This is a genomic window from Nocardiopsis synnemataformans (genome assembly GCF_965343085.1).
Classification (GTDB): Bacteria; Actinomycetota; Actinomycetes; order Streptosporangiales; family Streptosporangiaceae; genus Nocardiopsis; species Nocardiopsis alborubida.
Window position 1 is genome coordinate 1 of record NZ_CBDRFA010000032.1, and the last position, 55,049, is coordinate 55,049.

Here is a 55,049-nt window from a genome sequence, read left to right on the forward strand (position 1 = left end):
GAGACGGTCATGGCGCCCACCAACCACGTGTACCTGGACTACTACCAGGACGAGGAGACCGCGGCCGAGCCCCTCGCCTTCGGCGGCGGCTTCGTGCCGCTGTCCACGGCCTTCGACTTCGAACCGGTGCCCGCCGCGCTCGACGGGGAGGCGGCCCGGCGCGTCGTCGGCGCCGAGGCCCAGATGTGGACCGAGTACGTGGCCACCGAGGACCACACCGAGTACATGCTCTTCCCCCGCCTGTGCGCCTTCGCCGAGGCCGTCTGGCGCCAGCCGGGCGCGCGCGGCCACGACCGCGCCGACTTCCGCGCCCGGCTGCGCGTCCACCTGGAGCGCCTGGAGGCCCTCGGGGTCCGCTACCGGCCGCTCGACGGCAGGAACGACCCGTGACGTCCCCGGGACCGGGCCGCGGCTCAGGCCTGGATGACCTCGACCCCGGCCCTGGTGAAGCCGTCGACGACGCCAGGGTCCGCGTCCTTGTCGGTCACCAGGACGTCGATCCCGGTGACCGGCAGGATCCGGGCGAAGGCCCGCTGGCCGATCTTGTGGCTGTCCGCGGCCACGATGACCCGCTCGGCGCGCCGGGCGAGCAGCGTGTTGGCGGCGGCCTCGTCCTCGTCGAAGGCCATCGCGCCGCTGGAGACGCCCACGGCGTCGGCCCCGATCACGGCCACGTGGAGGGAGAGCGTCTCCAGGACCCGTTCGGCGAGCGGCCCCACCAGCTCGTAGGAGCGGGGGCGCACGACCCCGCCCACGACGACCACCTTGATGTGGGGGCGCACCAGCAGTTCGGTGGCGATGTTGAGCGCGCTGGTCACCACGGTCAGGCCGCGCCCGGGGTCGTCGCCGCGGAAGCTCTCGTGCAGGGCCAGGGCGCGCGCGACCTGGGTAGTCGTGGTGCCGCCGTTGAGGCCCACGACCGATCCCGGGGGGACCAGGTCCGCGATCGCCTGGGCGATGCGCTCCTTCTCCTCGGCGTGCCTGGCGGCCTTGTAGCTCAGCGGCAGGTCGTAGGAGACGGAGGAGGCGACGGCTCCGCCGCGCGTGCGGGTCAGGAGCTGCTGCTGCTCCAGGTGGTCGAGGTCGCGCCGGACGGTGGCCGGGGAGACCTCCAGGTGCTCCACCGCCTCGTCGACGGTGAGAGACCCGCGCTCGGAGAGCAGTTCGAGCACAGCCGTCAAACGCTGGTGGCGGTCCATGACGTCCCCCAAGGACAAACTGTTGATCCAATCTGACTGATAACCGACTATATCGATCAAAAGCAATCAGATTAACGATGCTTCGCGCGCGTCGTCGCACACCGCACGCAGAGAACGGGTCATGGGAGCACTTCTACCCGACCCGGGGGCGGGGGCGCACGGCGGGACACACCGCGAACGGGGCCGCGACGGGGGCGGGAAGCGACGTCCCGGCGTCCGGACGAGGGCGCGGGGCCGTTCCCACGACAGGTGCGAGGGGCCCCGCCGTCAGCAAGGGAGAGCATAGTTGAACACCCATGTCACCGCGGAGATCGCCAGCCAGCCGCAGTGCTGGCGGCGCGTCGCGGACGTGCTGGCGTCCGCCGCGCCCGCGCTGCCGCGGCCCGGAGAACGCACGGCCGTCGTCGGCTGCGGCACGTCCTGGTTCGTCGCGATGTCCTACGCCGCCCTGCGCGAGCGGGCCGGGCAGGGGCTGACCGACGTGTTCCCGGGGTCGGAGGTGCCGCCCGGCCGTTCCTACGACCGGATCGTGGCCATCAGCCGCTCCGGCACGACGACCGAGGTCACCGACCTGCTCAGGCGGTCCCGGGACGTCCCCACCACCGTGGTCACCGCCGTGCCCGGCTCACCGGTCACCGAGCTCGCCGACCTGAGCGTGGTACTGGACTTCGCCGACGAGAGGTCGGTGGTCCAGACCCGCTACGCCACGACGACGCTCGCCCTGCTGCGCGCACACCTGGGCCACGACGCCGAGAGCTTCGCCCGCGACGGCGAGCGGGCCCTGGAGGTCCCGCTCGACCCCCTGGTCCGCGCCGACCAGATCACGTTCCTCGGCCGGGGGTGGACGGTGGGCCTGGCGCACGAGGCGGCACTGAAGTCGCGCGAGGCGGCGCGGATGTGGACGGAGTCCTACCCGGCGATGGAGTACCGCCACGGCCCCCTCACCATCGCCGAGCCGGGGCGGCTCGTGTGGTCCTTCGGCGAGCCGCCCCCGGGCCTGGCCGCCGAGGTCGAGGCCACCGGCGCCGCCTTCCGCGCCAGCGACCTGGACCCGCTGGCCGACCTCGTCGTGGCGCAGCGGCTGGCCGTCGCCCTCGCCGAGCGGCGGCGGCTCGACGCGGACCGGCCCCGCAACCTCACCCGCTCGGTCGTCCTCGCGGACGAACCGACGTGAGCGCCGTCGTCGCCGTCGACGTCGGCGGGACCCTGACCAAGGCGGCCCTCGTGGACGCCGACCAAAGGGTGCTCCTCGCCCGCAGGACACCCACGCCCACGGGACCCCGCGTCGCCGAGGCCGTGATCGACACCGCCGCCGCCCTCGTCGGGGAACTGCGCGCCGCACCCGGGGGAGACCGGGTCGCGGCGGTCGGGGTGGTCGTCCCCGGCATCGTCGACGTCGGGCGCGGGGTGGCGGTGTGGTCGGAGAACCTCGTCTGGCGCGACGTGCCGGTACGCGACCGGCTCGCCGAGCGCTGCGGGCTGCCCGTGGCCCTGGGACACGACGTGGCCGCCGGTGGCCTGGCCGAACAGCGGCTCGGCGCGGCGCGCGGCCACGAGGACGCCGTCTTCGTCCCCGTCGGCACCGGCCTCTCGGCGGCCCTCCTCCTGGGCGGGCGGCCGCACACCGCGGGCGGCTTCGCGGGCGAGATGGGACACGTGGACGTGGGTCACGGAGGGCCGTGCGCCTGCGGTGCCACGGGGTGCCTGGAGGCGATCGCCTCGGCCGCCGCCATCGCCCGCCGCTACGCCGAGCGCACGGGTCGGCCGACCCGGGAGGCCCGTGACGTGGCGGACCTGCTCATGCGGGGCGACCCCGACGCCAGACGGGTGTGGGACGAGGCCGTGGACGCGCTGGCGCTCGGCTTCTCCTGGATCAGCGCCGTGATCGCTCCGCAGGTCATCGTCGTCGGCGGCGGTCTGGCCCGGTCCGGCGAACTGCTGCTCGCCCCGCTGCGCGAACGGCTCGACGCCCGCCTCACCTTCCACCGGCGCCCGGACGTGGTCCCCGCCGCGCTGGGTGACGAGGCCGGGTGCCTGGGCGCCGCGCTGCTGGCCCGGGAACGGCTGGATCACACGTGAACGGCACCGGCGCGCCCCGGGTGGTCCGGGCACGACCCCGGGCGGTCCGCGGCAGCGGGCCCTCGGCAACCGGGAGGCACACGTGATCGTCACCGTCACCGCCAACCCGGCCGTCGACGTCACCTACGAGGTCGACGCGCTCGTGCCGGGCCGTTCCCTGCGGGTCTCGCGCGTGTGGGAACGCCCGGGCGGCAAGGGCCTCAACGTGTCCCGGGTCCTGCGGGGGCTCGGCGAGCCGACGCTCGCGATCGCCCCCCTCGGCGGACCGACCGGCCGGTGGATCGCCCGCTCCCTGGCCGGGGACGGGCACCGCCTGCGAGCCGTGCCGATCGACGGCACGACCCGGCGCACCCTGACCGTCGTGGGCACCGAAACCACGGTCCTCAGCGAACCGGGTCCGCGGCTGCGCGCCGAGGAGCGGACCGCGCTGACGGAGGCGGTGCGCGACGCGCTGGCCGACGCCCGCGCGCTCGTGCTCTCCGGCAGCCTGCCCCCGGGCGCGCCGGGCGACCTGTACGCGGAGCTGGTGCGCGTCGCCGCGCGGGCGCGTGTGCCCGCCGTCGTCGACGCCGCGGGACCGGCGCTGCTGTCGGCGGCCGCGGCCGGGGCCGCGGTGGTCAAGCCGAACGCGGCCGAGCTGCGCGCCACCACGGGCGGGTGCGGCGCCGACGCCGCCCGCCAACTGCTGCGGGCCGGAGCCCGGAGCGTGGTCGTCTCGCTCGGGCACGAGGGACTGCTGGCGTTTCGCGGCGACCGGGGGTGGCGGGTGGGCGCGGTCCCGGGCATGACCGGCAACCCGACCGGCGCCGGGGACGCCGCGGCGGCGGCGATCGCCCTGGGCACGGCCGCCGCGGACCCCTGGCCCCGGACCCTCGCCCGCGCCGCCGCGCTCGGCGCCGCAGCCGTGCTCGCCCCCACCGCGGGAGAGGTCGACCTGGAGGCCTACCGCGCGTTCCTGCCCTCCGTCGAAGTCGAGGAGTACGCATGACACTCGTTGCGATCAACACACTGCTGGACCGGGCCGTCGCCCGACGCGGAGGTGTCGGCGCCTTCAACGTGATCCTGTTGGAGCACGTCGAGGCGCTGATCGCCGGAGCCGAGCGCGCCGGAGCCCCCGTCGTCCTCCAGATCAGCCAGAACTGCGTGCGCTACCACGGGGCGCTGGCCCCCCTCGCGCTGGCCACGCTCGCCGCCGCACGCAGGGCGGCCGTGCCGACCGCCGTCCACCTGGACCACGCCACCGACGTCCCGCTCGTGCACGAGGCGATCGACCTGGGCATCACCAGCGTCATGTTCGACGCCTCCGAGCTGGACTACGAGGACAACGTCGCGGCCACCCGCGCGGTGGTCGAGCACTGCCACGCCCGCGGCGTCGCGGTGGAGGCCGAACTCGGTGAGGTCGGCGGCAAGGACGGCGTCCACGCCCCCGGCGCGCGTACCCGGCCCGAGGAGGCGGCGGAGTTCGTCCGCGCGACCGGGGTGGACTCGCTGGCCGTCGCGGTCGGCACCTCGCACGCGATGCGCACCCGCGACGCCCTGGTCGACCACGAACTCATCGGCCGCCTGAGCCGGGCGGTCCCCGTGCCGCTGGTGCTGCACGGATCGTCGGGGGTCGCCGACGCCGACCTGGTCAAGGCAGTGGCCAGCGGCATGACCAAGGTCAACATCGCCACGCGGCTCAACGACGCCTTCTCCGGGGCGCTCCGCGACCGGCTCGACGAGCGGCCCGACCTGACCGATCCGCGCGCGTACCTGGCCCCCGGCCGTGACGCGCTGGCGGACGAGGCGCACACGCTGCTCCGCCTCCTGCGCGCCGGGTGAGGCCCTTCCCGCCGCTTCGCCACGCGTTTTTCCTTTCCTGATAAGAGGTTGCGGACCTGAACATTCTCGCGGGCGTTTTTCCGTGCCGCGATTTCCGGGACCGGCACTCAGGAAGGCCTCCCTGTTCCCCCGCTTTCCCGCGCCACCTGGAACAACCGAAGCCCTGGCGTCCCGGCGTTCTCGGCGTTCCCGTGTTTCCCGGTTTCCCGGGCTCGTGCGTTCCCGTCCGGCGTGTTTGGCTCCGCCTTGACCTGGAGGAGGTTTTGCCCCGGTCTTTCTCGGTAGTGGGTCAAGCCAAGGGCATGGCAAGAGAAATCGGATAATGGCCGACGGCCAGGAGATCCATGAGTCAGGACAGCAAGGACGACGGTTCCCCTCCGCGCGAGGAACGACGCAAGACGATGACGCAGCGTCTGCGCGAGGCCCAGGAGCAGTTCGAGGAAGTGACCGGACTGGAGGTCGAGGGCGTCTCCGGGTTCCAACGCTCCGGAGACGGTTGGGACCTGACCCTCGAGACGCTCGAACTGCGCCGGGTTCCGGACACGGTGAGCCTGCTGGCCACGTATTCCGTGGAACTCGACGCCGACGGGGAGATCCAGGGGTACCGGCGCACGAAGCGCTACACCCGCGGTCGCTCCGACGGCATGTGAGCACGGCCGACCCCGGGCGGACGGGGCGCCTGCCCTCCCCGCGACCTCACCGACGAAAGGAGCATGATTCCGATGACGGTGATGCAGCAGTCATCCGGAGGTGGCCGCAGCTCCGGCAACCTCTACGAGGTCCTCGACCTCATCCTCGACAAGGGGCTGGTGATCGACGTGTTCGCCAGGGTCTCCCTCGTGGGCATCGAACTCCTCACCGTCGACGTGCGCATCGTGGTCGCCAGCGTCGACACCTACCTGCGCTTCGCCCAGGCGTGCAACCGCCTCGACCTGACCAGCAGCGGCGGCGCCGGACTCCCCGACCTGCTCAACGGCGGCATGGAGAAGGGCGCGCGCAGCAAGTCCAAGGGCGCGATCTCCGGGGCGGCCGAGGCCATCTCCGACTCCTTCTCCAAGGGGCAGTCCGAGGAGCAGGAGAAGCAGCCCGCGCGCGCCCGCCGCCGCTCCTCCGCCAAGAAGGAGGGCGAGGAGTGAGCACCTACGTCTACGGGATCGTCCGCGACGACGAGACCCTCGACGGCATGAGGCTGTCCGGCGTGGGCGAGGACGCGGCGCCCGTGCGCTTCGTCCGCGCCTACGGCGTGGCCGCCGCCGTCAGCGACGCCCCCGAGGGGCTGCGCGCCAAGCGACGCGACCTGACGGCGCACCAGAACGTGCTCCAGGACCTGGCCCTGGGCCACGGCGTCCTGCCCCTGCGCTTCGGCGCGGTGAGTGAGGACGATGATGCGGTCGCCGCCGAGCTGGCCCGCTTCGCCGACCACTACTCCGTGCTCCTGGACCAGCTCCAGGACCGGGTGGAGTTCAACGTCAAGGCCAGCCACATCGAGGAGGCGGCACTGCGTGCCGTGCTCCGCGGCGACGAGGGCCTGCGGGCGCGCAACGAGGCCCTCAAGGCGGCCGGAGGCGGCACTCCCGCCGAGCGGATGGCCTTCGGGGAGCAGGTCTCCCAGGCGGTGGAGGAACTGAGGCGCCGCGACGCCGAGACCGTCCTCCAGCCCCTGGAGGGCCTGGCCGAGCGCGTGTCCGCCTGGCCCGCCGTGGACGGCGGCCTGGCCAACGCGTCCTTCCTCGTGCACCGGGACCAGACGGAGGACTTCCTGCGCGAGGCGGCCCGGGTCCAACAGGAACTGGCCTCCTCCATGGAGGTCCGCGTCAACGGACCCCTGCCGCCCTACAGCTTCGTGGCGTCACCCCAACAGTGACCCCGCCGAGCGGGGACACCGAACAGGAGTCAGGGGCATGGGCCTCCTCAGCATGATCCTCACCGCTCCCGCCGCGCCGGTCCGGTTCGTCGACTGGACGGCGCGCCAGGTCCTGGACGCGGCGGAGCGGGAGATGTACGACCCCTCACGTGTGCGACAGCAGCTGGCGGAACTGTCCGAGCGCTTCGACGCCGGAGAGCTGTCCGAGAGCGAGTTCGACCGGATGGAGGACGAACTGCTGGACCAGCTGGAGGAAGCCGAGAGTTACCAACAAGGTCTTCGATAGACGATATTGAGGTGAGATCCCGTGGGGGACACGGCGAAAATCGTGGCCGCCGCAGTGGGCGGCTACGTCCTCGGCCGGAGGAGGAAGTTCAAGCTGGCCCTGGGGCTGGGCCTCTACCTGGGAGCCAAGAAGCTCGACATCAAACCCGGGCAGCTCGCCCAGGGACTGCTCAAGGAGGTCTCCGCGCTTCCGGTGGTGGGTGAGCTCAAGGGCCAGTCGCGCGAGCAGCTGCTCAACGTCGGCAGGACCGCGGCGGGCAACATCGCCGGCAAGTGGGCGGGCGGCCTGGCCGACTCCCTCAACAGCCGCACCGAACGCCTGCGCGACGGCGCGGCCGGATCCGACGAGAGCGCCGACGAGGACGAGGACACCGGGGACGACGCCACGAGGGGCGAGGCCGCCGAGGACGGGGACGGGCCCCGGGGCGAGGGCAACGCCGAGGCCCGGGAGGAGGCGGAGCCGAGCGGGGACGGCGCCTCCGAGCGCGGGGCCAGGCCCAAGGCCGGGAAGGCGTCCCGGAGCACGGGAACCCGGGCGAAGGGAGCCGCCGCGCGCACCAAGGGCACCGCCAAGCGCGCCTCGGCCGCCACCGGCAAGCCCGCCCGGCGCAAGCGCGCCGCGGACACCGGCGGAGAGGGGGGCGACGATGGCCGCGACGACTGAGTCCCAGGGACCGCTGGCCCGGCTGCGCTCGGCCGCCGACAGGAACGAGGGCACGTCCAAGCTCGCCGACGCCCTCCAGGACTACCTCAGCGCCAAGGCCACCAGCGTGGTGAGCGGCGCGGCCCGCAGGCTCGGAGCCACGGTGGAGCGCCTCACCAGTGACGGCGCCTCCGCCGCCCCCGTGGCGGCCGGGGTCGGCGGCAAGCTCGCCCAGGGCAGGAACCCGGTGAACGCCGTGGTCACCGGCGGGGCCAAGGGCCTCAAGGACAAGGCCAAGAAGGGCCTCAAGGACAAGGCCGGCCTGGGCACGGGGTCCTCCGGAGGGGGCGGCAAACCCTCCACGATGGTCAACATCGTCGAGGACGTCGACGTGGGCGTCCCGGTCCGCGTGGCCTACAACCAGTGGACCCGCTTCCCCGACTTCGGCTCCTTCGCCAAGGGCGTGCGGAGCGCGGAGCGCACCGGGGACACCTCCTCCCACTGGAGGGGCAAGGTCTTCTGGTCCAGCCGCAGCTGGAGCGCCGAGGTCACCGAGCAGGTCCAGGACCAGCGGATCGCCTGGTCGACCGAAGCCGCCAAGGGCACCATGAAGGGCGTCGTGACCTTCCACCCCCTGGGGGAGAACCTCACCCGCGTCCTGCTGGTGGTGGAGTACTACCCCAAGGGCCTCTTCGAGCGCACGGGCAACATCTGGCGGGCCCAGGGCAGGCGCCTGCGCCTGGACCTCAAGCACTACCGGCGCCAGGTCATGATGCTGCCCCGGGACGAGGCGGCCGAACTCCGGGGCTGGCGCGGCGAGGTCCGCGAGGGCGAGGTCGTCCTCTCCCACGAGGACGCCGTCGCCCTGGAGGAGGCGGACCTCACCGAGGAGCAGTGGGCCGAGCTGGAGGAGCTGGGCCCCGACGAGCGGGTCGAACTCGCCGACCTGGACTCCGAGGAGCGGGCGGAGCTCGCCGACCTGGACGACGGGAGCGGCGAAGCCTCGGACGACCCCGAGGACCGGGCCGACGACGAGGACGAGTCCGAAAACGGGTTCGAGGAGGAGCCCGATGACGGCGGGCCCGAGGCCGAGGAAGAGCCTGAGGAAGCGCCCGAGGACGACGAGGACGAAGAGGAGGAGCTCCCCGATGACGAGGCTGAGGGCGAGGACGCTGATGAGGCGGACGGGCAGGACCTGGACGGAGAGGAGGACGAGTACCCCGACGAGGAGGAGCGGCCCGCGGCCGAGCGCTCCTGAGCCGGGAACCGCCTCCACGTCGGAGGCCGGGGCCGCGACGGCGGCGCGCGCGTGACCCGTGGCCGTGACGGCTCCGCGGGACCGGGAGGGAACTGCGCATGAGTGAACCCACACCCTGGCGGGGTGAGCCGAGACAGATCCGCTCCTCCGGCGGATCCTCCTCCGCCAACCTCGCCGACGTACTCGAACGCGTTCTCGACAAGGGCGTCGTGATCGCGGGTGACATCAAGATCAACCTGCTGGACATCGAACTCCTCACGGTCAAGCTCCGGCTGCTCGTCGCCTCGGTGGACAAGGCCAAGGAGATGGGCATCGACTGGTGGGAGAACGACCCCGCCCTGTCCTCCCGCGCGTCGCGGCGCGAGGACGACGATTTGGCCGAGGAGAACAGGCGCCTGCGCGAGCGCATCGAGGCCCTGGAGGAGCACCGCACGGCGGAGGTCACCGCGGCCGAGGCCCGACCCACCGCCGAGGAGAGGTCCGACGCCCCGGACGAGGAGGGCTCCGGCACCCGGCGCACGCCCGAGCGGAACCGGGGGGAGGGGGACCATGGAACGGTCTGAGCAGGCCAGCTACGTCTACGCGGTGTGCCGCCCCTTCGGACTGGCGACCACCGACGGCCTGACGGGCGTGGGCGGACACCCCGTCCACCTCGTCGTCGAGGGCGACCTGGCCGCCGCGGTCAGCACCGTCCCCCTGGACGAGTTCGACGAGCAGGCGCTCCACGCCAAGCTGGAGGACCTGCGCTGGCTGGAGGAGGTGGCCCGGGCCCACCACGGCGTCGTGGACGCGGTGGCCCTGCGGTCCGTGGCCCTGCCGCTGCGGCTGGCCACCGTCTACCGAGGGGACGCACGGGTCCGCCAGGTCCTGCGTGAGAACGCGGCGACCTTCGCGGCGACCCTGGACGAACTCGTGGACCGGGTCGAGGTCGGGGTGAAGGTCTACGCCGAGGCGGGCGTCCGCGCCGCCGCGCCGCCCGGGAGGGAGGCCCCCGCCGACGAGAGCCCGGGCAAGGCCTACCTGCGCAGGCGCAGGGAGCAGCGCGACCACCGCGACGACACCTGGCAGCGGGCGTCCGCGCTGTGCGAGCGGGCCGACGAGGTCCTGGGCGCGATGGCCCGGGCGCGCGCCCAGCACCAGACCCAGAACACCGCACTGTCCGAGGCCCCCGGCGAGAACGTCATGAACAACGCCTACCTCGTGGACGGGGAGCGGGTGGCGGAGTTCCTCGCCGCGGTGGACGAGCTGGACTCCCGTGCGCCGGAGGGCACCAGGATCGAGGCCTCCGGACCGTGGGCCCCCTACTCCTTCGCCTCCCCGCGCGCGGCGGAGGTGGGCACGTGAGCACGGCGAACGGATCCGGCCCCGCCGGGGACGGCCTGCCCGGCACCGGCGGCTTCCCCGGCCAGGCCCACTCCCTGACCACGATGCTGGACGAGGACCACCCCCTGGCCAACCGGGAGATCTCCCTGGTCGACCTGCTCGACCGGGTCCTGGCCAAGGGGGTGGTGGTCTCGGGGGACCTGACCGTCTCCATCGCCGACGTGGACCTGGTCCGGGTCTCCCTGCACGCCCTGGTGTCGTCGGTCAACGAGAACGTGCCCTCGCCCTGGGAGCACGGTCACCCCCTGAGCGGATGGATCCGGCAGGAGTGAGGACCGGTCCCGGAGGGAGGGGGAAGGAGGCGCTATGCCAGAGGTGAACGGGAACCCGCTCCGGCGGGCGGAGGGTCGGAAGGCCACCGAGGGGCCGACGCCCGTGCGCGTCGCCGACGCCGACACGGTCCCGGGGAGCGGGAACGACATCCTGGGGCGGCTCCAGGACGCCCTGGACGAGACGGCGGACCCGGACCAGACCGGCGAGGGGGCTCCGGAGTCCGAGAGGCGGCGGCTGCGCCACCGGATCGAGACCGAACCCGACACGGTCGAGCGCGACCTGATCAAACTGGTGCTCACCGTGGTGGAGCTGGTGCGCCAGCTCATGGAGCGTCAGGCCCTGCGGCGCGTGGACCAGGGGGACCTCACCGAGGACCAGGAGGAGCGCATCGGCATGACGCTGATGCTGCTGGAGGAGCGCATGACCGAGCTGCGCGAGCGCTACGGGCTCTCCGCCGCCGACCTCAACCTGGACCTGGGCCCGCTGGGGTCCCTGCTGCCCAGGAACGGGGAGTAGGGGCCTTCCCACAGGTCGGGCCGCACACGCCCGGTGCCCGCCTCAGGGGTCAGAACCCTGACAGAGGGCGGGCACCGGGGTGGGGGAGGGGTCGGCGGGGCCGCGCACGGCCGCGGCCGCCGGGCGGGAGTGGAGTGGCCCGGGGCTACTTCCCACCGACCCCCATCATGCCGCGCACCAGGGAGCGGCGCGCGAAGAGGTACACGAGGAAGAGGGGCAGGGTGGCCAGCACGACCGCGGCCAGCATGCCGGGCACGTCCACGCGGTACTCGCCCTGGAACTCGAACAGGCCCATGGTGATCAGCCGGTTGTCCGCCGACTGGGTGAGGATCAGCGGGAACAGGAACCCGTTCCAGGCCTGGAGCGCGGCGTACACGCCGATGGTGCTCAGCCCCGACCGCGACATGGGCACCACCAGCTGGAGGAAGGTGCGCACTGGGCCCGCGCCGTCCAGGGCCATGGCCTCGTACAGCTCCTCGGAGATGTCGCGCATCGACCCCACCAGGATCAGCACGCACACCGGCAGCGCGAACGCCGCCGTGGGCAGCACGATGGCGGTCAGGGTGTCGTACAGCCCCAGTTCGATGATGATCAGGTACACCGGGATGATCACCGCCTGGGACGGGATCGCCAGCCCCACCAGGAACATCCGGAACACCCCCGTGGTCCACCGGGTGCGCGAGCGCACCACGGCGAACCCGGTCATGGAGGCGAGCACCAGCACGATCGCCACCACCGCGACGGTGACGATCGCGGTGTTGAGCACGAAGCCGAGCACCCCGTTCTCGATCGCCTTCACGTAGTTGCCCAGGGTCGGGTCCGTGGGCGGGGTGAGCGGCCCCTCGGAGGTGTAGTTCTCGGAGCGCTGCACCGTGGCCACGAGCAGCGCGTACAGCGGCACCCCCACGATGGCCAGCCACACCAGGGCGCCCAGCCCGGCCAGGAGGTTGGGGCGTCGGCGGCCCGGCCGCCGCCGCAGGGGAGCGGGGCGGCCGCTGTTCGGGAGCTGCCGGGAGGCGGGCCTCTCGGCGAGACGGATGGTCACATGCCCTCCCGGGTGCTGCGCATGTCGCCGAAACCGGTGAAGCGGACGAGGAGCAGGGCGATCAGCGTCGCCGTCACCACCAGGGTGAACGCGACGGCGCTGGCGTAGCCCAGCTCCCAGCTCTGGAAACCGGCCTGGTACATCAGGTACGGGACGATGGTGGTGTTGGTGCCGGGCCCGCCCCCGGTCATGATGAGCACGGTGTCGAAGTAGGTCAGCGCGCCCACGATCATCAGCACCGACGAGGTGGTGACGGTGTGCCTGAGCTGGGGCAGCGTGATGTACCAGAACGCCCGCAGCTTTCCCGCCCCGTCGATCTCGGCGGCCTGGTACAGCGTCGCCGGGATCTGCCGGGCGCCGCCCTGGTAGAGCAGCATGTGCAGCGGGATGAACTGCCAGGCGCTGACGAACACGATCACCAGGAACGCGCTGTCGGGGCCGCCCAGCACGTCCACCGACGACAGGCCCAGGCGCGGCCCCAGCCAGGCCAGCGGGCCGAAGTTGGGGTCCAGCAGGGCCCGCCAGACGAGCGCGATCGCCGCGGAGGACAGCAGCAGCGGCAGGAAGAAGACCGCGGAGAGCACCGCGCGGTTGCGCTGCCGACCGGCGGCCCAGACTCCCAGCAGCAGGCTGATGGGGGTCTGGACGATCCAGGACAGGGCGGTCAGGAGCACGCTCAGCCACACGGCGTTGCGCATCAGCGGGTCGCCCACCAGGCGCGACCAGTTCTCCAGGCCGATGAAGCGGGGCGAGCCCAGCCCGCCCCAGGAGGTCAGGGACAGGTAGGCCACCAGCACCATCGGCAGGGCGGCGAAGACCCCGAAGTACAGCAGGCCGGGCACCACCCACACCGGGCCGGGCCGCCCCGTGCGGGGGGCGGCGCCCCGCGCGGCGGAGCCACCGCGCGGGAGGCCGGGCCGGGGGCCCCGGGGGGCGGAGCCGCCCGCTCCGGTGCCCCCTGCGTCTTCCGGATCACCGGTCATGGTGCCACCGGTCGCCTGGCTGTCGGTGCGGCCGGTCACAGGGCCGCCAGCGCGTCGACGAACTGCTCGGGCGTGCTCTCGCCGTTGAACAGCGACTCGATCTCGGTGACCATCGGCGTGGCCACCTCCGGGGGCAGCGCCTGGTCCCACGAGAGCTGGAAGTGCGGCGCGTCGCGCACCATCTCGTACTGGAAGGTGGCGAAGTCCGGGCTGGGGCTGTCGGCCACGGCCTCCTCGGCGTTGGTGGTGGTGGGCACCTCGCCGTTCTCCACCATGTCGGCCACGTACTCCTCCTCCGACATGTACGTCAGGAACTCCATGGCCTGGTCCATGTACTCGGTCTCGGCGGACACCGAGAAGTAGTTGGTCGGGTTGCCGACCACGTTGGCGGGGTCGCCCTCCCCGCCCTCGATCGGCGGGAAGGCCACGTATCCCAGGTCGTTCGTCGCGAACTCCTCGTTCTGGTCCAGGATGGTGGAGTACTCCCACGAGCCCATCAGGTGCATGGCGGCCCGTCCCTCGGACAGCAGCGCGGAGGCCGCGCCCTCGGTGTAGCTCACCGAGGCGTAGGAGTCGCCGAACGCGCCCTGGTCCACCAGTTCCTGGACCATCTGGGCGGCCTCCAGCACGGCGGGGTCGCGCCAGCCCTCGGAGTCGCCCTCGACGATGCGCGCGAACACCTCCGGTCCGCCGATGCGGTCCACGAGGTACTGGAGCCACATCTGCTCGGTCCAGGGGTCGGCTCCGGCCAGGGCGAAGGGGGTGACGCCCTCCTCGGTGAAGGTGTCGACCAGGCCCAGGATGTCCTCCCAGGTCTCGGGGGGTTCCGCCCCGGCCTCCTCGAACACCGTCTCGTTGTAGAAGAGGATGACCGGCTGGGTGCCGCGCAGGGGGATGCCGTACTGCACGCCGCCGACCTGGCCCGCCTCCAGGATGGAGGGGATGAAGGAGTCGGCGAGCTCGGGGTTCTCGGCGAGCATGTCGTCCAGGGGGACGAGCATGTCCTGCTCGACGTAGGGCTCGATGCTGCCGCCGCCCCAGTTGAAGAACACGTCCGGCTTCTCGCTGGAGCCCATCGCGGTGCGCAGGCGCTCCTCGTAGCTGTCGCCGGGGACCTCGTCGATGACCGCCTCGGTCTCGGAGGCCTCGTTGAACCTGCCGACGGCGCCCTCCTGCACCACGACCAGGGTGTCCTGGTACATCCACACGTGCATGCGGTCGTCTCCGCCACCGCCACCGGAACAGGCGGTGACGGCGAGCAGGCAGAGCGCCGACGCTCCGGCGGCGGAGCCCAGGCGGGGGGTTCTCATGGCCACTCCTCTTTCGAAACTATCGGTCAGTATTTCGAAATATTTGCGCCCGAATGTACGCGGCGTCACCCCGAGCGTCAATAGGAGGATGAGAGCTGGGTCACCTGGAGCCGCGCGGAGTTGCCATGACCGCGTAGGATCAGGCGTCGTGAGCGCAGACCCGACCCCCAACTCCGCCCGGACCACCCTTTCGGAGCCGGTCACCATCTCGAAAATTGCGGAAGCCGCAGGCGTATCGGTGCCGACGGTCTCGAAGGTGCTGAACGGACGCGCCGACGTGGCCAGCGAGACCCGTGCACGCGTGGAGGAGCTGATCCGCCGCCACGGCTACCGGCGACGCCGGGGCCCGGGCGGAGGCCGTTCCTCCATGGTCGACCTGGTCTTCCACGAACTCGACAGCGCCTGGGCGGTCGAGGTCATCCGGGGCGTGGAGAGCGTGGCGCGCTCGGAGGGCCTCAGCGTCGTGCTGACCGAGTCCGGAGGCGCCCAGACCCCCCGCGACGACTGGGTCGACGCCGTGCTCGCCCGCCAGTCCACCGCCGTGATCCTGGTCTTCTCCGACCTGGCGCCCGAACAGCGCACCCGCCTGACCGCGCGCGGCATCCCCTTCGTCGTGGTCGACCCGGCGGGAGACCCGGGCCCGGACATGCCCTCGGTGGGCTCGGCCAACTGGAACGGCGGCCTGGTCGCCACCCGCCACCTCATCGAGCTCGGCCACCGGCGTATCGGCGTCATCGGCGGACCCCGGCACGTGTTGTGCAGCAAGGCCCGCATCGACGGCTACGCCTCCGCACTGGACTCCGCGGGGCTGACGACCGACCCGGCGCTCGTCCGCTACGGCGACTTCCACGTCGAGAGCGGACGAGACCGGGGCCGGGAACTGCTCCAGCTGGACGATCCGCCCACGGCCGTCTTCGCGGGCAACGACCTCCAGGCCATGGGCCTGTACGAGGCCGCCCGCGAGCTGGGCGTGCGCATCCCCGAGGACCTGAGCGTGGTCGGCTACGACGACCTGCCGGTGGCCCGCTGGATGGGGCCGCCGCTGACCACCGTGCGCCAGCCGCTCACCGAGATGGCCGAGGAGGCGACCCGGATGGCGCTCACCCTGGCGCGCGGCGGCACCCCCGCCAACCTGCGCCTGGACCTGGCCACCGACCTGGTGGTCAGGCGCAGCAGCGCCCCGCCCTCCGCCTCCTGAGGCGGGAGGCCGACGGAGGCCGCGGTCCCCGTGTCGGTCCCGCGGCGGTTCCCGTCAGCCCGCGTGGTGGTGGGCGTGCCGGCCGTGCACGTCCCACTCGGGGAAGGGGGCCGCCCGGCATGGGGAAACGGTCCCTGTCGCCGTTTTCAGTGGAATGGGTGCGGTTCTGTCGCGGTGGTCGCTGAAATGAAAATCACAATCATCCCCCTGGGGTTCCGGTGTGAAATTCCGGTGGGGGACGGATAAATTATCCGTGCCTCGCCCCGGCGGCGCTTGATATGCAACCGGTGGTCGAATAGTCCTGGGTGTGCTCGCGTTTTGTCGTCTGATCGTTTTCGAGGGGGAGAGATGGCCACACAGCATCCTGTTCACGAGGGGCACGCGCACGAGCACGGGCACGGGTGTGGGCACGTGTCCGTTCCGCACCAGGGCCACGTGGACTACGTCCATGACGGTCACCTGCACCGCGAGCACGACGGTCACTGGGACGAACACGCTTCCGGTCACTCCTGACCGCGCCCGGCCCATAGCTGCGCATCGGCCAGCTGCTCCCGCGGGCGGTCGTCCGCGGAGTCCCGTTCGCGGCCCCGGGACTCCGTGGACGTCGCGGGCGGTCCTTCTCCCCCGGAGCGGTCGCCGGGCCCTCAGGACCTGTTCGCCGGAGTGTTGGACGGGTAGGGCAGCAGGGCCATCTCGCGCGCGTTCTTGATCGCCGCCGCGATCAGCCGCTGTTGGCGTGCGGTCACCCTCGTGACCCTGCGGCTGCGGATCTTCCCCTTCTCGGAGATGAATTTGCGCAGGAGTGTGGTGTCCTTGTAGTCGATGTAGTCCATTTCCCCCAGCGGATTGGCGAAACTCCGCGTGGGCTTGCGCTTTCCCGGGCGGTGTGCTGAAGAGGACATGTTCACCTTTCTGAGAACTCCGCGAAGGGATCGGTGCTGAACTCCTGTTGCGTTTCCTCGTCCGTGGTCAGGCAGGGGTCCAGTGGTGATTCCAGGGCCTCGGCGATCAGGCGCGGCTCGACGCCGTCCCGGACCACGCGGCGGACGGTGTCGTGCCGGTGGCCGGGGCCACGCGCGTGCGCCCTCCTCTCCTTGCCCCTCGCGGAAACTGAAAACGATTATCGTTTCCAAAAGCTTACACGGTCAGGAGGAGACGTGTGCCCCGACCTCCGCCGTGCAGGGGGAGCGTGCGTCCTCCCAGGCCCCGGAGCCCCTGGCCCCGCTCTCTGGGGGCGTGTGCGAGGATGGCCCCGGATTTCGGGAGGGGCGATGACGGTGATCACCACGGGCGACGGGCTTGGGATCGAGTACACCGAACACGGTGACGTCCGGGGGCGCCCGGTCGTGCTCCTGGCCGGGTTCAAGGCCCCCGCGACCTCCTGGTGCCACCAGGTTCCCGCGCTCACGGACGCCGGATACCGGGTGTTCACCGTGGACCTGCCCGGCCACGGCGCCGCGGGGCCGCTGCCCCCGGGCATGACCATGGACCGGCGCGGCGACTGCGTCCACGCCCTCCTGGAGCACCTGGACCTGGAGGGCGCCGTGCTCGTCGGCGGCTCCATGGGCGCCAACACCGTCTGGGCGTACACCTCCGGGCACGGCACCGCTCGCCTGTCGGGCGCGGTGTCGGTGGACCAGACGCCGAAGATGCTCAACACCGAGGACTGGCCGTACGGCTTCTACGGCTACGACGAGGGCAACGCCGACACCTACTTCGCCGACGGCATCCCCGCCACCGGGCACGGCACGCCCCTGTGGCGGCGCGGCGTGCGGCTGGTCAGGACGATGCGCGCGATGCGCGGCACCGACCGCGAGCTCACCCCCGCGGAGCTGGAGCTGCTGGGGGACCACGCCCGACGCGACTGGCGCGACGCGGTCGCCGGGCTCGACGTGTCCGCCCTGTTCGTGGCCGGGGCCGAGAGCGAGCTGTGGCCCGCCGAGCACGCCGCGGCCGCAGCCAAGCCCAACCCGCGCGCCGGTGCGGCCGTGGTGCGCGAGGCCGGGCACGCCGTGAACATGGAGCGGCCGGGCGCCTTCAACGCGGGGCTGCTGCGCTTCCTCGCCCGCGTCGAGGGCTTCTGACCGAGGCTGTTCCCATCCCCTCGTTCGTAGAGCTTTCCGAGGCGATCCGCCGCAGGGGGGGTGAGCCCTCAGCAAAGCGCAACCGTGCGCCCTACCAGTGCGTGTTCGGACCGCGGGCGCCGACGCGGACTGACTACCGGGCGAAGCGCAGGTCGACGGTCACATCGTCCTCACCGAGAACGACGGTCTCCGTCCCGGTCCGCGCACCGTTGTCCCTCACCCCGTGGAGGTCCCAGCTTCCCGGAAGCAGGGAGAGCCGGTAGCTTCCGTCGGCGACGGTGGACACCCCCATCTCGTGCGAGGCCACGACGGGGTCCTCGTTCGAGGACCACCGGATGAACACTCCCTCCACCGGCTCTCCGGAGGAGTCGCGGACCGTTCCGGTGACGGCCGACCACCTGGACTCCCCGGTGCCCACGGGCGGGTCCTCGTTGCTGACCACCGACCCGGGAGCAGCACATGAGGTTCCGAGGAGGACCGCGGCCAGGGCGGCCGTGAGACGTCGCGCACCACCTGTCACCCGCACCACCCGTTTCACCGCCAAGGACTGCCGCCGGGCTGTTGTGTGCCCGGTACCCCACTCTGTCACGGGGCTTCGGCCCCTCGGTGGGGCCGTCGAACCACAGAGGGGGCCGGGGGCGACGGCGGATTCCGGCGTGATGGGATGTCGGTATGGCTCCGCGGTCGAATCCCCCGAAGAACGCGCACCCGCTGCCGTACACGTCCCGTAGCGCTTCTAGGTCCCCGGACCCGGGGCCCGCACGCGCGGTGACCGTTTCCGAAGCGGTGCTCAGGATCGCCTCCGGCGGCGGGATCCACGCCTTCCTGATCCTCCTGATGCCCTTCTCGATCGCGGACGGCGTCACCCCCGGGTTCGTCCTCACCGTGCTCCCTGCGGCCTACGCCGTCTTTCTCACGGTCACCACGCTTCCTGGGTTGATCGCCTTCTTTTTGGAGCGAAGGCGCGCCGGGGGCAAGGCTCCAACGCTCCGGGCCACGAAGGCCGTTCCCTCGGCGGTCGCGGCCCTGCTCTACGGCTTCCTCCCCGCGTCCCTGATGATCACCGAGGGCCCCGACGCCCTGATCATCGCCTCCTCCCTGTTCATCGCCCTGTTCGGCTACCTCATCCACCGGGCCTGCCTGGCGGTCACCTTTTCCTTCGCCGCAGGAGCCGTCGTCCGCACCGTGGCGCTGATCGCACCCCTGCTGTTGATCCTGGGCTTGGCTTCCGCCCTCCCGTGAACGTGCGCGCCGCTGCGCCGATGCCGACACACTGGTAGGCGTCCACGAGGGAGAGAGCCGCACCGTTCCCGCCGCGCGTGAGCGGCGGCCGACCGTGCGGTCCGGGTCGAAGGAGACGTGGTGAACGGTGGTGCGGGTATTCCCGGCCGGACGTACCGGAAGGCCGAGAAGCGGCGGTCACAGATCCTGTCGCGCGCGATCGAGGTGTTCGCCGAGCACGGCGTGGGTGCGTCGCTACGGGCCATCGGCGAGGCCATCGGTGTGTCCCACGCGGCGCTGCGCTACTACTTCGCCTCCCGCGACGAGCTCCTGGTGGAGGTGTACCGGGAGCACGAGGCGGTCGGGTGCGAGCCGTCGGATCCGGACGCCGTCTCGGCGGTCGCGGTGATGGAGCGCAGCGCGGAGCGCAACCGCTCGATCCCCGGCCTGGTCGAGCTGTACGCGACGCTGACGACGGACGCGTTGCAGGAGCAGCGGCACCCCGCGACGCGGGAGTTCGTCCGGGCCCGGTTCAGGGAACTGCGCGCCGACCTCGCCGAGCGCGTCCGCGCCGGTCAGCGCTCCGGGGAGATCGCGGCCGACATCGACCCCGACGACGCGGCGGCCCTGGTGATCGCCGCGTCCGACGGGTTGCAGTTGCAGTGGCTGCTCGACCCGCAGGAGGTGGACGTCTACCGCGCGCTCCAGGTCCTGGAACGGCTGCTGCCCGGCGGGGGAGAGGGCGGAGAGTCCGGGGGCGGCGCGTCGGCCGGGACCCCGTGAACACGTCCCGGGCGCCGTCGCCGCTCGCGTGCGGTGACGGCGCCCGAACACGGACCGAAAGGCACTGCTTAGGCGCGCGCCTCCTGGAGCGTCGGGCTGTCCGGGTCCCACCCCGCCGGGAGCGGGGCCACCGGCTCCACGGCGGAGGTGATCTCCACGGGCAGTCCGCTGGCCGCGGCGTCGCGGATGCCCAGCAGCACGTCCAGCACGTGCGAGGCCACGGCCCCCGAGGCGCGTTCGGTCCCGCCCGCGCGTATCGCGCGGACCAGGTCGACGACACCGGCCCCGCGCCCGTACACGGGCCCCTCGGCGGGGACGGTGACCGGCTCCTCCCGGTCGTACCGCCACAGGGTGGTGTCCCCGCCGAACGTGTTCGGGTCGGGCAGGACGATCGTGCCCTCGGTGCCGTTGACCTCCACCATCCCCGCTCTGGGCAGCGCGTGCTGGAACGAGAACGTGGACTGGGCGGAGCGGCCCGGGCCGAACTCGACCAGCGCGGCGTGGTGCGTCGGAACCTGTACCTCGAACACCTGGCCCGCGCGGGGACCGCTCGCGATCGTGCGGGTCGCGCGGCCGGTGGAGGCCACCGCCTGCACCCGGGTCGCGGCGCCGAAGACGTGCACGAGCGCGGTGACGTAGTACGGGCCCATGTCGAACAGGGGCCCCGCCCCGTGGGCGAAGAGGAAGTCCGGGTCCGGGTGCCAGGACTCCGGCCCGGGCACGTGGAACATCGTGGTCGCGGTCAACGGCTCCCCGATGTCGCCGCGGGCGATCGCGCGCAGCGCGGTCTGCGTCCCCGCGCCCAGCACCGTGTCCGGCGCGCAGGCGACCCGCAGCCCCGCCTCCCCGGCCCTGGCCAGCAGCGCGGCGGCCGCGTCGTGGTCCAGGGCGAGGGGTTTCTCGCTCCACACGTGCTTGCCCGCGTCGAGGATCCGGTGCCCGACCTCGGTGTGCACGGCCGGGACGGTCAGGTTGACCACCACCTCGACGTCCTCGCGTGCCAGCAGCTCCGCCACGGTCCCGGACGCCGGGACCCCGTACGCGGCGGCCTGCGCGGCGGCGCGCGCCAGGTCCAGGTCCGCGACGAAGCGGACCTCGACGTCGGGGAACCGCGTCAGGTTCTCCAGGTACTGGGTCGAGATGTTGCCCGCGCCGATGACGCCGACCCCGGCGGCCGCGGCGCGCGTCATCGGTCGTTCTCCCCGAGCCAGGCCAGCGACCGCGCGATGCCGTCGAACACGTCGCCCGCGTAGGCGTCGAACTCGACCACGCGGATCGCCCGCGGCGCGGCCTCCAGGACCGCGCGGACGTCGACCTCGCCCGAACCGGCGGGCTGCTGCCGGTTCACGTCGCCGTCCAGGGTGCCGTCCTTGACGTGGATCAGCCGCACCCGGTCTCCGAACGCGCGCAGGAGCGCCGCGGCGTCGGCGCCGCCGACCCCCGCCCAGTAGGTGTCGACCTCCAGTACGACCCGCGGCTCCAGGTGCTCGACGAACACCTCCAGCGCGTGCCTGTCGCCGATGCGGGTGCTCAGCTCCCAGGCGTGGTTGTGGTAGCCGAATTCCAGTCCCCGCTCGGCGGCCAGTTCCGCCAGCCGGTTCACGCGCTCGGCCAGTTCGGCGACCTGGTCGGCGCTCTGCCACCGCTCGGCCGGGACCAGCGGGTCGATGACCGTCGTGATGCCCAGTTCGGCGGCCGCGTCGAAGACCGTCTCGGGGGCCCGCGCGTCGATCACGGGGGCGTGGCCGGAGGGCGCGGTGACGCCCGTCGCGGCGAACACGCGCCGGTACTCCTCGGTGTCCAGGTGGAACGCGTACGGCTCCACGTGGGCGAACCCGATCTCGGCCAGGCGTGCCACGGCGCTCTCCAGGCCGTCGGCGAGTTCGTCACGGACCGAGTACAGCTGCACGGATGTTGTGGGCACGGGGGGCTCCTTCGTTCGCTTGGGCATCGCCCTGTCGCTCACACCGCGGCCGCGCCCCCGAGGGTGCGGGGCAGGGCCGCGCACCCAGATTCTTACATTGGAAGATTTTTGTCCAGGGCTTTTTTCGAGGACACGGTTCGGGGCATGGTCCTGGGGCCCGAGCGGCACGGGGCGCGGGCGGCGGCCCCGTAAAGGATGGGCCGGAGGGCATGCCGAAGGGCCGGACGGCACCCCGGCGGAGCGGGGTCCGACCCGGCTGTGCGCACGGGTGCGCCCGGTTTCCGGGAACCTCCCCGGGGAGTGCGGGTCAGGCGGTGGGCGCCTCGGCCTCCTCGTCGGAGCCGGTCGTCGGCGCGTCCTCGTCGGCCTCCCGCTGGGGCGCCACGACCTCCAGGCCCACACCGAGTTCGCGGATCGCGCGCACGGACGACTCGGCGAGGCGGTCGTCGGTGATCACCGAGGCGAAGCTCGTGAGCGCGGCGACCTTGAACGTGCCGAAGGCCCCGTACTTGTCGGCCCCGGCGACCAGCACCGACGTCGAGGCCGCCGCCATGGCCGCGCGCTTGACCGCCACCTTCGCGCGTGAGGGCGTGGTGGTGCCCCGGCTCAGGTCCCACGAGCTCGTCGAGACGAAGGCGACGTCGATGTTGAACTCCTCGATGGTGGCGGCCGCGATGTCGCCGACCGAGGAGCGGTTCTCGCGGTCGATCTGCCCGCCGATGAGGAACAGGGTCACGTCGGGGTGGTCGGTGAGGGAGGCGGCGGTGGTGATGTCGTTGGTGATGACGGTCAGGCCGGTGACGCTCCACAGCGACGGCACCAGGTGCCCCAGCGTCGTGCCCGCGTCCAGGTAGACGGTCTGCCCCTCGCCGACCAGGGCCGCCGCCGCGCGGGCCATCGCCCGCTTCTCGGCCACGTCCACCCGCGACTTGTCGCGGTAGGAGGGCTCCGAGCGCACCTGGGAGACCAGTTCGACGCCGCCGGGCACCGAGCGGACCCGTCCCTCCTCCTCCAGCGTCATGATGTCGCGGCGCACCGTCATGTGCGAGACGTCGAGGATCTCGCACAGCTCCTTCACGCTCAGCACGCCCGTACCGCGCAACTCCCGCACGAGCAGTTCACGCCGTTGCGCCGGAATCATCGTTCTCCCTCGGTTGCGCTCATGGGCACCATGGTAACGAGTGTTCCCAGATGGTACCAGTCGTGATAATTGTTGACTCCCATGTTCAGCTGGTGTTAAACATGGCGCGTTGCCGTAGCGGCCCGGCGCACATGTGCCCCCCGCGAGGCCGGAGAAGGAGAACCCATGCAAGCCACCGACGCCACCACGGCGCCGCCACCGCCCGTGCGCTACGCGCTCACCGGAGCGCGCGGCGGATTCGCGCGCACCCTGCTCGCCCAGACGCCCCGGATCGAGCGGCTGCGGCCCTCGGTCCTGTGCGACCTGGACACGGAGGGGACGGTCGCGCTGTGCGCCGAGCTCGGCTACCCCGCCGCCGCGCTGAGGGTGTGCTCCAGCGCGGACGAGGTGGCCGCGCTGGCCGACGGGCGGATCGCGGTGATCGCCGACGCCCGCCTGCTCGAACACGCCGACTACGACGTGCTCGTCGAGGCCACCGGCAGCCCGGAGGCGGGCACCCGTGCCGCGCGGACCGCCATCGGGACCGGACGCCACGTGGTCATGGTCTCCAAGGAGGTCGACTCCGTCTCCGGGATCGCGCTGGCCGACCTCGCCCGGGAGCGGGGCGTGGTCTACACCCCCGGGATCGGCGACCAGCCCGCCAACCTCATCGAGTGGTACGAGCGGACCCGACTGCTGGGTCTGGACGTCGTCGCGATCGGCAAGTCGGGCGAGTACGACCTGGTCTTCGACCCGGCCACGGGCCGCGTGCGCCAGCTCGACCAGGAGATCGACGCCCCCGACCTGGCCCGCCTGCTGACCCTGGGCGAGGACGTGTCCGCCACGCTCGCCGCCCGCGCCCACGCCGTGGCGGGCCTGTCGCGCTCGGCCGCCGCCGACTACTGCGAGATGGGGGTCGTCGCCAACCACACGGGCCTGGTGCCCGACACCGAGGCGCTGCACTACCCCGTCGCGCGGGTCGCCGAGCTCGCCGACGTCTACTCCCTCGCCGAGGACGGGGGGATCCTCTCCCGGCCCGGCGCCGTGGACGTCTTCAGCGTGCTCCGCCTCCCCGAGGAGGCCTCCTTCGCCGGAGGGGTCTTCGCCGTCGTCCGCACCGGCGACCCCGTCTCCTGGCGAACGCTCGCGCAGAAGGGCCACGTGGTCTCGCGCTCGGGACGCTACGCCTGCCTGTACCTGCCCTACCACCTCATGGGCGTGGAGACCCCGCTGAGCCTGCTGGACGCCGTCGACCACCGCCGCGCGGTGACCTCACGGCACCCGGCCCCGCACGCGGTCCTGGCCGGTCGGGCCCTGCGCGACCTCCCCGCCGGGACCACGCTGGACATGGGCGGGCACCACCACGACGTCCGCGGCGTGGCCCCCGTCCTGCTGGACACCGCCGACGCCCCCGGCGACGTCGCACCGCTGTACCTGGCGGCCCACACCACCCTGGGCCGCGACGTCGCGGCGGGCGCACTGGTGCGCCTGGACGACCTGGCCGACCCCAGCGACGTCCTCCTGGACTCCTGGCGCCACGCCCGTACGCACCTGTGAACGATCGGACCCAGTGACATGTCGGACATCTACACCCTGTTGGCGTTCCTCGTCGCCATCGCGGTACTCGTACTGCTCATCGCCCGCTTCAAGGTCCACCCCGTGGCCACGCTGTTCATGGTGGTCGTGACCCTGGGACTCGTCCTGGGCATGGGCGGCACCGAGACCATCGCACTCGTCACCGCCGGTTTCGGCGACACCCTCGTCGACGTCGGCCTGCTGGTCATCTTCGGCTGCGTGCTCGGCAGGATGCTCGAACTCAGCGGCGCGGCCACCAAGATCACCGAGACCGCCCTGAGCATGTTCGCGGAGAAGAGGGTGCCCTGGGCGATCGCCCTCGCCTCGACCGTCCTCGGCATCCCCCTCATCGCCGACACCGCGGTCGTCATGCTCATCCCGATCGTCTCCGCCCTGGCCTACCGCACGGGCATGTCGATGATGAAGCTCGGCCCGATCCTCTACCTCGGCGCCTACATCATGACCTCGGTCGTCCCGCCCGGCCCCGGACCGCTCGCGTCGGCGTCGCTGCTCGGCGTCAGCATGGGCGAGGCCATCCTCTACGGCCTGATGGTGGGCGTCCCCGGGGTCATCGCCGCGACGGTCTACCTGTCCTTCATCAAGACCTACGTGCCGCCCAAGCCGGAGTTCGTCGAACACCTGGCGGGCGCGGGCGGACCGGGCGCCCCCTCCACCGGCGGTGCGGGCGCCTCCGGTGACAGCGACCCCAAGGTCGCCTCCGACGGCGCCGGAGCCCCGGCGGGCGTGGGCCTGTTCGGCTCACTGGTGCCGATCCTGGCCCCCATCGTCCTCATCATCGTCGCCTCCCTGGCCGGTCCGGCGCTCCCGGAGGGGGCCTGGTTCACCGAGGCCGTCCTGTTCGTCGGCGAGCCGACGGTGGCGCTCTTCCTCTCCTGCGTGCTGGCCCTGCCGCTGTTCCGCGGCCGTTGGAAGGACAAGTCCACCCTGAACGACCTGTTCGAGGCGGGCCTGCGCATCGCCGCGATGCCCCTGGCCCTGACCGGCGTCGGCGGGGCGCTGGCCACCATCATCCGGGAGACCGGCGTGGCCGAGAACGTCGCCGCCAGCATCGAGGGCACCGGCATGTCACCGGTCATCATCCCCTTCCTCGTCGGCGCGGCGGTGTGCACGATCACCGGCTCCAACATCCTGGGCGTGATGACCTCGGCGGCCATCATGCAGCCCCTGGTCTCCGAACTCGGCCTGGCGCCGATCGTGGTGTACCTGGCCTGCGCGACCGGCGCCCAGATCATGAAGCACGCCAACTCGTCCGGTTTCTGGGTCACCACGACGCTGTCCAACATGACGGTGGGCCAGGGCATCCGGTCGATCGGCGTCGCCTCGTTCATCTCGGGCGTCACCGGGTTCCTCGTGCTCAACGTCATGATCGCGACCGGTGTCGTCTGACCCGGTCCGCGCGTCCCACGGGGGAGTTCCGGCGCACCCGGCCACCGGGCCGCACGGTGCGCCGGAACCCGCCCCCGTCCGTTCGACCCGACCATCAGGAGTACACATGGCGACCCTCGGCGTGATCGCCGACGACCTCACCGGAGCGACCGACGTCGCGATCGCCCTCACCGCGTCCGGCCACCGGACCACGGTCGTCCTGGACTCGCGGACCCCCGGCGGGGCCGACCCCGTCGCCGCCGCGGCGGAGGAGGCCGACGCCGTCGTGGTGGCCCTGAAGTCGCGCACCACGCCCGTCGACGCGGCGGTCGCGGCCTCGCTGGACGCCCTCGACCGGCTGCGGAGCGCGGGGTGCGAGCGGTTCTACCTCAAGTACTGCTCGACCTTCGACTCCACCCCGGACGGCAACATCGGTCCGGTCGCGGAGGCGGTGCTCGACGCCCTGGGCGAGGACGTCACGGTCATCGCACCCGCCTTCCCCGCCAACGGGCGCACCGTCTACCGCGGCCACCTCTTCGTGGGGGACGACCCCCTCGACGAGTCCCCGATGCGCCACCACCCGCTCACGCCCATGACCGACTCCAGCCTCCCGCGCCTGCTCGCCCCCCAGGTCAGCGGCGGTGAGGCCGACGTCGCGCTGGTGCCCTGGCCGGTGGTGGCCCAGGGGGCCGACGCGGTGCGCGACGCCATCGCGCGGGCCGGTGCCGAGGGGGCCCGGTTCGTGGTCGTCGACGCCCTGACCGACGCCGACCTGCGCACGCTCGCCGACGCGACGCGGGACCTGCGCCTGCTGACCGGCGGCAGCGCCCTCGCTCAGGGGCTTCCCGGCCCCCACGGGTCGGGCCGTCTGCCGCTCACGCCGCCCGAGGGGCCGCGCGTCGTGCTCTCGGGCAGCGCCTCGCGGGCGACCCAGGGCCAGGTGCGCCACGCCCTCGTCCAGGGCGGGGGACACCACCTGCTCCCGGCGGACCTGCGCGGGGACTTCGGGGCGACGGTGTCACGGGCCGTGGACCGCGCCCTGGAGGGCGGCGCGTCCCCGTTCGTGGTGTACGCGACCGCCGCGCCCGAACACGTCGTGGACACCGCCGACGCGCCGCTCATCGAGGAGGCGCTGGCCGAGATCGCCGAACGCCTGGTCACCGCGGGAGTGCGCGCGCTCCTGGTGGCGGGCGGGGAGACGAGCGGAGCCGTCGTGCGGCGCCTGGGCGTGGCCTCGCTCGCGCTGGGACCCGAGATCGACCCGGGCGTCGCGTGGACGCTCGGACACAGGAACGGTGAGGACGTCCAACTGATGCTCAAGTCCGGCAACTTCGGCCGCGAGGACCTGTTCGTCCGCGCCTGGGAGGGGGACAAGTGAACCGCGAAGCGCGCGAGGCCGCCCGGGAGCTGTGCGCGGCGGGACGCCGCGCCGTCGACCTGGGGCTCAGCCCGGGGGCCTCGGGCAACGTGTCCGCACGGGCCGGGGGGCTGACGCTGATGAGCCCCACGGGGGTCTCCCTGCGCGACCTCGACCCCGAGGACCTGTCCGTCCTGGACGAGGCGGGGGAGCACGTCGCCGGTCCGCCGCCCTCCAAGGAGTTCCCGCTCCACCTGGCGATGTACCGGCGGGTCGTGGACGCGGGGGCCGTCGTCCACCTGCACTCGCCCCACGCCTGCGCGGCCTCGTGCCTGCCCGCCTGGTCGGAGGCCTCCGCGCTGCCGCCCGTCACGCCCTACCTGGTCATGCGGGTCGGCCAGGCGCCCCTGGTGCCCTACGCGGCGCCGGGCAGCGACCGGCTCGCCGACAACCTCTCCTCCCTGCCCGGACGGTTCCGCGCCGCCCTGCTCGCCAACCACGGTTCGATCGTGGCCGCCGCGGGCCCGGCGGCGGCCCTGGACGGCGCCATCGAGCTGGAGGAGGCCTCGCGCATCGTGGTGTCCCTGCGGGGGAGTGAGTTCTCGGTGCTCTCGCCCGAGGACGTGCGCGAGCTGACCGGGCGCTACGGCACCGACTGGGACCTGTGACTCCGCGTCGGGGGTGACCCTTCCCGCCCGCCCCACCCCGTCCGGCTCCGTCCGCGACGACGGGGCGGGCGGCGGGCCTCGGTGGTCGGGCCGGGCCCGCACCGATCGCCTCCCGGGAGGGTGCGACGACGGCGGGTCGTCGCTGCGCTAACGGCGGGCGTACATCCGGCGCAGGGGCGAGGCGGTGACACCGTGCGCGACCACGCTGGCCGTGACGGCCAGCGTGACGGCGGCGAACAGGCGCGGGTCGTGCACGCCCTCGTGGGCCGAGTGCGCCGCGTAGAAGAGCGCGCTGACGCCCATCGGGCCGAACCACCCGGCGAAGGCCGCGTCGCGCGGCCGCAACCCCAGGGGCCGCGTCAGGACCATGAGCACGGGCGGACGGCGCAACAGCAGGACGGCCAGCACGAAGGCGAGCGCGGCCGGTCCGAAGCCGGCCCACTCCCGCCACGGCAGGACCGCGCCCAGCAGGACGAACACGGGCAGGGCCAGGTAGCGGTTGACCGCCTCGTCGATGTTCTGCTGCGGGCCGCGCTCCCCCTTGCGCACCGTCCGGTTGTAGGCCAGCCCCGCGACGAAGACGGCGAGCACACCGCCCACCCCGATCAGCCGGGCCACCCCGAGCACGGCGACGGCGAGCAGCAGTGTGAAGACGAGCGCGGGCCCGTCCTCCAGCTCCCGGCGACGGGTGGCCGCCTCCATCGCCTTTCCCGCGGCCGCTCCCAGGACCACGCCCAAGGCCACGGACCCCAGGATCTCCCACGCCAGGCGTCCCGCCACGTCGACGGGACCGGCGGAGGGCAGCACGGCGGCCACCGTGATCCCGACCAGGGCCAGGGCGAGCCCGTCGTTGGCCCCGCTCTCCCCGGTGAGGAGCTTGCGCAGGCGTTCGGACAGGTCGCGCTGGGCGGGCTTCCCGGTCACCACCGACGCGGCGAGCACCGGGTCGGTAGGGCACAGGCAGGCGCCCACCAGCGCCGCCAGGGCCAGGGGAAGGCCGAGCGACAGCGCCGCGGCGCCGGTCACGGCCGCCGCGACCGGCATGACGACGCACAGCAGCAGCGCCAGCGGGGCCACCAGCCCGCGCAGCGAGGTCACCGGGAACCGCAGTGCGGCCGTCATGACCGAGGCCGCCAGCAGGACGCGGGTTCCCTCCAGGAGGAGGGCGTCCCGCGTCTCGGCGGACAGCGTCAGCAGACCGAGCGCGTAGGGGCCCAGGGCCACGCCGAGCAGCAGGGCGAGGAGCGGCTCACTCAGGGGCAGTTCCCGGAAGCGGTCGCTGAACAGTGCGAGGAGCACGCTGAGCGTGCCGACGGCCGCGTACGCCAGGGGGAGCGGGTCCATGGACCTCCTTCGTCACCTCGTGTCCGTTCCGGTCGCGGAGGCGGTGCGTCGACACCTCCGCCGGAGCAGGGTAGCGGCCGCGTGCGCCTTCGCGCCGTATCCGGACCGGGGAGTCGAAGACCAGACGGCAGACCGAAGAGGTCATCGGCCTGCCGCCTGACATGGAAGCGTTACCGTGAAGGGGACGGCCCCGCCGGTGCCGGCACACCGGCGAGACCGAGTATGAGGTCACGGACCTCGGTGGCCGCGACGCGTTCCCGGGCGAAGCCCGGATCGGAGCACAGCACCAGGGGACCGTCGTCGGGGTCCTCGTGCGCGCGCCCGTGGGTGCCGCGCACACAGCCCGGGTCGAGCGGGACCACGTTCATGGCGTAGCGCAGGCCGGCCTTCTTGCGCACGAGGTTGGTCGCCGCGCGCGCCCTGACGAACCGGTCCGCGGGGTCCAGGAAGAGCTCGGCGGGGTCGTAGCCCGGCTTGCGGTGGATGTCCACGCCCCGCGCGAAGTCCGGTGCCGCCCCGTCGCGCAGCCAGTAGTAGTAGGTGAACCAGGCGCCCGGGTCGGCCACGAGGACGAGCTCGCCGGAGCGCTCGTGGTCCAGGCCGTGCTCCGCCTGCCCGTCGCGGTCCAGGACCAGGTCCACCCCCTCCACCCCGGCGAGGAGGCGGGCGACCCCGGACACGTCGCCGGGGTCGCGGACGTACACGTGGGCGCACTGGTGGTCGGCCACCGCGAAGGCGCGCGACTCCCACGGGTCCAGGTACTCCATCCCGTGCTGGGTGTACACCTCCAGCAGTCCGGCCTCGCGCAGCACCCGGTTGACGTGCACGGGCCTGTCGGCGGGGGTGATGCCGTACTCGCTCAGGACCATCACGGCGGTGCCCGAGCGCTCGGCGTCGTCCAGCAGGGGCGTCAGGGCCGCGTCCATGTCGACCACCGCCCGGCGGGCCCGCTCCGAGTCGGGGCCGTACCGTTGCAGGTCGTAGTCCAGATGGGGGACGTAGCACAGGGTCAGGTCGGCCCGCGGCATCAGCCTGCGGGTCGCGGCCACGATCCACTCGGTGGAGCGGATCGAGGCGGTCGGCCCCCAGTAGTGGAAGAGCGGGAAGGGCCCCAGCTCAGCGGTCAGCTCGTCGTGGAGCGCGGGCGGACGGGCGTAGCAGTCGGGGGACTTGCGCCCGTCGGCGTGGTAGACCGGCCTGGGCGTGACGGTCCAGTCGGTGGTGGCGCCCATGGCGTACCACCAGCACACGTTCGCGGTGCGAAAACCCGGCCGGTGGCGTCGGGCGGTCTCCCACACCTTCTCGCCCTGGACCAGGCGGTTGTGCTGGCGCCACAGGTACACCTCGCCCAGGTCCCGGAAGTACCAGCCGTTGCCGACGGCGCCGTGCCCCGCCGGGGTCCGGCCGGTCAGGAACGTGGACTGGACGGTGCAGGTGACGGCGGGCAGGACGGTCTCCAGCGGGGCCTGCCAGCCCTTCTCGGCCACGGCCCGGAGCCGGGGCGCGTGCCGTAGCAGCCGGGGTGTGAGCCCGACCGCGTCGACCACGAGCAGGCGCGGTTCCTCCGTCGGCATGGGGGTGTCCCTTCGGTTCGGGGGTGTCAGAGGAGGGTCAGGCCGAGGTCGGTCAGGCGGTCGCGGGCCCAGGCCACCTCGGCGGCGATGCCCTCGGTGAGGCCCTTGCCGTCGGCGGGGCGCAGCTCCTCGGGCAGCACCGACCAGGTGTAGGTCTCCACCTCCACGTGGTCGGTGCGCGCGCCGCCGGGCCCCAGGAGGCGGCCCAGGGTGTCGGTGAGGTGGTCGGTGGTCCCGCGCAGCGGGGCGGTGGCGGGGGCGTGCAGGGGCACGTGGAAGTGGGTGCGCCAGGGCGCGCCATCGGGCAGGGGAGCGGCGTCGCCCAGGGCCTCGTGCAGGTCGTCGCGGCCCTCCCGCGCGCCGTCCTCACCATGTGCGCGCGTCTGGTGCAGGAAGCGGTCCTCGGTGAAGGCGGCGAGGGCCTCGCGCGCGGCAGGGTCGGCCGGGTCGGGGACCTCCACGGCCGCCGACGCCTGGGTCTTGACCACGGGCAGGCCCGCGGCGCGGAGCCGGTCCAGGGCCGCCCCCGGCTCCTCGAAGGCCGTCGCGAGGTGGCAGGTGTCCAGACACACGCCCACGTGCGGCGGCGGGTCCCTGAGCAGGAGGGCCGCGTCCCGGGTGGTCTCGACGACGCACCCGGGTTCGGGTTCCAGCCCCACCCGCACCGGCCGCCCCTGCCGTGCCAGGTCCTCCAGGGCTTCGGAGAGTTCGGCCAGGTGCGCGCGGGCGGTGGCCAGGCGGTCGGGATCCCACGGTTCGCGCCAGGCCAGGGGGAGGGTGGAGACGCTGCCCCGCGCGGCGTCGTCGGGGAGCAGCCGCGCCAGCACCCGGGCGCAGTCCACCGTGTAGTCCAGCCTGGCCCGGTCGGTCCAGTCGGGGTGGTACACGGCCCGCTTGACCACGGGAGCGTGGAACCCGGTGTAGGGGAAGGCGTTGAGGGTCACCGTCTCCAGCCCCGCGGCCCCCAGCTCCGCGCGCAGCCGGTCGGTCAGGCGCGGGTCCGCCGCCAGCTCCCGGGCCAGCGGAGCGGGCAGCCACAGGCCCAGGCCGAGCCGGTCCGCGCCCAGGGCCTCGCGCACGCCGCCGCCGTGGACGCGGATCTGACGCAGGACGCCGTCCAGGTCCTCGGCCGGGTGCACGTTGGTGCAGTAGGCGAGGTGGACGACCGTGCCGTCGGGGTGGCGCAGCCTCACGCGGCACCTCCGCCCGCGCGCTCGCCGCGCAGCACCGAGTTCCCCGAGTAGGTCGCGGTGTGGTCGGCCCCGTGCACGTCGTCCAGCAGCAGGCGTCCGCTGCGGCCGTAGAACTCCACGGGGTTGTCCCACAGCACCCGTTCGACGTCGCGGTCGGTGAAGCCCGCGGCGAGCATGGCCTCGCCGGTGCGCAGGGTGGCCAGCGGATCGCTGCGGCCCCAGTCGGCGGCCGAGTTGACCACCATCCGCTCCGGGCCCCACTCCGACAGGACGCGGACCATGCGCTCCGGGCTCATCTTGGTGTCGGGGTAGATGGAGAAGCCCAGCGTGCACCCCGACTCGTGCACCATGGCCACGGTGGCCTCGTTGAGGTGGTCCACGAGCACCCGCTCGGGCGCGAGGCCCGACTCGGCGACCAGCTGGAGGGTGCGGCGGGTCCCCTCCACCTTGTCGCGGTGCGGGGTGTGCACCAGGACGGGCAGCTCGAACTCCCCGGCCAGCTCCAGCTGGTGGCGGAAGGCCCTCTCCTCCTCGGCGGTGCGGGAGTCGAAGCCCACCTCGCCCACCGCCACCACGCCGTCCTTGGCCAGGTAGCGGGGAAGCAGGTCCAGCACCCCCTCCAGGCGGGGGTCGTTGGCCTCCTTCGGGTTGAGCGCGATCGTGCAGTGGTGGCGGATCCCGAACCGCTCGGCCCGGAACCGCTCCCAGCCCACGAGGCCGTCGAAGTAGTCGCGGAACGAGCTCACGCCGGTCCGGGGCTGGCCCAGCCAGAACGACGGCTCGACCAGCGCGCGCACCCCGGCGGCGTACATCGCCTCGTAGTCGTCGGTGGTGCGCGAGGTCATGTGGATGTGCGGGTCGAAGATACGCATCACGCCTCCGTTCGGTGGGTGTCCAGGCGGGCGGCCTGCCCGGGGAAGCGCCGCAGCACGAGGTGGACGTCGGCGGGGACCGGCCGCCCCGCCAGAACCCGCTCCTCGGCGTGGTCGGCGCACATGCGCGCCAACTCCTCGTCGGCGCGGTCGGGCAGTCCGGCCGCCGACCCCAGCGGCACCCCGGTGAACAGGCACTTGAGGATTCCCTGACGCCAGGAGTCCGCGTCGAGCAGGGCCGTCGCCGCGCTGGAGGCCGCCGCCGCGACCAGCCGGGTGTCGTTGGTGCGCATCGCGTCGGCCAGCAGCTCGCGCGCCGCGCCGGCCAGCTCCTCCCGGCCGGCGCCGAGCACGTCGAGCACGTCCAGGCCCCGCAGGACGGCACGCCGCTCACCCGCGTCACCGTGGTGGTACAGCTCGCGGACCTCCCGGGCCAGCTCCGGCGGGGCCAGGGCACCGGCCAGCGCGCTCAGCAGCGCCACGCGCGCCAGGTCCTCCAGGGTCGGCCCGGCCACCCCGTCGGGGTCGCCGGAGGGACCGGCCCCCCGTGCCACGCTCCTGGCCGCCGCGGGGAAGAGCACGGCGATCCGCGCGGGCCGCTCCCGCACCCGCCCGACCTGGGTGGCGAGGGCCTCGCGCGCCGCGGCCGTGTCCAGGAAGGCGTACTCCCCGCTCACGCGTCCGCCCTCCGCCCGCGTGAGTCGGCCAGCGCCCGGGTGAGCGCGCGGATCGACCGCTCGGCCACCAGGGGAGCGGCGTGCCCGTGGCGGGGCAGCTCCACCGACGCCAGGCCCCGGTAGCCGACATCCTCCAGGGCGCCCAGGACTCCGGGCAGGTCGATCTCGCCGTCGCCGAACTCCAGGTGCTCGTGCGTGCCCGGCCGCATGTCGTCCAGCTGCACGTTGGCGATCAGGGCCCCGGCGCGCCGGACGGCGCCCTCGGGACCGTCCGGCTCGTTGCACACGCCGTGCCCGACGTCGACCGTCACCCGCAGTCGCGGCGGGTCTCCGAGCCGGTCGCGCAGCTCCAGCGCGTCGGCCACCCGTTCGGCGAACATGCCGGGCTCGGGTTCGAACGCGCAGTCCACGCCGAGGTCGTCGGCGGTGGCCAGGACACGTTCCACGCCGGAGGTCAGCCGCGACCAGCCCCGCTCCCGGCTCACCCCCGCCGGGAGGACGCCCGACCAGAAGGAGACGGCCTCGGCCCCCAGGTCGTCGGCGATGCGCACCGCGCGGCGCAGCAGGTCCACCCGCAGGTCGGCGCCCTCGTCGGAGACCAGGGTGGGTTCGTGCTTGCGGCGCGGGTCCATCAGGTAGCGGGCGCCGGTCTCCACGACCACCGCCAGGCCCAGGTCGGACAGCCGCCGACCGATCCGGGCCGTGCGCGCGAAGGCGTCCGGCGCGAAGGGGTCCAGGTGCGGGTGGTCCAGCGTCAGCCCCACCCCCTCGTAGCCGAGGTCGGCGATGATGGCGAGCGCGTCGTCCAGCCGGTGGTCCCAGAAGCCGTTGGTGCCGTATCCGAACCTCACGTGAACGACACCGCCTTGGACGCTCGCGCCGCCACGGGTGCGCCCACGGCGAGCGCGCACGCGACGTTCGGCGCGCCGTACCCGGCCAGCAGGGCCGCCTGGAGCGGGATCATCCCCCGGATGCCCACACCCGTGGCCGTGCGCGCGTTGTGCGCCTCGGGTTCGACCAGCGCCCGGACCTGGGCCGATCCCACCCTCACCGCGAAGACCCCCGCGAGCGAACCCGCCAGGACCCTCTCCGCGACGCCGCCCGCCGCACGTCCGGGGGCGGGCCGGGCGGGCGCGGCGGCGAGCGCGGCGCTGGCCAGGGTGCACAGCAGCGCCCCCGCCGCGACGCAGGGCCGCGTCCCGTGCACCTCGCCCCGGCTCAGGGCGGTCACCCCGAGCGTGTGGGCGGCCATCGCCAGCGCGGGCCTGGCCGCGTCGGCGGGGCGCGCGCCCGCGCCCAACAGCACGTCCAGCCCCCGGGCCGCCGCCATGCCCAGCGGTGCCAGCGGTGTCCTCTTGAGGAAGAGGTCGTAGCCCCACACGGTGGCAGTCAGGGCCGCGGCCACCCCCGCGGCCCGGCGTCCGCCCGCCGCCGCGGCCAGACCCACGCCCGTCACGGTCAGCCCCGAGGCGACGGCCAGGGCCTCGCCGGGACGGACCGCCCCGGAGGGGATGGGGCGTTCGGGGCGCTCGACCGCGTCCACCTCCCGGTCGGCGTAGTCGTTGAGGGCCATGCCCGCCCAGTACAGGCAGACCGAGGCCGCGGGCAGCGCCCAGGCCCCGGGGCCGCGCAGGCCGCCCGCCGCCGCGGCACCGGCCAGGGTGTCGCCGGGAACGCTCAGCGCCGCGGGCAGGCGCACCAGTCTCGCCAGGTCGCGTGCTCTCATTCGTCCTCCTCCGCCGGTGCCGCGCACCAGGACGTCAGGGCCCGCCACTGTTCGGCGAGGCCGTGTTCGCGGGTGCCCACGGGATCCTTGAAGAAGAAGGCCAGCTCCGGAACGGGGCCGACCCGGCCCCGCCGGTGGGCGTGGGCGGTCAGCCGCGCCAGGTCCAGCACCAGGGGCGCGGCCAGTGCCGAGTCGTAGCCCGACCAGGTGAACTGGAGGGTCATCCGCGCCCCCAGGAACCCCTCGAAGGAGACGTGGTCCCAGGCGACCTTGGCGTCCCCCAGGTCGGGGACGTAGTCGATGTGCAGGGGCCCGTCCGGCCCGTGGCCGAGCATGTGCTCCAGCCCCCGGGCCTTGGACGCGAGCTTGCTCTCGGCGTTGGCCGGGTCGGCCAGGGTGGCGCCGTCGCCGCCGCCGAGCAGGTTGACCGAGGACCACGAGCGCACGTGCAGCGCCCGGGCGGCGAACATCGGCGCCAGCGCGCTCTTGACCAGGGTCTCCCCGGTCTTGCCGTCGGACCCGGCCCACGGCACGCCCGAGCGCTCGGCGAGCCGCGCCAGGGCGGGCAGCCGGGGCCCGGTGTTGGGCGTGAACTCCACGAACGCGCAGCCCGCGCGCAGGGCCGCGTACGCGTACGCGGAGCTGGCCGGGATCCGCGCGGTCCCGGCGTCCAGGGCCGCCTCCAGCGCGTCGGCGTCGCCGTGCTCGGCGTGAGGTTCGGGCCGGGGCTCGGTGCTGGACAGGTCCACCACCACGACGCGTTCGAGCGCCTCCCGCTCGGCGAACTCGCGCAGGTCCGCCTCCAGGCGGTCCACGTCCCGGCGCCCCACTCCGGCGGAGGCGGCGTCCAGGCCCCGGCGCAGACCGTGCTCGGTCCGGTCCAGCTCGTCGGCGAAGGCCGGTGGCAGGTGCGCGGGCAGCACCCCCGCACGGGCCAGCCGCTCGGCGCTCTCGCGCAGGCGGATCTCGGAGACGTCGTGGCCGCCGAAGACCAGGTCACCGATCCCGGGCAGGCGCGCCGGGGCGAACTCGGGGCGCTCGGTCACGCACCCCGTCCGCCCCGACGCGCCGGACCGCACCGCGAGGGCTCCCAGGACGGCGGTGGTCGCCACCGATCCGCGTGCTCCGATCAGCCATACTCCGACTCGCGTCAACGCATGCTCCCCTCTGCGTGCCTTCGGGCGTTCTGGGAACGGTGTGGTCACTGGTCGCCGCTGTCGGCGCCGCCCTCCACCGGCGCGCCGCTCTCACCGGCCTCCGCGCCGTCGGGGCCCAGGGCGCCGCTGCCGGGCGCCGCGGGCAGGTACAGGTGGACGTGGCCGTGGCCGGACTCGACACTGACCATGTCCAGCTGGGTGGCCGCCACCGACCAGCCACGGACCGCCTGGGTGCGCAGGTCCCCGGCCAGCTCCAGCAGCTCCGCCCGCTGTTCGTCCTGGGCGCGCTCGGCGTTGGAGTAGGCCACGACCGCGGACCCCAGCAGGTCCACGGCGTTGGACAGCCCCGCGTGCGCGACGTTGTGGCCGGTGTTCCCGGACGGGGCGTCCTCGAAGTGGGCGGCCGCGTCGTGGACGGTCGTCAGCCAGGAGTCGACCTCCCCGGCGTCGGGGACGTCCCCGGCGGGGGTGGAACCGTCGGGTGGAACGGCCGCGTCCAGGCTCTCCACCACGGGCACCAGCTGCTCGTGCGCGGCGCTGGTGCGCTCGACGAGCTGGTCGACCTGCGCGCGGTCGCGCTCCTGCGAGGAGGCCTGGAGTTCGGCGACGCGCGCCGGGTCGGGGGCGGTGTGGTCGTCTCCGGTGAAGGAGAGGACGAGGACCGCGACGAGGGCGGCGACCACCAGGACGGATCCGGCGGTCAGCCCCCAGGTGAGCCTGGGCGAGGGGGTCTTCGTCGCCTCGCGGGACGGGTCGGGGGAGGAGAGGTCCTTCTTGGCGGACACCGTGACACCTTCTTCTCGTCGTACCTGGGGGCCAAGCGCCGCGACGTCGCGCTTCTTTCGGTGGGGCGCCACCGCGGGGGCTGCGGGGCCGGCCGGAACCGGCCCCGCCGTGGTCGCGGGACCCCCGGCGAACGCTCACCCCCGGGTGGGGGGCGGCGTCCGCCGGGGGCGTTCCGTCACTCGTCGTCGATGAGGGGACGCAGCCTGTCGGCCAGTTCCACCAGCTCCTCTCTCGCGGCCTCGTCGGCGACCGCCTCGGCCACCTCGACGAACCGGTCCAGGGCGCGCGTGGCCTGCCCGGTACGGCCGACGTCCAGGTGGTGTTCGGCCAGCTCCAGCTGCGGGGTCAGCCGACGCGCCTCGGACATGGTCAGCGCGCCGTCGGCCTCCAGGGCGTCGACGCGCTCCTGGACCTCGGCGAACGTGACCGGTTCGACCGCGTCCAGCTCCTGGACCCGGACGTCGCGGAAGAGCACCCGGTCGGCGTCGCCGTGGTTCTGCAACCCGATGTGGCCCGAGGCCAGGTCGCGTGCCGGGTCGGTGCTCTCGAACTCGTTCACCAGCTCCCCGTTGATCCACACGCGGATCATCGGGTCGGCCACCTCGATCTCCATCTCGTTCCACTCGCCGATCCGCGCGGGGTGGGAGTCGGCCGCCTGGAAGTCGTAGACGGCACCGGTCTGGTGGATCGGGTCACCGTCGGGAGCCCCGTAGCCGTCGATCTGGATCTCGTAGCCCTCCTCGACGGCGACCCAGGGGTCGTCCCCGGGAGCGGGGAAGCCGACGAAGACACCGGAGTTGTCCGTCTCCTCGGAGGCGAGGAAGTCCAGCTTCAGCCGGTAGGACTCCATCTCCGTCTCGTGCCAGAGCAGCCCCATGCCGCCCTGGGTCTCCAGGGCACAGCCCTCGCCGTCGTCGACGACGCCGAAGCCGCCCGGGCCCGCCATGGTCCACCCGTCGAGCGACGCGCCGTCCCACAGGGGGGTGTAGCCGTCCTCGGCCTCGGGCGGGGCGCACTCCGGCGGCTCGGTGCCGCCCGCCTCGACCGTGATGGTGGCGGTGTCGGAGGCGCCGGTGTCGCCGTCGCCGTCGGTGGCCACGGCGCTGACCTCGTACTCGCCCGCGGTGGCCCCCTGCCAGGTCGCCGTGTAGGGGCCCTCGGTCACCGTGGCGACGACCTCGTCGCCGACGAGGAAGTCCACCTTCTCCACACCGGCCTCGGCGTGGTCGGTGACCTCGGCGGAGAGGGGAACGTCCTCGCCCTCCTCGAAGACCGCCCCGTCCTGCGGGCTGGTCAGCTCGGTCTGGGGGCCGTGCTCCCCGTGGCCGTCCAGGACCGCCTCGAAGTAGTTGACGTTGAACAGGCCGTCCTCGACGGCGGGGCCCTCACCGTCGAAGACCAGGTACAGCGTGAAGGTCTCCCCGGGGTCGGTGACGTCCATGGTCACGTCGGCCCACTCCTGCCAGCCGCCGGTGGAGGGCACGTCGACGCTGCCGAGCAGTTCGCCGTCGGGGGCGTCCATGCGCGCCTCGATCGTTCCGCCCGCCCCCGCGGAGGCGACCCGGAACTCCATCTGCTCGACCCCGACCAGGTTGGTCGTGTCGTAGGCCGTCCAGTCGCCGTGGCCGATGTGGCTGACGTTGACCAGGCCGCCCTCGGCGTCCTCGGTGGGCTCGGTCCGGACCCCCTCGCTGTCGGTGAAGTACTGGGCCTGCGTCCGTGCGGGCTTGAGCGTGATCCCGTCGCTTCCGGTGAGGGCGGGCACCCCGTCCCCGCCGGAGTCGGTGTACTCGGCCTGCAACGCCCAGAAGATGTTCATGTCGTGCCCGTGGCCGCCGTCGACCTCGGTGAGGCTGACGTCCTCACAGCTGTCGTACTGGGTCCACGGGTGGGCGTGCCGGTCGTGGCCGAGCGAGGCCGTGACCGCGACGTCGCCGCAGTCGATGCCCGCGCCGACCGAGCCGTCCTCGGCGTCCTCCACGTCCACGGTGAAGGGGATCTCGTCACCCCAGTGGAAGAACTGTCCGTCCCGCGGGGTCTGGAAGGAGACGTCGGGCGCGGTGTTGCCCGCGGTGACCGTCGTGGTGGCCGTCCCCGTGCGCCCCTCGCCGTCGGTCACGGTGAGAACGACCGTGTACTCGCCCGCCTCCTCGAAGGTGTGGGTGGGCGAGACCTCGGTCGAGGTCTGGCCGTCGCCGAACGACCACGCGTACTCCATGGGCAGGCCGCCGGGGTGGTGGGAGCCCTCCGCGGAGAACTCCACCTCCAGCGGGGCCGGTCCCGAGGTCGTGGAGGCGCTGATGTCGGCCACAGGGGTGGTCCCGCCGCCGGTGTAGTCGATGCGCGAGAGCGCCGAGTCGTCGGCTCCGCCGAAGTAACCGGACCCGTACTCCAGCACGTACAGGGAGCCGTCCGGGCCGAACTCCATGTCCATGGGGTTGGCCAGGCTGATGTCGGGGACGGTCTCGGTGATGTCCAGGACGTCGCCGTCGTCGCCCAGGTGCACCTGCTTGATCCAGTCGCGGTCCCACTCGTAGAACAGCGGGATGCCGTCGTAGTACTCGGGCCACTTGGTGTCCGACTCCAGCTCGGGGTCGAACCGGTAGGCCGGGCCGCCCATCGGGGCGCCGCCGCCCGTGCCCAGCTGCGGGAACTCCTCCGACTCCTCGTAGCTGTACCAGATCGAGGCGGGGGTGACCGGGGGCAGCTCCTCCAGGCCGGTGTTGCGCGGGGAGTCGTTCACCGGCGCGGCGCAGTCGAACTCCTCGCCGGAGGTCCCGGAGGTGAAGTCGTAGTCGACGAACGCGCTGTTGTTACCGATGCAGTAGGGCCAGCCGATGTTGGCGGGCTCGGTGATGGCGTGCCAGGAGACCGTGTTCTGCGGTCCCCGCTCCGGGTCGGGCTCGTTGGCGTCGGGGCCGTAGTCGCCCAGGTAGACGGTGCCGTCCTCCTCGTCCACCGTGAACCGGAACGGGTTGCGCAGGCCCATGGCGTAGATCTCGGGCCGGGTCTGCTCGCCGCCGTACTCCTCCGGCGGGAAGAGGTTGCCCTCGGGGATCTCGTAGCCGCCGTCGTCGGTGGGCGTGATCCGCAGCAGCTTGCCGCGCAGGTCGTTGGTGTTGGCCGAGCTGCGCTGGGCGTCGAAGGCGGGGTTGCGCGACTCGCGCTCGTCGATGGGCGTGTAGCCGTCCGACCCGAACGCGCTGGTGTCGTCGCCCGTGGCCAGGTAGAGGTTGCCCTCGGCGTCGAAGTCGATGTGGCCGCCGACGTGGCAGCACATGCCCCGGTCGGTCCCGACCTCCAGCAGGACGTCCTCGCTGCCCAGGTCCAGGGCGGGGGAGTCCCCGTCCGTGAACTGGAAGCGGGAGAGGTTGTTGTGGCCCTCGTAGGGCTCGAAGTCCTCCGGTGAGCCGTCCGCGGGCGCCTCACCCGGCGGGATGCCCTCGATCACGGGCGCGTAGTACAGGTACACCCACCCGTTCTCCTCGAAGTCCGGATCCAGGGCGATGCCCTGTAGCCCGTCCTCGTCGTGGTTGTACACCGGGACCTGGGCGATCAGCTCGGTGGTGTAGGTGTCCGGGGACCACAGCCGCACATCGCCGCCGCGGGTGATGTGCATCACGCGGCCGTCGGGCAGGACCGCCAGGCCCATGGGTTCACCCACGGCGTCCTCGCCCTGCGCGAGGGTGACCTTCTCGAAGTTGTCCCACTGCGTGGCGCCGCAGTCGCCCTCGGCGGTCCCGGCCGCCCACCGCAGTCCGCCGAGCAGGTGCTGGGTGAACTCCGGCTCGGAGTAGGACTCGACGGTGTGGCCACCGCCGGTGTACCAGGACCGGCCGCCGTCGTAGGCCTGACACCAGGCGATCGGGTGGTCCCACCCCATCTGGCCCCCGGGATCGACCTGGTCGGCGTAGGAGTCCTCGTCGAGCCCGGCCAGGACGTGCACGTCGCCGCGGGGGGACAGGTCGAAGTCGTACCACTCGTCGCGGCGCTCCCAGCTGGCCGGAAGGTGCTCGGTGGAGGGGTGGACCCTGTCGTTGACCACCACCTGGGCGTCCTGTGTGCCGGGCGGGTGGCTGGAGAAGTAGCCGCCGACGAGGTCGCCGTACCACTCCCAGTCGTAGTGGGTGTCGGAGGCGGAGTGGACGCCGACGAAGCCGCCGCCGCCCTGGACGTAGCGCTCGAAGGCGCCCTGCTCTTCCTCGTTGAGCACGTCGCCGGTGGTGGACAGCCAGATCACCGCGTCGTAGGCGGCCAGGTCCTCGTCGTTGAACACCGAGGAGTCCTCGGTGTGCGCGGTCTGGAAGCCGTGCTCCTCGCCGAGCGCCTCGATGAGCGCGACGCCGTGGGGGATCGAGTCGTGCCGGAAGCCGGTGGTCTTGGAGAAGATCAGCGTGTTGAACGCGTCCTCACCGGTCTCGTCGGCGTGGGCGACCGGTGCGGTCAGGGTGAGCGCCATGGCGACACCCGACGCCAGCGCGCCCAGTGTCAGCAGGGGTCTCTTCTTCATACGGAACCTCACCTGGGGGGTGGGAGCGAATCGATGAGTCCGTGCGGCGTGCCGGCGCCGACGGCAGGGCGGCCCGGTGGTCGTGGCCCGGTGGGGGCCGTGTGGCTGCGACCGGTGGGCTGACGGGGAGTTCCTGCTATCAGGTGCGGGAAGCGGGGGTGCCGCCTCATCGGTCTCAGCCCATACCGGATCCTTTCCTCGCTGGACTTCACCTGGTGCAGGCGGTGCAGCTCTTGGTAACCGGCGAAGGCCATGCTGGCGGTCCGGAGACGCCACATCACCCAGCCTTGTGACCTGCCTCACCTGCTGCCTCGAACCGTACGCCGGGCTTATGTCGATCGTCAAGCAGAAGTTGTCAGTGCAGGTCGCAATAGGTGGAGTCCGGTCATCCAATAGGCCCTGGTCCGCAGGGGGATGCGGTGCGTGCTTTCCAGGTCTGCGAGTGCGCCTGATGTCACCCTTTGGGTTTGGTTTGTGACTCAGGGTGCTTGAATGGTGGCACACGGAGGCGCCGGTGGAGGCCGGAGCCCGGACCGGCTCCGGCCTCCACCGGCGCTACCTGTCCGGCGGGCGGGCCCTCACTCTGTCAGCTGCTCCTCCCCGCGTGCGGCCCCGGTGCCGTGGTACCTGCCCAGGGGCAGCATGAGGGGCCTTCCCGACGTGGGGTCGGTGATCACCTCGCTGCGCAGGCCGAACACGGCGTGCACCGTCTCTGGGGTGAGCACCCGCTCGGGCGTGCCCGCGGCGTGCAGCCGCCCGGACGCGAGCGCGATGAGGTGGTCGGCGTAGCGCGCGGCCAGGTTGAGGTCGTGCAGGACCAGCACGATCGTCGTCCCCAGTGAGCGGTTGAGGTCGGTGAGCAGGTCCAGGACCTCGACCTGGTGGCTGACGTCGAGGAACGTGGTCGGCTCGTCCAGCAGGAGCAGGTCCGTGCGCTGGGCCAGGGCCATCGCGATCCACACGCGCTGGCGCTGCCCGCCGGAGAGCTCGTCGACGGGCCTGTCGGCGAGGTCGACCGTCTGCGTCGCCTCCAGCGCCTCGGCCACGGCCTCGTCGTCCTCCCGGCTCCACCGCGAGAGCATCCTCTGGTGGGGGTGGCGGCCCCGCCCGACGAGGTCGCTCACGGTGATGCCCTCCGGGGCGATCGGCGACTGCGGCAGCAGCCCGAGCGTGCGCGCGAGCTCCTTGGACGGCAGGCGGTGCACCTCCTTGCCGTCCAGGAGCACGTGCCCGACCCGGGGCGCGAGCAGCCGCGACATCGAGCGCAGCAGCGTGGACTTGCCGCACGCGTTGGCGCCCACGATCGCGGTGATCCTCCCGGGCGGGATGGTCAGGTCCAGGGACTCGATGACGACGCGGTCCTTGTAGCCGAGCGTCAGGTCCTCGACGAGCAGCGAATGGGCCGTGGTCACAGCGAGCCTCCCACGCGGTTGGTGCGGACGATCAGGTAGACGAGGTAAGGGGCGCCGAGCACGCCGGTGACGACCCCGACCGGGTAGCGGGTCCCGAAGGCGAACTGCGCGCACAGGTCGGCGACCAGGATCAGCAGCGCCCCGACCAGCGCGGAGGGCACGAACAGGGAGCCGTTCGGTCCGACCAGGCGCGCCGCGATCGGCCCCGACAGGAAGGACACGAAGGCCACCGGCCCCGCCGCGGCGGTCGCGAAGGCGATGAGCCCCACCGCCGCGACGATCGCGACGAGCCGGGTCAGGTCCACGCGCACGCCCAGGGCCGATGCGGTGTCGTCGCCCAGCTGGAGCGCGGAGAGGTTGCCCGACTGGTGCAGGAGCACGGGGGAGAGCACGGCCAGCGCGACCAGCACCGGGACGGTCTGGTCCCAGCTGGCGCCGTTGAGGCTGCCGGTCAGCCACCGCATCGCCTCCTGGAGGTCCCACTGGGCGGCCTGGTCGAGGATGTAGTCGGTGACGCTGGTGAGCATGGCGGCGATGCCGATGCCGATCAGGATCAGGCGCGTCCCGGCCACCCCGTCCTTGAAGGACAGCCCGTACACGGCCAGCGCCACGAGCAGGCCCGCGACGATCGCGAAGGCCGACACCCCGGCCTCGCCGAGCGAGAGCACCACGATCGCGAACACGGCCGCCGCGCTGGCCCCCGCGCTGATGCCGATGATGTCCGGGCTGGCCAGGGGGTTGCGCAGCATGGTCTGGAACGTCACACCCGCGAGCCCGAAGCACAGCCCCGCCGCCACCGCGAGCACGGCCCGCGGCAGCCGGAGCCGTCCCACGGTGAACGAGGCGCCCGGCACGTCCTGGCCCAGGACCACCCGCACGACGTCGCCCAGCGGGTAGAAGGTCTGCCCGACCATCAGGGTCAGGGCGAACACGAGGACGATCGAGACGGCCAGGGCGGCGATCACGGCGCGCCGCCGGTACGCGCGGCGCACCCGGCCGCGGGTGACGGTCTCGACGGTGGAGGCGCTCACAGTGCACGAACCTTCTGACGGCGGACGATGTAGATGAAGAACGGGGCGCCGATCAGCGCGGTCACGATCCCCACGTCGATCTCCGCGGGGCGCGCCACGATGCGGCCGACCACGTCCGCCGCGGTCAGCAGGGCCGCGCCGGTGAGCGCCGAGAACGGGATCAGCCACCGGTGGTCCACGCCCACGAGCAGGCGGCACACGTGCGGGACGACCAGGCCGACGAAGCTGATCGGCCCGGTGACGGCGGTGCTCGCGCCGCACAGCACGACCGCGCCGACGAAGGCCGCGCCCCGGGCGAGGGCGACGCGTTCGCCCAGACCCGCGGCGAGCTCGTCGCCCAGCGCGAGGAGGTTGAGCGCACGCGCCGACAGCAGGCACACGACGAACCCGGCCAGGAGGAAGGGCAGCACCTGCGTGACGCTGTCGAAGGTCCCGCCGCCCACGCCGCCGATCTGCCAGGACCGGGCCCCGTCGGCGATGTCGGCGCGCGGGAGCACGACGGCCCTGATGAAGGAGGCCAGGGCCGCGGTGGTCGCCGCCCCGGCGAGGGCGAGCTTGAGCGGTGTGGCCCCGCCACGCCCCAGGGAGCCGATCGTGTAGACGAACACCGTGGTGACGCCCGCGCCGACGATCGCCACCCAGACGAAGCTGGTCGCGGAGGCCAGACCGAAGTAGGCGATGCCCGCGACGACGGCGAGCGAGGCGCCCATGGTCACGCCCAGGATGCCCGGGTCGGCCAGCGGGTTGCGGGTCACGCCCTGCATGACCGCCCCCGCCACGCCCAGGGCGGCGCCGGCGAGCACGGCCAGCAGGGTCCGGGGGATGCGCTTGGCCACAGCCGCCTGGTCGAAGTTCTCGGCCGCGCCGCCGAACGCCGCCACGACGGCCGTCCAGGGCACGTCGCGCGAGCCGACCACGACCGAGGCGAACATGAGCGCGGCCAGTGCGCCCAGCACCACCAGCAGCCACAGGGTTTTGCCGCGCCTCGGGCGCCGCACGACGGCGGCGCCCGAGACGGCGGGTGGGGTGTCCGTTGTCACTGCGCCCCGTCAGCGGCCTCGGCGAGGAGCGACAGGTAGTCGTCCAGGACCCACGAGATCGACAGCGGGGTCGGGTTCGCGGCCGTGCCCAGCGGGTCGTCACCGGGGAGGTTGACGACGGAGCCGTTCGCCACCGCGGGCATCTGCGACAGCAGCGGGTCACCCTCCAGGGTCTGCACCAGCTCCTCACCGCCGTAGGTGACGATGATGTCGACGTCGTTGAACGCGTCCGCCTGCTCGGCGCTCTGGCTCAGGGAGAACTGGTCGGTCTCGGCCGAGGCGGTCGCGATGCTCTCCGGGGTCTCCAGGCCCAGGTCTTCGAAGAACATGGCGCGCGTGTCGTGTGTGGTGTAGAAGCTGACCTCGCTCAGGTCCGTGGTGTCCACGTGGGTCAGGAACATCGCGGACCGGCCCTCGAACTGCGGGTACTCCGCGACCGAGTCCTCGATGTCCTGCTCCAGGCTGGCGATGAGCTCCTCGCCCTCGGCCGCCATGCCCAGGGCCTGGCTGTTGAGCTCGATCATCTCTCGCCACGGCGTTCCCCAGGCGGTCTCGGGGTAGGCGACCACGGGGGCGATCTCGCTCAGCGTGTCGTAGTCCTCCTGGGTCAGCCCGGAGTAGGCGGCCAGGATCACGTCCGGAGCGGTGTCCGCGACGGCCTCGAAGTCGATGCCGTCCGTCTCGTCGAACAGGACCGGGGTCTCCGCGCCCAGTTCGGTGAGCTTCTCCTCGACCCAGGGCAGCACGCCGTTGCCGTCGTCGTCGCCGAAGTCGGCGGAGGCCATGCCGACCGGCACGACTCCCAGGGCCAGCGGGACCTCGTGGTTGGCCCAGTTCACCGTGGCGACCCGCTCGGGCTTGGACTCGATGGTCGTCGTGCCGAGCGCGTGCTCGATGGTGACGGGGGTCCAGTCCCCGGAACCGCCGCCGTCCTCTCCACCGGAGGAGTCGGTGGAGCCGTCGGAGGAGCAGGCGGCGAGCGCCACGGTGAGCAGCGCGGCGGTGGAGAGCGCGGCCAGCCTTGAAACGCGGGGCATGGTTTCCTTCCCATCGTGGCCTTGGGGCCTCTTGCGGCCGTGGGGCCTCAGCCATGGCGGTGCCATGGTCCGGCTCCCGCACCGCCCCGGCGCGCGCACGGGGGTGTGCGTCCGGGAGGGGACCGGTCAGGTGCGGGGGGTGCGTGGGGACGGAGGTCCGGGGGCGCACACGCCGACCCGACCGCGGCGATGCCGGGAGATTAGGTTTGCCTAACCGAATTTAGGGTGTCCTTGGTGGGTTCGCAATCACGTAGATGCGACACCTTTTGTAGCGAATCGGACAAGAAGGGTATGGCGGGGGAGGCCGCAGGGCCTGCTGGGGCCTCTGTTGCGGATGTGTCAGGGGTGCGGTCGTGCGACCTGGAACGGCGTCCCCGCGGGCCTCACAGGGCGCGGAACCGGCCCGGACTCAACCCCGTGACCCGCCGGAAGGCCGCGCCGAACGCGCTCGCCGAGTGGTATCCCACACACACCGCCACCTCGTCGATCTCGTCCCCCCGCGCGAGCATCGTCACCGCGTGCTGCACGCGCGCGGTGGTCAGCCACTGGCTGAACCCCAGACCGGTCTCGGCGCGGAACGCCCGGGTGACGGTGCGGGTGCTCACGCCCAGCCGCGCCGCCCACACGGCCAGGGTGGTGGTGTCGGCGGGGTCCTCGCGCACGGCGGCGACGATGGGGGCCAGCAGCGGCGACTCGGGGATGTGCAGGAGCAGCTCGTGCCGGGCGGGGGCGAGGATGTCCAGCACCATCGTCTCGGTCCGCGAACGCTCGTCCGCGGTGAGGCCGTCGGCGTCGAGCCGGTCGAGCAGGAGCCGCAGGAGCGGGGTGACCTCCATCGCGACGGGCCCGTCGGAGATCGAGGGGACCGCGTGGACGCCGAACTGCGCGGCGCGGTGCCAGGTTCCCGCTGGTGTCCAGCCGGAGTGGCGCGTCCCGGCCGGGAGCCACAGGCCGACTGTGGGAGTGATCGTCCAGACCCGCGTGCCGATGGTGGCGGAGGAGGCGCCCCGCTGGTTCCAGAGCAGTTCGTGCGTGGGGTGCGAGTGCTCCTCCCAGAAGGTGTCGCGGGGGATGATCTCGGCGCTGCCCATGACGACGAAGGGCACCTCGATCTCACCGGCGGCGTAGGAGGGGAGCCTGCGGCTGTCGATCACGTCGCGCTGCGGGGGACCGGCGGGGCGCGGTTGAGTCGCAAGGCCCGGTCGGGTGTCTCGTTTGACCACGTCATCCAGGTTAGGTGCCGGTGGGCGCTGCGACGGCGGCGGCGTCGGCTCCCGGGCCAGGGAGCGGAATCGGTCCTGACGGGTGGAGGCGCCCGAGAACCGATGCCGGAGTCAGAGGAGCGAACCTGGGTTGGGATCTTCAAACCTCGCTGGAGAGATGTGACCGAACGTGGCCAACGGACACCCCAAGTAAATCGTGAATGTATCGTTGCTCTCGGTAATGGAAGCAGGTCTTTGGGGGTTCTGTGCTGGGTAAGTGGCGACGTTGCGTGTCAGTTCTGGCCGGAGGAGCGGTAGCGGCGGGGCTGCTCACCGTAACCATGGCTTCGCCCGCGTCAGCGGCCTTGGTATGCGGTTACAACGACAACGACAACGGAGAGGCCGTCTACCGCCACTGCGGTGACGTCAACGTGCGCATCAAGACCACCACCGTGTTCGGAAGCGACAGTTACCAGTGTGTGGCTCCGGGCGACACCGTCCTCGGGGCCACCTGGTTCATCAGTGGATCCCACTACGTCGGTGGAGTCGGGTGTTCTCCCGTGACCATTCCGCCGCGGTGATCCTGGTGTCGGCGGGCCTGTGACCGCTGCGAAGACGGCCGTGCGGGAGCCTGCTGCGCGGCCGTCGTCGGGTGCGGTCTACAGCAGGCCAGCGATGGGGTCGTCCGGTGCGACGGCGTCGTCTCGCATCGCGGAGTGCCCGCGCAGGGACTCGGAGGCGGCCAGGAACCACGCCTCGTACTCGGGACAGGCGATCACCACCTCGACCGTGCATCGGGCGAGTGCGGGATCGGGAGCGATCGAGCGCGCGAGTTCGATAGGGCAGGTGACGTCTTTGTCGTCACCGTCCCTGAGGACGAGGACGCCGCCCCGGTCGGGAACGCGCCTGGATTGGAGCAACACCGCCCTGGCCAACTCGTCCGGTTTGCGCATTTTCGCTGAGTCCAGACGGAAGGGCTGTGCGACGTCGATCCATGCTCCCGCGTACTCGGTCGCGACCCGGGTGAGGAGGTCCCGTACCGCCTTGTGCTCGCCGTGCCCCTCCACGATCGGGGCGATGGTGACTGCGGACATCACTCCTCTTCCCAGGACAGGCGTTCCTGGACGGGCGCAGGAAGGAGTTGGTCGGTTCTGAGTAGCTCACCGGGGGTGTAGAGGTGTTCCCGCATCGCGTGGGTACCGGCCTCGTCGAGCGGGCCGATGTTGGTCTCACCGGACACGGAACGGACCGCGTACAGCTCGGAGGGCTCGAAGTCGTCCCGGTCCAGCAGGTCGGGGCTGTGGCTGGTGACGATTACCTGGCGCCGTGTGCTCGCGTCCCGCAGTGCGTCCAGTAGGACTCCGGCCGCCGCAGGGTGCAGAGCGCTCTCCGGTTCCTCGATGCCGACCGTGCTGAGGGTGTCCCCGGTGTCGGAGAACAGGCAGACGAGGACGCCCAGTGCACGCAGGGTGCCGTCCGAGACCGACTGCGCCGGAAACCGCCACGGGTTCTCGGCCCCCGGTACGTCCTGGGTGAACTCCAGTGTTTCCCAGTTGCCGAGGTCCGCCCGCGACACCCCGTGCATACCGGGAACGATCATCCGCAGGTAGTCCTCGACGCGTTCCTTGTCGCTCGCACCCTGGGAACTGCGTTGCAGGCGGTGCAGCACGCTGGCGACGTTGGACCCGTCCCGGCGCAGGAACTCGCCAGAGTCAGGAGTCTGCGGTTCGCGCATGGCGTCCGGGTTCAGGCTGAAGACGCTGATGCCGGAGAGGCCCGCGTACACCCGCTCGAAGATGTCGATTCCGGCGGCTGAGACCAGGTAGAGGCGCTGGTCGTTGACCGGGGGCATGACGGGTTCGGAGGCCTTCTCCAGCTTGCCGTTCCTGACTTTGAAGAAGCCCTTCCAGGTTTCCGCTTCCCCGGTGGAGCGCACGTGGCACTCCTCCCGGGAGATCCGGAACGCGCCCTCGTCTGTCGTGGCCACCTCGACCCCGTACCTGCCCGAGTAGGTAGGGCCTCGGAACTCCAGGTCGATCGCGAAGTGGGTCGGGTGCCCGGTCGAGCGCTGGCGCACCTCGGCCACGCCGCCCCGACTGCGTAGCGCCTGGTCGAGCGAGGTCTGGAGAGCTTCGGAGACCAGTCTGAGAGCGTCGAGGAAGTTGCTCTTACCGGAGCCGTTGGGGCCCACGAGGAAGAGCAGTTGGCCCAGCCTGACATCGGCTTTGGCAATGCTTCTGTAGTGCTTCAGGTGCACCCGGGTGAGCGAGAACTGGTTGGCCTGCATGGAGTTCAGTCTTTCAGCATCCTGGCGGTAGGCCGTCAATCTGACAGAGGTGTGAGCGTGGTCAGGGCGTGGCCGGTGACCCATGCGTCAGCGGGCTCGCGGGGGACGGCGGGGGAGCGGGCAGCGTGGAGTGTCGTCAGGGCCCGGGCGTGGGCGCGGAATGCGTACGGCGGCGCTCACCGGGATGTTGGGGAGGAGGTCTGCGGCACAATGGCCATGTCGGCATCCCTTTTCTGGTCTTGCTCGGATGGTGCTGGCCTTGCTCTGGGAGCGCTGATTCCGCTCGCCAGAGCTTTTGCGTGCCCGGCCGGAGGCATGTGGAAGGTGGGGTGAGAGGTACGGATAACCGAGGTGTCAGTTCTCGGGTGAAAGATGGAGAATGAAGGTTTCTCCAGAACTGGTGACGATATCGCCGTTTTTGTCTTCTGGGTCTCACCGCGTTCCGCGAACCTGGCGGTAAGCGGAACGGTTCGGTAGCGGCGGCTGGAATCCCGCCCTGTCCTCGACCACGGAGTCCACGAGGAGGCTGAGCCGGTCGCGCTGCACGTACTTCCAGGTGCCGTGCCGGTCCTGGTAACTCCAGGCGAAGCCGTCCTTGAGGCCGATGGCGACGTTACCCAGGTAGGAGGGGCCGATGAGGGCTCGTTCGACATCGGGGCCGTGGGTCCAGGGGAAGCGCCGCCACTCGACGGTGAAGGTCAGACCCCGCTGGTTCTGGAAGGCGGCGATGGCAGCGGCGAACATGTCGTCGGAGGGTTTCCTTGTTTCGTTCATGCCCTCAGCATCCGACGCGGGAGTTCTGTTCCCCTAGTGAGTGAGTTGTATCTACAAAGGGATGGCTCCAAGAGGAACACCGAGGTTAGCTTTGGGTTATGGTGCAACACGATTTCGGTGCATACCTGGCGGAAGAACGCAATAACTCTGGCTACACCCTTCGCAAGCTTGCGGCTCTGGTGAACCTGAGCCCATCGACCATCTCCCGATGGGAGAACAACCACGTAGTCCCGCTCCGGAACGAAGTGGAGAAAGTGGACAAGGTCCTGGAGTTGCAGGGGCGGCTTGTCAGTGTGTGGGAGTTCGCGAAGGCGGAAGGGCTCCCGCAGTGGATGCACAGCGTCTCGCGACTGGAGGAGGCCGCAGAGACGATAGACCTGATATCTCCTTTGCTGGTTCCTGGGCTGTTGCAGTCTCCGAGTTACGCGCGACTGGTGTTCGAGGAATCGCTGATGGGACGCGAGTCGGGTGACCTGGAACGCTTGGTGGCGCTGAGGTGTGGCAGGTACGAGCAGTTGCGGAAGCTCAATAACCCTCGGGTCATCGCGGTGTTTCCTGTGACAGCGGTGACCTGCGTCCCTGACTGGGTTCGGAAAGAGCAGGTTTCACACCTTTTGTCCGTTTCTGAAGCGGGCAAGATGCGCTTCCACCTGGTTCCAGAGGACTCCATCCTGATCGGGGTGACGTCCATGCTTCTGCTGTTTCACCTTCGTGATGGCGGGAAAGCGGCTGTGAGCGACCATGTGGACGGCGCTACCTTGTATGAGGACACGAAGGTGTACGACCGCTTGCATGGTCTGGTGAAACAAGCACTGGGTAGCGCTCTGCCTGCGACCCAGTCTCGGAAAGTTCTGGAGGAACTACGGTGAGCGAGCGACGCGACTTCCACAAGTCCAGCTACAGCACGTCGGGCGGGAACTGCGTCGAGGTGAGCGAGGGCCACGACACCCTCGTGCGGGACACCCAGAATCGGGAGCTGGGACACCTCAGCTTCGACCGCCGCGAGTGGACCTCCCTCCTCTCCCTGCTGGCATCGTCCCCCCGCTAGCGACAGCCTTCCCGGTGTTCCCGGCGCTTTTTCTGAGACAGCAGGACCCCTGCTCCGACTCCTGGAACGGGGGTCTTTCGCTGGTGCAGGTGTGGAGCCGCTTCTGTCCGGCGCCGTCTGTGCATGGCAGGTATGACGGGCATGATCTAAGGCGCGGCTAGGGCTGACGGCCAAGTTTTGTGGAGAGCCCAACCTCCTACGGCGACCCTCTACGCCGACCCCGGTCAGGGGCGGTACACCGCCGTCGAGCCCCGCACCACGAGTTCCGGGGTGAACAACACCCGCTCGTGGACGTGCTCGCCGTGGTTCAGCTCCGACTCCAGCAGGCGCATCGCCGCCCGGCCCAGTTCGTACTTGGGCTGCGCCACCGTGGTCAGACCCGGGTGCACCAGGTCGGCGAAGTCCACGTTGTCGTACCCCACCACCGACATGTCCTCGGGCACCCGCAGGCCCCGTTGACCCAGGCCCTTCATCACGCCGAGCGCCAGTTGGTCGTTGGCGCAGAACACCGCCTGGGGCCGCTGCCGCGGCCCTCCGTTCAGGATCGCGTCCACCGCCCGCTCGCCCTGTTCGGGGTTGAGCAGCGGCTGCTCGACCACCCGCACACAGGTGTCCGGGTCCAGCCCGGCCTCCGCGAAGGCGTCGCGCAGTCCCTCGTGCCGCCGGCGCACCTGCTCGATGGCGAACGGCCCCGTCAGGAAGGTCACCGTCTCGTGCCCCAGCCCGATGAGGTGCCTCCCGGCCGCCATCCCGCCCGCGTGGTTGTCCACGCTGACGCTGCACCCCACGTCCTCGGCGACGTCGCCCCGGTCCAGGGCCACCCAGGAGGTTCCCTGGCGGCTCAGCCACAAAAGGTCCGACAGGTCGTCGTCCACGGGCATCACCACGGCCCCGGCCGCGCGCTGCTCGGCCAGCAGGCGCACGTTGCGCTGCTGGCGCTCGCGCTTCTCGGCGGAGTTGAGCAGCACCACGGCCAGTCCGGAACCGGCCGCCTCGTCCTCCACGCCCCGTGCGACCTCGGTGAAGAACGGGTTGGTCACGTCCAACACGAGCAGCCCGACCGATTCGCTGCGCCCCGAGCGCAGGCTGCTGCCGGAGGAGTTGCGCACGTAGTCGAGTTCGGTGATGGCCGCCTCGACCCGCAGGCGGGTGGCCTCGGCGACACGCTCGGGACGGTTGAGCACGTTGGACACGGTTCCGGGGGAGACCCCGGCGTGCCGGGCGACCTCGGTGATACCCACGCCGCGGCGTGCGTTGGAGGACCTGGTGGACAAGGGGCTTCTCCCGTGCGTGTGCGGAGGGCGATGCGAAGCATCGTACTCACACCCCGATTGAAACGTGTCAATCCCATGTCCGGAGTGGGGTGTTCTGGGCCGTGTGGCGTGCTGGAAAGGGCTTACCGACAGGGAGGTCGTTATCGGGGCGAGACCTGCGAATTCTTGGGCGCTCCTCTTGACGGTGTGATGTGGGGCACTTAACATCCACTTCATATTAAAACGTTTTTGCCGGGCACGGCAAAGAGAAGGAGGGCGCACGTGGACCCAGCAGAGGTCCCCCCACCCCTCGCCCTGGTCGACGTCACCAAGTCCTTCGGGAGCGTCAGGGCCCTGCGGGGGCTGTCCCTGGAACTGCGCCCCGGAGAGATCCACGCACTGGTGGGCGAGAACGGGGCGGGCAAGTCCACCCTGGTCAAGACGATCGCGGGGGTACACCGACCGGACGGCGGACAGGTCCTCGTGGACGGCCGTCCCGCGGAGTTCGCCGCGCCCGTGGACGCCCAGCGCGCCGGGGTCGCGGTCATCTACCAGGAACCCACGCTGTTCCCCGACCTGTCGGTGGCCGAGAACATCTTCGTCGGCCGCCAGCCCCGCACCCGCGTGCGCACCATCGACCGCGGCCGCATGCGCCGCGACACCCGGGAGGTCTTCACGCGCCTGGGCGTGGACATGGACCCCGACCGCCCCGCGCGGGGGCTGTCCATCGCCGACCAGCAGCTCGTGGAGATCGCCAAGGCCCTCACCCGACAGGCGCGGGTCCTGGTCATGGACGAGCCCACCGCCGCCCTGTCCGGCGTGGAGGCCGAGCGCCTGTTCACCGTCGCCCGCACCCTGCGCGACGCCGGTTCGGCGCTGCTGTTCATCTCCCACCGCTTCGACGAGGTCTTCGCCCTGTGCGACCGCATCACCGTGGTCCGCGACGGTGCGTTCGTCTCCTGCGACCCCACCGGCGACCTGGACGTGGACACCGTCGTGCGCCGCATGGTCGGCCGTGAGGTGAACAGCCTCTACCCCAAGGAGGAGGCCGAGCGCGGGGAGGTCCTGCTGGAGGTCGACGGCCTGACCCGCCACGGCGTGTTCGCCGACGTGTCCTTCTCGGTGCGCGCCGGGGAGATCGTCGCCCTGTCCGGGCTGGTCGGCGCCGGACGCAGCGAGGTCGTCCGCGCCGTGTTCGGGGTGGACCGCTACGACGCGGGCACCGTGCGGGTGGAGGGCAGACCGCTGGCACCGGGGCGGCCCCGGGCCGCCATGGCCGCCGGGCTCGCCCTGGTCCCCGAGGACCGCCGCCAGCAGGGCCTGGTCATGGAGTCCTCCATCGAACGCAACGCCACCGCCACCCGCCGCTGGCCGCTCAGCCGCCTGGGCCTGCTGCGCCCCCGCGCCGAACGCGACTCCGCCCGTGAGTGGGGCGAGCGCCTGAGCCTGAGGTTCGGCCGCCTCACCGACCCCGTCTCCACCCTCTCCGGCGGCAACCAGCAAAAAGTCGTCCTGGCCAAGTGGCTGTCCACCGAACCCCGCGTGCTGTTCGTGGACGAGCCCACGCGCGGCATCGACGTGGGCACCAAGGCCGAGGTCCACCGCCTGCTCTCCACCCTCGCGGGCCGGGGGCTGGCCATCGTCATGGTCTCCAGCGAACTCCCCGAGGTCCTGGGCATGGCCGACCGGGTCCTGGTCATGCACGAGGGCCGGGTCACCGCCCACCTGGACCGCGCGGAGGCCGACGAGGAGTCGGTCATGTACGCGGCCACCGGACAGCGACCGAGCGAGGCCGCATGACGAACACGGTCAGTACCGCCCCCGCCCCCGCGCGCCGCAGGCTCCAGTTCCGCGAACTCGGCGTGCTCCTGGCCGTGGTGGTCCTCGTGGCCGCCACCTGGCTGTACAACCCCGGGTTCCTGTCCAGCCAGGGCGTGCGTGACCTGTTCCTGGGCGCCACCGTCCTGTCCGTCCTCGCCGTCGGCCAGGCCCTGGTCCTGATCACCAGGAACGTCGATCTCTCGGTCGGCTCGGTCATGGGCCTGTCGGCCTTCGGCACCGGCCTGCTGTTCGTGACCTTCCCCGGCCTGCCCGTCCCCGTCGCGATGCTCGCCGGGGTCGGCATCGGCCTGGTCGCGGGACTGCTCAACG

At 72.2% G+C, this 55,049-nt stretch carries 58 protein-coding genes (1 of these 58 running past the window's edge); 29 read left to right on the forward strand and 29 right to left on the reverse strand.

Annotated features, from left to right (window positions below; genetic code table 11):
* Positions 1 to 390 (forward strand): family 20 glycosylhydrolase (locus tag ACSIH6_RS19005; protein WP_435109638.1); only part of this gene is annotated, 390 nt, incomplete at its 5' end.
* A gap of 23 nt (positions 391 to 413) precedes the next feature.
* Here the strand turns inward: ACSIH6_RS19005 and ACSIH6_RS19010 are convergent.
* Positions 414 to 1,199: a DeoR/GlpR family DNA-binding transcription regulator gene (locus tag ACSIH6_RS19010; RefSeq protein ID WP_435109639.1), complete on the reverse strand. Its 786-nt coding sequence runs from the start codon at positions 1,197 to 1,199 to the stop codon at positions 414 to 416.
* Positions 1,200 to 1,485: 286 nt separating this feature from the next.
* Here ACSIH6_RS19010 and ACSIH6_RS19015 point away from each other — a divergent pair, with 286 nt between their 5' ends.
* The 14 genes from ACSIH6_RS19015 (at position 1,486) to ACSIH6_RS19080 (ending at position 11,321) form a co-directional block, all read left to right on the forward strand.
* Positions 1,486 to 2,373, forward strand: a complete 888-nt coding sequence (locus tag ACSIH6_RS19015) for an SIS domain-containing protein (protein WP_435109640.1) — start codon at positions 1,486 to 1,488, stop codon at positions 2,371 to 2,373.
* Positions 2,370 to 3,278: an ROK family protein gene (locus ACSIH6_RS19020; RefSeq protein ID WP_435109641.1), complete on the forward strand. Its 909-nt coding sequence runs from the start codon at positions 2,370 to 2,372 to the stop codon at positions 3,276 to 3,278. The genes ACSIH6_RS19015 and ACSIH6_RS19020 overlap by 4 nt, the downstream gene beginning before the upstream one ends.
* Before the next feature lie 82 nt (positions 3,279 to 3,360).
* Positions 3,361 to 4,266: a 1-phosphofructokinase family hexose kinase gene (locus tag ACSIH6_RS19025; RefSeq protein WP_435109642.1), complete on the forward strand. Its 906-nt coding sequence runs from the start codon at positions 3,361 to 3,363 to the stop codon at positions 4,264 to 4,266.
* Positions 4,263 to 5,099, forward strand: coding sequence for a class II fructose-bisphosphate aldolase (locus tag ACSIH6_RS19030; protein WP_435109643.1), 837 nt, complete (start codon positions 4,263 to 4,265; stop codon positions 5,097 to 5,099). Before ACSIH6_RS19025 ends, ACSIH6_RS19030 begins: the two co-directional genes overlap by 4 nt.
* A gap of 344 nt (positions 5,100 to 5,443) precedes the next feature.
* Positions 5,444 to 5,749 (forward strand): gas vesicle protein GvpO, encoded by a 306-nt coding sequence (locus ACSIH6_RS19035; protein WP_435109644.1) that lies wholly within the window; start codon positions 5,444 to 5,446, stop codon positions 5,747 to 5,749.
* A 72-nt stretch (positions 5,750 to 5,821) separates the two neighbouring features.
* Complete coding sequence (locus tag ACSIH6_RS19040; protein WP_435109646.1) at positions 5,822 to 6,235, forward strand: gas vesicle structural protein GvpA; 414 nt, start codon at positions 5,822 to 5,824, stop codon at positions 6,233 to 6,235.
* Complete coding sequence (locus tag ACSIH6_RS19045; protein ID WP_435109647.1) at positions 6,232 to 6,963, forward strand: GvpL/GvpF family gas vesicle protein; 732 nt, start codon at positions 6,232 to 6,234, stop codon at positions 6,961 to 6,963. The genes ACSIH6_RS19040 and ACSIH6_RS19045 overlap by 4 nt, the downstream gene beginning before the upstream one ends.
* 37 nt (positions 6,964 to 7,000) lie before the next feature.
* Entirely contained in the window at positions 7,001 to 7,249 is a 249-nt protein-coding gene (locus ACSIH6_RS19050) for a gas vesicle protein GvpG (RefSeq protein WP_435109648.1), read from the forward strand.
* A 42-nt stretch (positions 7,250 to 7,291) separates the two neighbouring features.
* Positions 7,292 to 7,912 carry a hypothetical protein gene (locus ACSIH6_RS19055; RefSeq protein ID WP_435109649.1) on the forward strand — a complete coding sequence of 207 codons (621 nt, stop codon included), beginning with the start codon at positions 7,292 to 7,294 and terminating at the stop codon, positions 7,910 to 7,912.
* Positions 7,896 to 9,149: an SRPBCC family protein gene (locus tag ACSIH6_RS19060; protein WP_435109650.1), complete on the forward strand. Its 1,254-nt coding sequence runs from the start codon at positions 7,896 to 7,898 to the stop codon at positions 9,147 to 9,149. Before ACSIH6_RS19055 ends, ACSIH6_RS19060 begins: the two co-directional genes overlap by 17 nt.
* Positions 9,150 to 9,247: 98 nt before the next feature.
* Positions 9,248 to 9,712, forward strand: coding sequence for a gas vesicle protein (locus ACSIH6_RS19065; RefSeq protein WP_435109651.1), 465 nt, complete (start codon positions 9,248 to 9,250; stop codon positions 9,710 to 9,712).
* Complete coding sequence (locus tag ACSIH6_RS19070; RefSeq protein ID WP_435109652.1) at positions 9,699 to 10,493, forward strand: GvpL/GvpF family gas vesicle protein; 795 nt, start codon at positions 9,699 to 9,701, stop codon at positions 10,491 to 10,493. The genes ACSIH6_RS19065 and ACSIH6_RS19070 overlap by 14 nt, the downstream gene beginning before the upstream one ends.
* Positions 10,490 to 10,804 carry a gas vesicle protein gene (locus ACSIH6_RS19075; RefSeq protein WP_435109653.1) on the forward strand — a complete coding sequence of 105 codons (315 nt, stop codon included), beginning with the start codon at positions 10,490 to 10,492 and terminating at the stop codon, positions 10,802 to 10,804. Before ACSIH6_RS19070 ends, ACSIH6_RS19075 begins: the two co-directional genes overlap by 4 nt.
* Before the next feature lie 34 nt (positions 10,805 to 10,838).
* A complete protein-coding gene (locus ACSIH6_RS19080; RefSeq protein ID WP_435109654.1) occupies positions 10,839 to 11,321 on the forward strand; it encodes a gas vesicle protein K in 483 nt (160 codons plus the stop codon).
* A gap of 145 nt (positions 11,322 to 11,466) precedes the next feature.
* Here the strand turns inward: ACSIH6_RS19080 and ACSIH6_RS19085 are convergent, their stop codons facing one another.
* From ACSIH6_RS19085 to ACSIH6_RS19095, 3 genes are read right to left on the reverse strand one after another with little or no spacing between them, the layout of a single operon-like run.
* A complete protein-coding gene (locus ACSIH6_RS19085; protein WP_435109655.1) occupies positions 11,467 to 12,366 on the reverse strand; it encodes a carbohydrate ABC transporter permease in 900 nt (299 codons plus the stop codon).
* Entirely contained in the window at positions 12,363 to 13,388 is a 1,026-nt protein-coding gene (locus tag ACSIH6_RS19090) for a carbohydrate ABC transporter permease (RefSeq protein ID WP_435109656.1), read from the reverse strand. Before ACSIH6_RS19090 ends, ACSIH6_RS19085 begins: the two co-directional genes overlap by 4 nt.
* Positions 13,385 to 14,659, reverse strand: a complete 1,275-nt coding sequence (locus tag ACSIH6_RS19095) for an ABC transporter substrate-binding protein (protein WP_435109657.1) — start codon at positions 14,657 to 14,659, stop codon at positions 13,385 to 13,387. Before ACSIH6_RS19095 ends, ACSIH6_RS19090 begins: the two co-directional genes overlap by 4 nt.
* A gap of 148 nt (positions 14,660 to 14,807) precedes the next feature.
* Between ACSIH6_RS19095 and ACSIH6_RS19100 the strand changes: the two genes are divergently transcribed.
* The gene (locus ACSIH6_RS19100; protein WP_435109658.1) at positions 14,808 to 15,857 is read left to right on the forward strand and encodes a LacI family DNA-binding transcriptional regulator; all 1,050 of its coding nucleotides are present in this window, start codon (positions 14,808 to 14,810) and stop codon (positions 15,855 to 15,857) included.
* Positions 15,858 to 16,205: 348 nt separating this feature from the next.
* Positions 16,206 to 16,370 carry a hypothetical protein gene (locus ACSIH6_RS19105; protein WP_435109659.1) on the forward strand — a complete coding sequence of 55 codons (165 nt, stop codon included), beginning with the start codon at positions 16,206 to 16,208 and terminating at the stop codon, positions 16,368 to 16,370.
* A 131-nt stretch (positions 16,371 to 16,501) separates the two neighbouring features.
* Here the strand turns inward: ACSIH6_RS19105 and rpsR are convergent, their stop codons facing one another.
* Together rpsR and ACSIH6_RS19115 are read right to left on the reverse strand one after the other, a co-directional pair.
* Entirely contained in the window at positions 16,502 to 16,759 is a 258-nt protein-coding gene (gene rpsR, locus ACSIH6_RS19110) for a 30S ribosomal protein S18 (protein ID WP_435109660.1), read from the reverse strand.
* Positions 16,760 to 16,761: 2 nt separating this feature from the next.
* The gene (locus ACSIH6_RS19115; RefSeq protein WP_435109661.1) at positions 16,762 to 16,896 is read right to left on the reverse strand and encodes a hypothetical protein; all 135 of its coding nucleotides are present in this window, start codon (positions 16,894 to 16,896) and stop codon (positions 16,762 to 16,764) included.
* A gap of 232 nt (positions 16,897 to 17,128) precedes the next feature.
* Here ACSIH6_RS19115 and ACSIH6_RS19120 point away from each other — a divergent pair, with 232 nt between their 5' ends.
* Complete coding sequence (locus ACSIH6_RS19120) at positions 17,129 to 17,941, forward strand: alpha/beta fold hydrolase (protein ID WP_435109662.1); 813 nt, start codon at positions 17,129 to 17,131, stop codon at positions 17,939 to 17,941.
* A gap of 133 nt (positions 17,942 to 18,074) precedes the next feature.
* Here the strand turns inward: ACSIH6_RS19120 and ACSIH6_RS19125 are convergent, their stop codons facing one another.
* A complete protein-coding gene (locus tag ACSIH6_RS19125; RefSeq protein WP_435109663.1) occupies positions 18,075 to 18,461 on the reverse strand; it encodes a carboxypeptidase-like regulatory domain-containing protein in 387 nt (128 codons plus the stop codon).
* Positions 18,462 to 18,709: 248 nt separating this feature from the next.
* Here ACSIH6_RS19125 and ACSIH6_RS19130 point away from each other — a divergent pair, with 248 nt between their 5' ends.
* Positions 18,710 to 19,183, forward strand: a complete 474-nt coding sequence (locus ACSIH6_RS19130; protein WP_435109664.1) for a hypothetical protein — start codon at positions 18,710 to 18,712, stop codon at positions 19,181 to 19,183.
* A 120-nt stretch (positions 19,184 to 19,303) separates the two neighbouring features.
* On the forward strand, positions 19,304 to 19,945 hold the full coding sequence (locus tag ACSIH6_RS19135; RefSeq protein ID WP_435109665.1) for a TetR/AcrR family transcriptional regulator: 642 nt from the start codon (positions 19,304 to 19,306) through the stop codon (positions 19,943 to 19,945).
* A 68-nt stretch (positions 19,946 to 20,013) separates the two neighbouring features.
* Here the strand turns inward: ACSIH6_RS19135 and ACSIH6_RS19140 are convergent, their stop codons facing one another.
* From ACSIH6_RS19140 to ACSIH6_RS19150, 3 genes are all read right to left on the reverse strand, one after another.
* Positions 20,014 to 21,135, reverse strand: coding sequence for a Gfo/Idh/MocA family protein (locus ACSIH6_RS19140; protein WP_435109666.1), 1,122 nt, complete (start codon positions 21,133 to 21,135; stop codon positions 20,014 to 20,016).
* Positions 21,132 to 21,869, reverse strand: a complete 738-nt coding sequence (locus tag ACSIH6_RS19145) for a sugar phosphate isomerase/epimerase family protein (RefSeq protein WP_435109667.1) — start codon at positions 21,867 to 21,869, stop codon at positions 21,132 to 21,134. The genes ACSIH6_RS19140 and ACSIH6_RS19145 overlap by 4 nt, the downstream gene beginning before the upstream one ends.
* A gap of 307 nt (positions 21,870 to 22,176) precedes the next feature.
* Complete coding sequence (locus ACSIH6_RS19150; protein WP_435109668.1) at positions 22,177 to 23,010, reverse strand: DeoR/GlpR family DNA-binding transcription regulator; 834 nt, start codon at positions 23,008 to 23,010, stop codon at positions 22,177 to 22,179.
* A 165-nt stretch (positions 23,011 to 23,175) separates the two neighbouring features.
* On the opposite strand from ACSIH6_RS19150, the gene ACSIH6_RS19155 reads away from it, so the two are divergent.
* The 4 genes from ACSIH6_RS19155 (at position 23,176) to ACSIH6_RS19170 (ending at position 27,975) form a co-directional block, all read left to right on the forward strand.
* Positions 23,176 to 24,546 (forward strand): homoserine dehydrogenase, encoded by a 1,371-nt coding sequence (locus ACSIH6_RS19155; protein ID WP_435109669.1) that lies wholly within the window; start codon positions 23,176 to 23,178, stop codon positions 24,544 to 24,546.
* A gap of 18 nt (positions 24,547 to 24,564) precedes the next feature.
* Positions 24,565 to 25,971, forward strand: coding sequence for a GntP family permease (locus ACSIH6_RS19160; protein ID WP_435109670.1), 1,407 nt, complete (start codon positions 24,565 to 24,567; stop codon positions 25,969 to 25,971).
* Between the two features lie 106 nt (positions 25,972 to 26,077).
* Positions 26,078 to 27,328: a 3-oxo-tetronate kinase gene (gene otnK, locus ACSIH6_RS19165; RefSeq protein ID WP_435109671.1), complete on the forward strand. Its 1,251-nt coding sequence runs from the start codon at positions 26,078 to 26,080 to the stop codon at positions 27,326 to 27,328.
* Positions 27,325 to 27,975, forward strand: coding sequence for a class II aldolase/adducin family protein (locus ACSIH6_RS19170; RefSeq protein WP_435109672.1), 651 nt, complete (start codon positions 27,325 to 27,327; stop codon positions 27,973 to 27,975). The genes otnK and ACSIH6_RS19170 overlap by 4 nt, the downstream gene beginning before the upstream one ends.
* A 147-nt stretch (positions 27,976 to 28,122) precedes the next feature.
* On the opposite strand, the gene ACSIH6_RS19175 is transcribed toward ACSIH6_RS19170, so the two are convergent.
* The 15 genes from ACSIH6_RS19175 to ACSIH6_RS19245 form a co-directional block, all read right to left on the reverse strand.
* A complete protein-coding gene (locus ACSIH6_RS19175) occupies positions 28,123 to 29,319 on the reverse strand; it encodes a cation:proton antiporter domain-containing protein (protein ID WP_435109673.1) in 1,197 nt (398 codons plus the stop codon).
* Between the two features lie 170 nt (positions 29,320 to 29,489).
* The gene (locus tag ACSIH6_RS19180; protein WP_435109674.1) at positions 29,490 to 30,893 is read right to left on the reverse strand and encodes an alkaline phosphatase family protein; all 1,404 of its coding nucleotides are present in this window, start codon (positions 30,891 to 30,893) and stop codon (positions 29,490 to 29,492) included.
* Positions 30,894 to 30,919: 26 nt separating this feature from the next.
* Positions 30,920 to 32,086 carry a metabolite traffic protein EboE gene (gene eboE, locus ACSIH6_RS19185; protein ID WP_435109675.1) on the reverse strand — a complete coding sequence of 389 codons (1,167 nt, stop codon included), beginning with the start codon at positions 32,084 to 32,086 and terminating at the stop codon, positions 30,920 to 30,922.
* Entirely contained in the window at positions 32,083 to 32,958 is an 876-nt protein-coding gene (locus tag ACSIH6_RS19190) for a TatD family hydrolase (RefSeq protein ID WP_435109676.1), read from the reverse strand. The genes eboE and ACSIH6_RS19190 overlap by 4 nt, the downstream gene beginning before the upstream one ends.
* Positions 32,958 to 33,635: an EboA domain-containing protein gene (locus tag ACSIH6_RS19195; RefSeq protein ID WP_435109677.1), complete on the reverse strand. Its 678-nt coding sequence runs from the start codon at positions 33,633 to 33,635 to the stop codon at positions 32,958 to 32,960. The genes ACSIH6_RS19190 and ACSIH6_RS19195 overlap by 1 nt, the downstream gene beginning before the upstream one ends.
* Positions 33,632 to 34,486 (reverse strand): sugar phosphate isomerase/epimerase family protein, encoded by an 855-nt coding sequence (locus ACSIH6_RS19200; protein WP_435109678.1) that lies wholly within the window; start codon positions 34,484 to 34,486, stop codon positions 33,632 to 33,634. Before ACSIH6_RS19200 ends, ACSIH6_RS19195 begins: the two co-directional genes overlap by 4 nt.
* Positions 34,483 to 35,361: an SCO3242 family prenyltransferase gene (locus ACSIH6_RS19205; RefSeq protein WP_435109679.1), complete on the reverse strand. Its 879-nt coding sequence runs from the start codon at positions 35,359 to 35,361 to the stop codon at positions 34,483 to 34,485. Before ACSIH6_RS19205 ends, ACSIH6_RS19200 begins: the two co-directional genes overlap by 4 nt.
* Positions 35,358 to 36,515, reverse strand: a complete 1,158-nt coding sequence (locus ACSIH6_RS19210) for an inositol-3-phosphate synthase (protein WP_435109680.1) — start codon at positions 36,513 to 36,515, stop codon at positions 35,358 to 35,360. The genes ACSIH6_RS19205 and ACSIH6_RS19210 overlap by 4 nt, the downstream gene beginning before the upstream one ends.
* A gap of 47 nt (positions 36,516 to 36,562) precedes the next feature.
* Positions 36,563 to 37,303, reverse strand: a complete 741-nt coding sequence (locus tag ACSIH6_RS19215; RefSeq protein ID WP_435109681.1) for a hypothetical protein — start codon at positions 37,301 to 37,303, stop codon at positions 36,563 to 36,565.
* A gap of 176 nt (positions 37,304 to 37,479) precedes the next feature.
* Entirely contained in the window at positions 37,480 to 41,814 is a 4,335-nt protein-coding gene (locus ACSIH6_RS19220) for a ThuA domain-containing protein (protein WP_435109682.1), read from the reverse strand.
* 578 nt (positions 41,815 to 42,392) lie between these two features.
* Positions 42,393 to 43,226, reverse strand: coding sequence for an ABC transporter ATP-binding protein (locus tag ACSIH6_RS19225; RefSeq protein ID WP_435109683.1), 834 nt, complete (start codon positions 43,224 to 43,226; stop codon positions 42,393 to 42,395).
* Positions 43,223 to 44,257 (reverse strand): FecCD family ABC transporter permease, encoded by a 1,035-nt coding sequence (locus tag ACSIH6_RS19230; RefSeq protein WP_435109684.1) that lies wholly within the window; start codon positions 44,255 to 44,257, stop codon positions 43,223 to 43,225. The genes ACSIH6_RS19225 and ACSIH6_RS19230 overlap by 4 nt, the downstream gene beginning before the upstream one ends.
* The gene (locus ACSIH6_RS19235) at positions 44,254 to 45,297 is read right to left on the reverse strand and encodes a FecCD family ABC transporter permease (RefSeq protein ID WP_435109685.1); all 1,044 of its coding nucleotides are present in this window, start codon (positions 45,295 to 45,297) and stop codon (positions 44,254 to 44,256) included. The genes ACSIH6_RS19230 and ACSIH6_RS19235 overlap by 4 nt, the downstream gene beginning before the upstream one ends.
* Positions 45,294 to 46,334 (reverse strand): iron-siderophore ABC transporter substrate-binding protein, encoded by a 1,041-nt coding sequence (locus tag ACSIH6_RS19240; RefSeq protein WP_435109686.1) that lies wholly within the window; start codon positions 46,332 to 46,334, stop codon positions 45,294 to 45,296. Before ACSIH6_RS19240 ends, ACSIH6_RS19235 begins: the two co-directional genes overlap by 4 nt.
* Before the next feature lie 383 nt (positions 46,335 to 46,717).
* Complete coding sequence (locus tag ACSIH6_RS19245) at positions 46,718 to 47,557, reverse strand: helix-turn-helix domain-containing protein (protein WP_435109687.1); 840 nt, start codon at positions 47,555 to 47,557, stop codon at positions 46,718 to 46,720.
* Positions 47,558 to 47,877: 320 nt separating this feature from the next.
* On the opposite strand from ACSIH6_RS19245, the gene ACSIH6_RS19250 reads away from it, so the two are divergent.
* Positions 47,878 to 48,117 carry a DUF6355 family natural product biosynthesis protein gene (locus ACSIH6_RS19250; protein WP_435109688.1) on the forward strand — a complete coding sequence of 80 codons (240 nt, stop codon included), beginning with the start codon at positions 47,878 to 47,880 and terminating at the stop codon, positions 48,115 to 48,117.
* A gap of 78 nt (positions 48,118 to 48,195) precedes the next feature.
* Here ACSIH6_RS19250 and ACSIH6_RS19255 read toward each other — a convergent pair whose 3' ends face one another.
* The 3 genes from ACSIH6_RS19255 to ACSIH6_RS19265 all read right to left on the reverse strand — a co-directional run bounded on the left by ACSIH6_RS19255 (position 48,196) and on the right by ACSIH6_RS19265 (position 50,597).
* Positions 48,196 to 48,630, reverse strand: coding sequence for a DUF4276 family protein (locus ACSIH6_RS19255; RefSeq protein ID WP_435109689.1), 435 nt, complete (start codon positions 48,628 to 48,630; stop codon positions 48,196 to 48,198).
* Positions 48,630 to 49,823, reverse strand: a complete 1,194-nt coding sequence (locus ACSIH6_RS19260) for an AAA family ATPase (RefSeq protein ID WP_435109690.1) — start codon at positions 49,821 to 49,823, stop codon at positions 48,630 to 48,632. The genes ACSIH6_RS19255 and ACSIH6_RS19260 overlap by 1 nt, the downstream gene beginning before the upstream one ends.
* A gap of 432 nt (positions 49,824 to 50,255) precedes the next feature.
* The gene (locus ACSIH6_RS19265; protein WP_435109691.1) at positions 50,256 to 50,597 is read right to left on the reverse strand and encodes a hypothetical protein; all 342 of its coding nucleotides are present in this window, start codon (positions 50,595 to 50,597) and stop codon (positions 50,256 to 50,258) included.
* Between the two features lie 98 nt (positions 50,598 to 50,695).
* Between ACSIH6_RS19265 and ACSIH6_RS19270 the strand changes: the two genes are divergently transcribed.
* Positions 50,696 to 51,466, forward strand: a complete 771-nt coding sequence (locus ACSIH6_RS19270; RefSeq protein ID WP_435109692.1) for a helix-turn-helix domain-containing protein — start codon at positions 50,696 to 50,698, stop codon at positions 51,464 to 51,466.
* Positions 51,463 to 51,645, forward strand: a complete 183-nt coding sequence (locus tag ACSIH6_RS19275; protein WP_435109693.1) for a DUF397 domain-containing protein — start codon at positions 51,463 to 51,465, stop codon at positions 51,643 to 51,645. The genes ACSIH6_RS19270 and ACSIH6_RS19275 overlap by 4 nt, the downstream gene beginning before the upstream one ends.
* Positions 51,646 to 51,869: 224 nt before the next feature.
* Here the strand turns inward: ACSIH6_RS19275 and ACSIH6_RS19280 are convergent, their stop codons facing one another.
* Positions 51,870 to 52,919 (reverse strand): LacI family DNA-binding transcriptional regulator, encoded by a 1,050-nt coding sequence (locus ACSIH6_RS19280; protein WP_435109694.1) that lies wholly within the window; start codon positions 52,917 to 52,919, stop codon positions 51,870 to 51,872.
* A gap of 261 nt (positions 52,920 to 53,180) precedes the next feature.
* Between ACSIH6_RS19280 and ACSIH6_RS19285 the strand changes: the two genes are divergently transcribed.
* Together ACSIH6_RS19285 and ACSIH6_RS19290 are read left to right on the forward strand one after the other, a co-directional pair.
* A complete protein-coding gene (locus ACSIH6_RS19285; RefSeq protein WP_435109695.1) occupies positions 53,181 to 54,698 on the forward strand; it encodes a sugar ABC transporter ATP-binding protein in 1,518 nt (505 codons plus the stop codon).
* A protein-coding gene (locus tag ACSIH6_RS19290) for an ABC transporter permease (RefSeq protein ID WP_435109696.1) crosses the window boundary here: on the forward strand, positions 54,695 to 55,049 show its start. Its footprint extends 659 nt past the window's final position; only the first 355 of its 1,014 coding nucleotides appear in the window; the start codon lies at positions 54,695 to 54,697; the stop codon falls past the right edge of the window. Before ACSIH6_RS19285 ends, ACSIH6_RS19290 begins: the two co-directional genes overlap by 4 nt.

What these genes read in the sequence shown, in the direction of transcription:
- ACSIH6_RS19010 (WP_435109639.1), bottom strand. Translation starts at nt 1,199, where the DNA reads ATGGACCGCCACCAGCGTTTGACGGCTGTGCTCGAACTGCTCTCCGAG.
- ACSIH6_RS19030 (WP_435109643.1), top strand. Translation starts at nt 4,263, where the DNA reads ATGACACTCGTTGCGATCAACACACTGCTGGACCGGGCCGTCGCCCGA.
- ACSIH6_RS19035 (WP_435109644.1), top strand. Translation starts at nt 5,444, where the DNA reads ATGAGTCAGGACAGCAAGGACGACGGTTCCCCTCCGCGCGAGGAACGA.
- ACSIH6_RS19040 (WP_435109646.1), top strand. Translation starts at nt 5,822, where the DNA reads ATGACGGTGATGCAGCAGTCATCCGGAGGTGGCCGCAGCTCCGGCAAC.
- ACSIH6_RS19050 (WP_435109648.1), top strand. Translation starts at nt 7,001, where the DNA reads ATGGGCCTCCTCAGCATGATCCTCACCGCTCCCGCCGCGCCGGTCCGG.
- ACSIH6_RS19060 (WP_435109650.1), top strand. Translation starts at nt 7,896, where the DNA reads ATGGCCGCGACGACTGAGTCCCAGGGACCGCTGGCCCGGCTGCGCTCG.
- ACSIH6_RS19065 (WP_435109651.1), top strand. Translation starts at nt 9,248, where the DNA reads ATGAGTGAACCCACACCCTGGCGGGGTGAGCCGAGACAGATCCGCTCC.
- ACSIH6_RS19070 (WP_435109652.1), top strand. Translation starts at nt 9,699, where the DNA reads ATGGAACGGTCTGAGCAGGCCAGCTACGTCTACGCGGTGTGCCGCCCC.
- ACSIH6_RS19080 (WP_435109654.1), top strand. Translation starts at nt 10,839, where the DNA reads ATGCCAGAGGTGAACGGGAACCCGCTCCGGCGGGCGGAGGGTCGGAAG.
- ACSIH6_RS19095 (WP_435109657.1), bottom strand. Translation starts at nt 14,659, where the DNA reads ATGAGAACCCCCCGCCTGGGCTCCGCCGCCGGAGCGTCGGCGCTCTGC.
- ACSIH6_RS19105 (WP_435109659.1), top strand. Translation starts at nt 16,206, where the DNA reads ATGGCCACACAGCATCCTGTTCACGAGGGGCACGCGCACGAGCACGGG.
- rpsR (WP_435109660.1), bottom strand. Translation starts at nt 16,759, where the DNA reads ATGTCCTCTTCAGCACACCGCCCGGGAAAGCGCAAGCCCACGCGGAGT.
- ACSIH6_RS19120 (WP_435109662.1), top strand. Translation starts at nt 17,129, where the DNA reads ATGACGGTGATCACCACGGGCGACGGGCTTGGGATCGAGTACACCGAA.
- ACSIH6_RS19140 (WP_435109666.1), bottom strand. Translation starts at nt 21,135, where the DNA reads ATGACGCGCGCCGCGGCCGCCGGGGTCGGCGTCATCGGCGCGGGCAAC.
- ACSIH6_RS19150 (WP_435109668.1), bottom strand. Translation starts at nt 23,010, where the DNA reads ATGATTCCGGCGCAACGGCGTGAACTGCTCGTGCGGGAGTTGCGCGGT.
- ACSIH6_RS19155 (WP_435109669.1), top strand. Translation starts at nt 23,176, where the DNA reads ATGCAAGCCACCGACGCCACCACGGCGCCGCCACCGCCCGTGCGCTAC.
- ACSIH6_RS19160 (WP_435109670.1), top strand. Translation starts at nt 24,565, where the DNA reads ATGTCGGACATCTACACCCTGTTGGCGTTCCTCGTCGCCATCGCGGTA.
- otnK (WP_435109671.1), top strand. Translation starts at nt 26,078, where the DNA reads ATGGCGACCCTCGGCGTGATCGCCGACGACCTCACCGGAGCGACCGAC.
- ACSIH6_RS19175 (WP_435109673.1), bottom strand. Translation starts at nt 29,319, where the DNA reads ATGGACCCGCTCCCCCTGGCGTACGCGGCCGTCGGCACGCTCAGCGTG.
- ACSIH6_RS19180 (WP_435109674.1), bottom strand. Translation starts at nt 30,893, where the DNA reads ATGCCGACGGAGGAACCGCGCCTGCTCGTGGTCGACGCGGTCGGGCTC.
- ACSIH6_RS19190 (WP_435109676.1), bottom strand. Translation starts at nt 32,958, where the DNA reads ATGCGTATCTTCGACCCGCACATCCACATGACCTCGCGCACCACCGAC.
- ACSIH6_RS19205 (WP_435109679.1), bottom strand. Translation starts at nt 35,361, where the DNA reads ATGAGAGCACGCGACCTGGCGAGACTGGTGCGCCTGCCCGCGGCGCTG.
- ACSIH6_RS19220 (WP_435109682.1), bottom strand. Translation starts at nt 41,814, where the DNA reads ATGAAGAAGAGACCCCTGCTGACACTGGGCGCGCTGGCGTCGGGTGTC.
- ACSIH6_RS19240 (WP_435109686.1), bottom strand. Translation starts at nt 46,334, where the DNA reads ATGCCCCGCGTTTCAAGGCTGGCCGCGCTCTCCACCGCCGCGCTGCTC.
- ACSIH6_RS19250 (WP_435109688.1), top strand. Translation starts at nt 47,878, where the DNA reads ATGGCTTCGCCCGCGTCAGCGGCCTTGGTATGCGGTTACAACGACAAC.
- ACSIH6_RS19255 (WP_435109689.1), bottom strand. Translation starts at nt 48,630, where the DNA reads ATGTCCGCAGTCACCATCGCCCCGATCGTGGAGGGGCACGGCGAGCAC.
- ACSIH6_RS19260 (WP_435109690.1), bottom strand. Translation starts at nt 49,823, where the DNA reads ATGCAGGCCAACCAGTTCTCGCTCACCCGGGTGCACCTGAAGCACTAC.
- ACSIH6_RS19265 (WP_435109691.1), bottom strand. Translation starts at nt 50,597, where the DNA reads ATGAACGAAACAAGGAAACCCTCCGACGACATGTTCGCCGCTGCCATC.
- ACSIH6_RS19270 (WP_435109692.1), top strand. Translation starts at nt 50,696, where the DNA reads ATGGTGCAACACGATTTCGGTGCATACCTGGCGGAAGAACGCAATAAC.